Below are 47,844 nucleotides of genomic sequence, written 5' to 3'. Positions count from 1 at the left end.
CCCACACACGCAGGCACATCATCAAAAGTGAAAGTCTTACGCTCGGAATGTGAGCGCTTGGCTATCTTAGCCTGAAGTTCATCTGCTTGCAAATCTCTGATCTGCTGCAGTTAATCTTCGCCTGTGCCGTTTCGCTTTCGCGTCCTGGCAACGAGATATAACTTTAGACTGCAGCCAACCAGCTTTGCAAGCCGGTATTGCGTGATGTGCACCACCCGCCTTTTGCCGCGGAGGACACCTCGTGTCTTCTCCTCAGCAGACCTCAGCGGCGGCCCGCCCGGCCAGCGCAGGACCTCAGCCCATCCAGCCCTCACACGGGCTGAGCGCGACTGGGCCGGACATTGACATCCCGCACTGTGACACGAAACCACGACCTCGACGCGCGAGGACTGCCAAGAAAGGCAGTACCTCAAGAGATTGGATCTTCTCGACGGGTTCTATCGCCAGCACTGGCATATCAACGTCCCCCAGCTCATGGGGACCGTCGAATGGCCGGGCCGCGGGTCGATGGATTGCCAGTTTGTTCGGTCGCTGCGGTCGTGGCGAGCTTCTGCCGGCATTATTGAAGCTGCGGAGTTGAAAACCATCTCATGGAACCCAGGAGCTGGGACCCGGCCACGATGGCAAGAGTCGACCTAACACGGTTAGTTCGAACTTCGAGTTCAGCAGGGGGACCCGACACCTTGGGTGTTTCGTCTCCTACGCAACTGTGGTGATTTGGACTAACACTTCGACGTACCGCATCTGGCTACCACCCAGGTAACGTAAACAATGACAGTGCATCGAAGACCATCACAGCTACGCCTGATCCGACAAACAACAGTGCAGCGACCGCGACAGTCGTCGACATGCACATGCACAGTCAAACAACGACGACCTTCCCCTCGGACCTTCCTTTCCCGGCACCTCCAACATACTGAAGGGCCCGACGTCGACGGGCGCCCGAAAAGAATCACTCATTTCGCTACTCGCCCACGTCCATGCCTCGCTGACGAACCATTCGGACTACTACATACGGGAATGCCCCGACAGGATGTCGAATGGTGCTGGATCACGTCCAGCAGAGCGCTCCTAGCTCCTGAGTCCTCGATTCACTATGAGTGTGACCTGCGTTTCAGATCACAAGACCGGTAAATTACGTTACACGCTAGGTTGTCAGGCAATTCACGATGCAAAGAGTTGGGTGCTCACCTCAGCGCAGTTTGACAGCGCGAATAAGCGCCACTGTGGCCAGGGAAAACAGAGCAGCGATCGCGACAGCAGTGCCGATCAGTGGCAGCGCTGAACCGACAGTCAGACCACCCGACCCAGCAAGGGCGGTCGAACCAAGGTTGAGTGCCCGGGTGTTTATTCCCTGCGGGAGTACGAAACTCAGCGGTCGAAGCGCAACAGACGTGACGCTGGCTACGCCGATGACGCACCCCAACAAGCAGATAGCGACGGGCGCAGCAAAGGACTTCAGCAACATCGAGAGAAGGGACTGCACTGCAATAAGCGGCAACGCAGCAACCACCGAGATCACTCCGACCAGCACAAACTGCCAAGGGATAGCTCCATCAAGGTCCAGGAAGACCACGCCGGAGACGACAGTCCCGATGACGAGGACGACCTGCATAAATGCAACTGGAACAGTGATTGCCGCGATCTTTGCAACGACCAAAGCTAGGGGTTTTCGTGTGGTGGTCAGCAGCAGGTTCCAGTTTGTTCCGCGGTGTTCCATCCTCCAGGCCGTTGCTGCGAGTAGCGCAATGCCCATTGAATAGAACAACAAGCCGTAGAACAGGGTGACTTGGGAGGTAAACGATTGCCACCCGGTGTCAAGAGTCTCAGTGTTGTTGGCCAAATTGATTGTGCCCGTGACTACGGCTAATACTGGCAAGATCAGAGCGATGAGCCATGTGGTCGAACGCTTAAGTTTTAGAAGTTCAGCTCGAAACACTGGTTTACCTCTCAATTCGGTTGAGTCGATGAGTAACAACAGCAAATGCCAGAGCAACGATGAGCAGGAATCCGACGACCCACCCGTACTCCGGCGTGATGTATGCAACACTGCCCCCGCGTTGTCCAGCGTGTGAAATCATTGCGTAGTACCCCCACGGGATGAAGCGCGCGATGGGGCCCGGCATGAGAAAGGTAAAAGCAGCGAGAAATGCGCCCAGCATTCCAATACCCACGCTGATCAACTGGTTCTCAACGACTGCTGCCAGCCAAATATGTATTGCCAGGAAGCCGACGTCGACGAAGAACAGCAGCAGGGTGTACCCCACCCAGGGCCCTGGCTCAAGGGGTGCCCGGATACCCGCGAGCAATCCGATTCCGATGACGAGCAAAGTCTGAATCGCGACTGCCGGCACTAATACGATGCTTAAAGTTATTAGCTTGGCTTGACATAGCCTGCCAGGTGAGTATCCGGCGGTCGATGCGAGCGTCCATCCCACACCGGAGTGTTCGATGTCGGTTTGCCGACTCGCGATTACTGAGATCAAGATTGGTGACGTCATTGCAGACATCAACGTGTATGTCGTCAAGAGTCCCGCCCACGGCATGGAATCTGGATCGTTCAAGGTTTCCTGGGTGCTTCCCGAAAAGAGGGAGAAGCTCGATAGCACAGCGACAGCTACAACGAGGATAGCCACGGTCGGAGCTGTCCGCAGTCGGCGCATCTTGTGAAATTCCAACACCATTGCGAGCTTCACAGCAAACCCTCGCGTCCAGTGAGGTCCATGAACACGTCTTCCAGGCTCTGCTGTACTCGACGAACCTCAAAGATGGGCACGTTAGCTACAGCCAGACGGTGAATCATTTCGGCAGTCTCTGTCTTATTGATGCCGCTGACTACTACCCCGCCTTGAGTCTTGGTTGCGTCAACGCCTTGTGCCAAGACAGCTTCAGGGTCGGGAGTTTCAATGATGAGGTCGGGTAGCGAATGCTCGAAAAGCGTTTCGCGAGTGCCTTGAAAGATCATCCGCCCTTGAGAAAGAATCCCAAGCACATTCGCCATCTTGTCTATTTCGTCGAGGAGATGGCTAGATACCATCACTGTGATTCCCTCGTGGGCCAGATGCACGAGCAAGTTTCGAATTTCCTCGATGCCGGCGGGATCAAGGCCGTTGGTCGGTTCGTCGAGGACAAGTAGGGACGGGCCCCTCGCGATGGCCATCGCAATGCCGAGCCGTTGTTTCATGCCCAATGAGTAGTTGCGAACGAGTTTTGTGCGGTGCTCCGTTAGCCGAACCGTCGACAGCGCATAGTCGATCTGTGCATTCGACAGGCCAAGCATGTCGCGCACAATCCGCATGTTTTCCTCCCCGGAGAGATGGCCGTACCCCGGTGGAGCTTCGATCATGGATCCGATTGCCGGTAACAGCTCGGTTCTGCTCGTAGGATTGAGTTCGCGCCCGAAGAGTTCTATCTCTCCATGCGTCGGTGATGTCAGACCAAGCAACATTCTCATGGTGGTCGATTTGCCTGAACCGTTTGGCCCCAAAAAGCCGTACACCGAGCCTTCTGGTACGTTCAGGTCGAGAGCGTCGACCGCCGTGTGGTTCTTGAATGTCTTTGTCAAAGCATGCGTCTTGATTACTGCTGTCATAATGGTCCTTCCAGAGTCAGCATGGTTCTATCGTCTCCAGAGCTGCACCATGACGAAACATCCCCTGGGACCATCTTGGAGGCATACTCCGGTATCCCACTGCCAAGCATCCGCCCCGGTAGGGTTAGCACTATGATGCCCACGATCGAGTCATCGTTCGCACGACTCCGCTCGCAGCTCTCGCAGTTGCCGAACGTTGCCCTCGCCTTAGCCATCCTGGTGGCCGCGTTGTTGAGCCGACCCGCGCCACCCACGGGAACGATCCAAGCGTTTCATTGGGCAATCACAGCGCTATGCGTCATTCTTGCCACGTTCAGAAATGCGGTGCCGCTCGTTTCGGTCGTAGGCTTCGCAGTGGCTGGGGCCGCACATGTCCTCGCTACCCATAAGCTCAGCCTTCTGACTATCGCACTCGCATTGTCTGTGGCATATGGTTCACAAACACAGGTCAAATCGTCGTGGCGGTGGCTCAGCCTTGTTGCTCTGCTGGTCGGAACTACGGTCACGATTCTCCTTATCGCAAAAGATTCGGCACTCGAGTCCTGGCTGGATCCACTTATCGCCACCACTATGGCCTGGTCGCTTATCATCGCAGCCGCTCTTGCCGGGCTATTGCGCCAGCGCAATCGGGAACAATTCGATATGGCGATCGAGCGAGCAGAACTGCTTGAAGAACAAAGAAGGGTTGAGCAGCGGCTCAATACCATCGAAGAACGGGCGAACATGGCGCGAGAAATCCATGATGTCCTAGGGCATTCGCTCAGCGTTGTTGCGGTTCAGGCGGAAGGAGCCAGATATATCCTTGAATCCGATCCAAACGGCGCCGATAGGCTGCTCCAAGATATAGGTAATGTCAGTCGAGAAGCTGTCAGCGAGGTTTCAAGAGTTACCCGCCTGTTGCGTGGACCTACCGGACAGAGCGCGCAGCTGGTCGACAAGCCTCCACCTCCGCAACTCAGCGATTTGGAAGGTTTTGTATCGTCGGTCCGATCCACGAATCCGTCTGTAGAACTACAAATCCTTGGAAACATCGACGATGTGCCAGCTCAAATAAGCGGTGCCGCTTACCGTATCGTCCAGGAATCTTGTGTCAACGCGTTGAAACATGCACCGGGTGGGAGTGTAACGATTAGAGTACAGATCGAAGCAAGTAGGATCATGTTGCACATATGCAACACTGCCGGTAGCGCAGTGCGAGAAAGGACTACCGTCGGAACCGGAACCGGGATCGTCGGAATGAAAGAAACAGCTCTTGCTTTTGACGGCACCCTCACAGCAGGTGCGGACGCAACCACTGGCGAGTGGCATGTCAAGAGTGAACTGTTTTGGAGCAGGTCATGATTACTCTCGGTCTCGTCGATGATGAACCCCTTTTCAGTGCTGGGTTGGCCCTAATTCTCAACGGTCAAACAGGCATGGATGTCTCGTGGCAGGCACAAGATGGACAAGAGGCGATCGACCGTCAGCGGAATACTCCGGTGGATGTGATTTTGCTAGATATACAAATGCCTATCTTTGATGGAATCCAAACAACCAAGAAACTGCTGGAAGTGAACTCCGCAGTGAAGATTGCAATTCTGACGACCTTTGATTCCGACAATAACGTGATCAAGGCTATAGACAACGGCGCATCTGGTTTCTTGATGAAGAACACTCCGCCTGACGAACTAGTCGAAGCCGTTCGTGTGATCCACCGCGGCGAGTCGGTCATCTCCCCTGGCCCCACCGCAAAACTGTTCGACCGTATACGTCAAATGGATAATGATCGCTTCGATCCAGCACACGCTGGCACCGATCAAATGCAGCTCCGCGACTGCCTTACGCTTAGGGAAACTGAAGTGCTAAAGCTAGTGGCCCACGGACATTCAAACAGAGAAATCTGCGAAGTCCTGTCGCTTTCTATGCCAACTGTTAAGAAGCACATCGGAAACCTCTTCTCCAAGACCCAGGCACGCGATCGCGTCCACCTCGTGTTACTAGCTTTTCGCACTGGGATCGCCGCGCCGATATAGAAGCACCGCTCATCGTGAAGGAATTCGGTACCGAGACCACCCATTCGACCCAAGAGCGTCACAACATGGTCGACGCGAACAGTGTCAAGCGAATGAGCCGCTCATAGTACGGAGCCAGTTCTTGGCTGACTCAGTTCAAAGGCAACTTCGTCGTGGCTTCGTCGACCGACCGCAAGCTGTTGTGCCAGCAGCTGAATCTGGCGAATTTCACTACCGCTGCTGGAACCAGGACCGGAATAGGGTCCAACCGGGAAGAGCACGAATACGACGATGAAGCCCACGACCCTCAGCCTCTTGGAAATTTCTCGCGGGAACGAGCAAGTCCGCGCACCGAGCGAGTCAAGCGCGTAAATTTTAGAATGACACAACGCCACTCGGGCCACATTGTTTAAATGGTTACAGTTCAGAAGGGCCGCCCGTACGCTCGCGGCGTCAGTGACGCGTTGATTACCGCAGCGAAAGAGTTGATGATCACGGAGGGTTATTCGGCCCTCAGCGTTGATAGGCTGACCAAGAAGGCAGGGACGACAAGACCGACATTCTACAGCCCATTTAATGGCATTGCCGACATTGCCCTTACCGTGATCCGGAAAGAATATGGTGTTGGCGCTGAGGTAGACACCGGTTCAATCGCCACAGACATCCTCGCTCTTCAAAACCGCGAAGTTGAGATGCTATCGACGCCACTCGTTCGCAAGAACCTCACGGGTATCCTTGAAGCGATCCGGCAAGACAGTGAATTCGGTGAGCTGTTTGCTGAACAATTTGTCAAACCTCGAAGAAGAAATGTCCACCGAGTCCCGTCGCTTGCTCAGGCAAGGGGCAAGGCGGTAGGCGAAGTCAGCGCCTCTGACGTGTGTGACGCTCTGCTCGGGCCTTTGTTAGTCCGAGCAGTTCTACCGGGCTCACCCCCCTGGATGCAGCGATTGCGGAAACATCAACGAGGATGGTTCTTGCTGCTATAACCACGTGAAGACATACACTCTGGACCGGACTTGCACGTTTCCCAGGTGCATGCGGAACGTTGGCGCCTCGTTGAAGGAGCACAGCACGAGTCTGCAGCCGATGACGGAAAATGCAACAACAACTCGACAACCAGAACGATTCGCATCACTGCATTCAGCGGCCCCGCGTCCTAGGAATATCGGCTGACGCGAACCGGGGGTATAAACTCCGCCCCGGCTGGTTGGGGCAGGCGGCCTTCAGAACGAAGGAGTGGTCAGCTTTCTACCCTCTCGTACGTTCTATACGCCCATCTGCATTCTTCTTTCCCTGAGCGCGACCGAAACTCCGGAATAGGGTGCCAAAGTCCGCCTACAAACGACACGCTGGTCAACACGTATCTTACTCTCATCCCCCGTACCGAAGTCATTTCTTGTTCCCCACCTCGTAGCCCTGCAATGAGGTCGAGACCAGGTGCCCATTGGACACCGATGGATTACTCTCAGCGCGGCCAGCCGAATTCAGTCCTTTCCCATGCACAGCAGCTGTTGACCGCAAGAGCGCAACGCCGCTCAGTGAAGGCCATGCGAAACATCGGCTGCGTGTCAACGGGTTCTGATCGTGCATTGCCTGCGCACAAGCAGCTCTTGTCACCCTTGGCCCATCCTGGCGCCAGGACCCAATGCGCCGCTTCCAGCCGCCAGGTCAGCCGTCCGCACATGAGCACATCATCGCGCCGACCCCACATGAGCGCACTGATGTGCGCTCGACCACACAAGCGCTTTAGACTCAGCCCGACTATGGCTGAGAAATTCGACCCGATTCGTGAAGCGCGCCGGCAGTGGCTGGCTCACGGCTACGCAGAAGCGGCCGACGGGATGACGCTGACTACCAGCATCATGCGCTCCCAGCAGCTGCTCATGGCACGCATCGACCGTGCACTGCGGCCGCTGAAGCTGACATTCGCCCGCTACGAGCTTTTGACCCTTCTGCGCTTCAGCAGTCACGGTGAACTCCCGATGTCAGTGGTCTCCCGACGGCTTCAGGTGCATCCAACCTCGACAACAAACGCCGTCGACCGCTTAGAGCGGGCCGGCCTAGTCGAGCGCGCGCCGCATCCGCAAGACGGGCGATCCACAATCGTCCGACTGACCGATGCGGGCTGCGAACTGTCCCTTGCCGCAACAGAAGCCCTCAACCGCGAGGTATTCAGCCACCCGGGGATTGAAGGAAAGCGTCTGGATCAGCTGCTGCAGCTTCTGGCCGAACACCGAGGGGCGCTGGCAGAGGAATGACACCCGCGGGCGACGCCTCGCCCCTCCCACCACCTCGTGCACTGAATATTCACTTCCCCGCCAGGAGACCAACACCGGCGCGCGTGACGAAAAGGTGTGACACCGACTACACTGACGGCGACTTTGTTTGACGTCCTACTAAATTTTGGAGGCAACCACATGGCACGTAGCACCGCGGCTTCTCTGCCCTTCGGGCTGAGCGATGACCAGCTCGAACTGGCGAACATGTGCCGCGAGTTCGCGGACGAACAGCTGGCACCGCACGCTCTCGAATGGGATGCGAATTCGCACTTCCCCGTCGACGTCATCAAGTCGACCGCAGACCTGGGAATGGGAGGCATCTACATCGACGAAGACTTAGGCGGCTCGGGCCTGGGACGAATGGATGCGGCCCTCATCTTCGAGAACCTGTCGACCGGCTGCCCCGCTGTGGCTTCGTACATCTCGATTCACAACATGGTCGCCTCGGTCATCGAGCGCTTCGGCAACCAAGACCAGCATGAGCGCTACCTGTCAAAGCTCGTGACGTTTGAAAACCTCGCCAGCTACTGCCTGACCGAACCGAACGCCGGTTCTGACGCAGCCGGCCTGCGCACCTCGGCCCGCCGCGATGGCGATCACTACATCCTCAACGGCGTCAAGCAGTTCATTTCGGGTGCCGGTGCATCGGATGTCTACCTGGTCATGGCCCGCACCGGCCAGGACGGCGCCCGCGGAATCTCGGCCTTCATCCTCGAAAAGGGCATGGAAGGGCTGGATTTCGGACCCGACGAAATCAAGATGGGCTGGCACGCACAGCCCACCCGCCAGGTCATCATGGAAAACGTGCGCGTTCCCGTGGAAAACCTGGTCGGCGAAGAAGGCGAAGGCTTCAAAGCCGCTATGAGCGGTCTGGACGGCGGGCGCCTCAACATCGGCGCCGCGTCTCTCGGCGGCGGCCAGTCGGCACTGGAAAAGGCAGTGCAGTACCTGGGTGAACGCCAGGCATTCGGTCAAGACCTCAACCAGTTCCAAGCGCTGCGCTTTGAAGTCGCCCAAATGCAGGCAGACCTCGAAGCCGCCCGTTCGCTCCTGTGGCGCGCCGCCCAGGCCTACGACGCCAAACACGAAAACACGACCCTGCTGTCAGCAATGGCGAAGCTCAAAGCGACCGACACCGGCTTCGACGTTGCCAACCGCGCCCTGCAGCTGTTCGGCGGCTACGGCTACCTCCACGAGTACGGTGTGGAGAAGCTGGTCCGCGACCTGCGCGTCCACCAGATTCTCGAAGGAACAAACGAAATCATGCGCGTCATCATTTCGCGCAAGAGCACAGGAGTTGCATAAGTTGAGTGAAGAAACGCCCGTCGTCCTCAGCGCCGAAGGCGGCTTGGGACGCATTGAACTGAACAAGCCGCGTGCAATCAACGCCCTGAACCAGGAAATGGTCGACATCGTCAACGAGGCCCTGGTCAAGTGGCAGGACGACGATTCAATCAAGGCTGTACTCGTCACCGGCCGCGGTGAGCGCGGGCTGTGCGCAGGCGGCGACATCAAGGCCATCCACGCATCGCTGATCGACGGCACTGACGCGAACCTGCGGTTCTTCGGCGAAGAGTACGTGATGAACGACCGGATCGCCCGCTTCCCCAAGCCCTATGTGGCTTTCATGAACGGCATCACGATGGGCGGCGGCGTTGGAATCTCGGTGCACGGTTCACACCGCGTCGTCACCGACAGCACCAAGATCGGCATGCCCGAGACCACGATCGGTCTGTTCCCGGATGTCGGCGGCACCTACCTGCTCTCCCGGGCTCCCGGCGCGGTCGGCATGTACCTGGGCCTGACTGGCCTGCCGGTCGGCGCAGGCACCGCGCTGGCCGCGGGTCTTGCCGACTACTACATCGAGGACGCCAAACTCGAAAAGGTCGCGGCAGAACTGGGCAAACGCCCGGCAGAAGCCGAAGCTGTTCTCAAGGAGTTCGCCGCAGAAGCTCCCGCGGATGAACTCGATGAGCACCGCGAAGCCATTGACCACGCCTTTTCGGCCGACTCAGTCGAGGAGATCCTCGAGCGTCTGCGCGGACTCGACACCGAGTGGGGCACCAAAACCGCTGACCTCATTCAAACGAAATCCCCGCTGAGCCTGAAGGTGACGTTCGAATCGATTCGCACCGCCGGCGACATGAGCCTCGAAGAAGTTCTGGAGCGCGACCTGCGCACCGGAATCAACCTCGGCAAACACAACGACCTGACCGAGGGCATCCGCGCCCAGGTCATCGACAAGGACCGCAACCCGCAGTGGAAGCCGGCCACCCTGGAAGAAGTCAGCAGTGAACTCGTCCAGGAAGTCCTGACAGAACCCGCAGCACGAAAGGTTTTCCAGTGACCCAGTACGAAACCATCAAGGTCGACATTTCGGACAAGATCGGCACAATCACCCTGGCTCCGGGCCCCATGAACCCGCTGAGCTCAAAAGTCATGAAAGACGTCACGGCAGCGCTTGCCGAATTCGACGCCTCTGACGATGTGCGCGCAATCATCATCACCGGTGACGGCGACAAGGCGTTCGCCGCCGGTGCTGACATCAAGGAAATGGCTTCGCTTGAATTTGCCGAAGCCTACCGCGAAGACTTCTTCGTCGGCTGGAACCGCCTACGTGAAGTCCGCAAGCCGATCATCGCCGCCGTCAACGGCTACGCGCTCGGCGGCGGCTGCGAACTGGCGATGATGTGTGACTTCATCATCGCCTCCGACCGTGCTCAGTTCGGCCAGCCGGAGATCAACCTGGGCGTGCTGCCCGGCATGGGCGGATCCCAGCGCCTGACCCGCGCCATCGGCAAAGCAAAGGCTATGGACCTGTGCCTGACCGGCCGTTTCATCAAAGCTGACGAAGCTTTGGAGTCCAACCTCGTGGCACGCGTTGTACCGCATGAGGAGCTCATGGACACCGCCCGTGAAGCCGCCGGCGTCATCGCCTCGAAGTCGCTCATTGCATCGGCAATGGTGAAGGAAGCCGTCAACGCGGCCTTCGAGACTACCCTCGACCAGGGTCTGCTGTACGAACGTCGGCTGTTCCACTCCTCGCTGGCCACAGAAGACCAGAAGGAAGGCATGGGCGCTTTTGTCGAGAAGCGCAAGCCCGAATTCAAGGACCGCTGATCAGCTTGCCCTGACCAGTATGCGAACGCCCCGCCTACCAGCGGGGCGTTCGTCGTCTAAAGTGATGTCGGACACTCGAACCGAAGGAGCTTCATGACCGTCGAACGCACCGAACTTCCCGAACAGCTGCGCACTGATCTGCGCCTGCCAGTTGTGGCTTCGCCCATGTTCATCGCATCGGGCCCCGAACTCGTCAAAGCCCAGTGCCAGGCAGGAATCATCGGCGCCTTCCCCACCCTGAACGCCCGTCCACAGGAAGCACTGTCGGACTGGTTTGACGAGATCAGCGAATCCAATGCCGAATTCGCGAAGAACAACCCCGGCACGCCCGTGGGCCCGTTTGCCGCGAACCTCATCGTACACCGCTCCAATGACCGTATTGAGCACGACCTCGGCGTTGTTGTGGACCACAAGGTCCCGATTGTCATCACGTCACTCGGTGCGCGCGAAGACGTCTACGAGGCCGTCCATTCCTACGGCGGCATTGTGCTGCACGATGTGATCAACAACCGCTTTGCCCACAAGGCCATTGAGAAGGGCGCGGACGGCCTGGTTGCTGTCTCCGCCGGTGCCGGGGGCCATGCCGGTGCGCTTTCGCCGTTTGCGCTCATCCGCGAGATCCGCGAATGGTTCGGCGGCCCCCTGCTGCTGTCGGGAAGCATTGCCCACGGCACCTCGGTTCTGGCCGCACAGGCCGCCGGAGCGGATTTCGCCTATGTCGGTTCGGCCTTCTTGGCCTGCCCCGAAGCGAATGTCGTTGAGGGATACCGCGACATGATTGTGTCTTCTGGCGCAAGCGACGTTGTGTATTCGAATCTGTTTACGGGAGTGCACGGCAATTATCTGCGCGGCTCAATTGAGGCCGCCGGCATGGACCCGGACAATCTGCCCGAATCCGATCCTTCGAAGATGAACTTCGGCAGCGGCGGGTCGTCGAAGTCGAAAGCCTGGAAGGACATTTGGGGTTCCGGTCAGGGCATTGGCGCGGTGCGCGAAAAGCTGCCGGTCGCCTCGCTCGTGGATCGTCTCGAAGGCGAGTACCGGGCCGCCGTCGAAGATCTGCGCGGCCGGATCTTCTGAGGCTCCGCTGTGCGGAGCCGTCTTCCCCACCCGCACGAGGTGGAGGTCGGCAGGTCTGTCGCCTCCGCCTCGGCAGCGGTACGGTGAGCGTATGAAGATTGCGCTTGCACAGATCAATACGACTCCTGATGTTTCGGCCAATGTGAGCAAGGTCGAAGACTATGTGCGTTCGGCCGCTGAGGCAGGAGCTGTCCTGGTGCAGTTTCCGGAGGCCACAATGCGGTCGTTCGGCCCGGGGCTGCGGGAGGACACGCGAGCGCACGCGGCTGACTGGCAGGAGCGGATGCAGGCGCTTGCGGATGAGCACGGACTGACGATTGTGACCGGAGAGTTCTTCGCGCACGGGGCCCGAGTGGTCAATCAGCTGGCGGTCTACTCCCCCGCTGGTCAGCGCGTGGCGTACGAAAAGATCCACCTGTACGACGCTTTTGGGTTCCGTGAGTCCGACACGGTGGAACCGGGCAGTGACATTGTCACCGTCGATGTCGACGGGGTGGCCGTCGGCCTTGCCATCTGCTACGACATTCGCTTCCCGAAGCTGTTTGCGGAGCTTTCCCGCGCGGGTGCGAAGCTGACGCTGGTGTCCGCCTCTTGGGGTGCGGGCCCGGGCAAGCTCTACCAGTGGGACCTTTTGGCGCGGGTGCGGGCACTGGATTCCAACATGATCGTCTCCGCGGTAGATCAGGCGGACCCGGAAGTCTCCGGTGTTCAGGTGCCTGCAGACGCGCCGACGGGTGTGGGCGGTTCGCTCGTCGTTGACCCGTTCGGTGAGCTGATCGCGCAGGATGACGGGCAGGGTGAGCAGCTGGTTGTCGCCGACATTGATTTCGCAGTCGTCGACAAAGCCAAAGCAGCGCTTCCGGTTCTCGAAAACGCGCGTCTGGGCTACTGACGTCGCCTGCCAGGATCAGGGCCTCCCGACGGCTAAACGGGTGTGGTCTGCGCACTGGATTTTCAGCTGCCATTTGCCTGTAGACGATTAGATTAGAGCCGACGGCAGACCGCCGTTGTAACGCATACCGCCCGAAGCTCACCGGGCGGAGGAAGGCGAAAGTCTATGACCCGCACCTATGTTGTCACCGGCTCAGCGTCGGGTATCGGCGCCGCAACCGTCGAGATTCTGCGCAAACGCGGTGACCGCGTTGTCGGAATCGACCTGAAGAACGCTGATATTGAGGCTGACCTGTCCACTCCGGAGGGCCGCTCGCAGGCTGCCGCTTCCGCTGTTGAACTTGCCGGTGGGACAGTTGACGCTGTCATCGCCTCTGCCGGTATTGCCGCTCCTATTCCTAAGACCGTGTCGGTGAACTACTTCGGCGTTGTTGAGCTTCTGGAAGCTCTGCTGCCTGCGCTGAAGAAGTCGGAGGCTCCTCGGGTTGCTGTTGTTTCGTCCATGGCGTCACTGCAGCCGAACGATCCCGCCATGGTCGAGGCGATGCTCGCCGGCGACGAAGCCAAGGCCCTTGAGATCGCTGAGAGTCACCTGTCGGATGACCCGATGACCGGCTATGTTTCCTACCCCTCTTCCAAGCGCGCTCTGTCGCGCTGGATCCGCCGCGTCTCGATTTCCGACGAATGGGCTGGCGCCGGTATTCCGGTCAACGCGATTGCCCCGGGCACGGTGCTGACTCCCATGACGGAAGAGCTTCTGTCCACTCCCGAAATGACGGCGTATGTCGACCAGCAGGTTCCCATGCCGCTGAACTACCACCAGCCGCCGGAGTCTGTGGCTGACGCGCTCATCTGGATTACGGAACCTGCCAACACCCACATGGCCGGACAGACCATCTACGTGGATGGCGGTGCAGAAGTTTCGCTGCGCGGCGAAGACGTCTGGGCCTGGAACGACTGAGGTCACCGGCCCTTTGACTGAGGCTGCTGCTCGCAGCCGACCGAAGCTAAACAGCAGCGGTCACTCGCTGAAGTCGGGCGCCAGCTCCGGTACTACGACTTCCCGGCGAAAGAGCACCGCTCAAAGACAGCGGCCCGGAACTGTTCTGAACAGTTCCGGGCCGCTGCTATACGAGCCGATGTGTGTGGACGTGGCTCAGAAGTCCCAGTCGTCGTCTTCGGTGGATTCGGCCTTGCCGATGACGTAGCTGGAGCCGCTGCCGGAGAAGAAGTCGTGGTTTTCGTCCGCGTTCGGGTTGAGCGAAGACAGAATAGCCGGGTTCACATCCGTGACTTCGGCCGGGAACATGGCCTCATACCCCAGGTTCATGAGCGCCTTGTTCGCGTTGTAGTTGAGGAACTTCTTCACGTCCTCAGCCAAGCCCACCCGGTCGTAGATCAGGTGGGTGTAGGCGACTTCGTTTTCGTACAGATCGAACAGAACTTCGTAGGTGAAGTCCTTGAGCTCCTGGCGGCGCTGCTCGGATTCGCTCTTGAGGTTCTGCTGGTACTTGTACCCGATGTAGTAGCCGTGCACCGCCTCGTCGCGAATAATCAGCCGAATGAGGTCGGCGGTGTTCGTCAGCTTCGCGCGTGATGACCAGTACAGCGGCAGGTAGAAGCCCGAATAGAACATGAACGATTCCAGAAGCGTGGAAGCGATCTTGCGCTTCTGCGGGTCATCCCCGTGGTACAAGTCGGTGACGACCTTCGCCTTCTTCTGCAGGGTCGGCTCTTCTTTTGCCCACCGGAAGACTTCGTCAATCTGGCGGGTGTTCGACAAGGTCGAGAAGATCGACGAATACGACTTCGCATGCACCGACTCCATAAAGCAGATGTTGGTGTACACGGCCTCTTCGTGCGGTGTCAGGGCGTCCGGCAGCAGCGAAACCGCACCGATGGTGCCCTGAATGGTGTCCAGCAGAGTCAGACCTGCAAACACCTGCATGGTCATCCACTTTTCGTCATCGCTGAGCGTGGCCCACGACTGGATGTCATTGGACAGCGGAACCTTTTCCGGCAGCCAGAAGTTCGACGTGAGCCGATCCCACACCTCGAGGTCGATGTCGTCCTCAATGCGGTTCCAGTTGATCGCCTCAGCCCGCTCGGACAGTCCAAAGTCACGTGTCTGTGTCACTGTTGTTCCCTTCTGTTCTCCCGCTGCTGGTCACAGCATGCAGGAAACGCAGCCTTCGACTTCCGTACCGGTCAGCGCCATCTGGCGGATGCGGCTGTAGTAGACGGTTTTGATGCCCTTGGTCCAGGCGTAGATCTGGGCCTTGTTGACATCACGCGTGGTGGCGGTGTCCTTGAAGAACAGCGTCAGCGACAGCCCCTGATCCACGTGCTGGGTGGCTTCGGCATATGTGTCGATGATCTTTTCCGGGCCGATTTCGTAGGCATCCTGGAAGTACTCCAGGTTGTCGTTCGTCATGTGCGGTGCCGGGTAGTACACGCGGCCGATCTTGCCTTCTTTGCGGATTTCCACCGGAGCGGCGATCGGGTGAATCGACGATGTTGAGTTGTTGATGTAGGAAATCGAGCCCGTCGGCGGCACAGCCTGCAGGTTCTGGTTGTAAATGCCGTGCTCGGCTACATCGTCGCGCAGCTTGGCCCAGTCGTCCTGGGTGGGAATGTGCACACCGGCTTCTTCGAAGATCTGTGCCACACGCTGCGTGCGCGGAGCCCATTCCTGCTGCGTGTACTTCTCGAAGTACTCACCGGAGGCGTATTTGGAGTCTTCGAAGCCCTCAAAGGCCCGACCGCGTTCTTTGGCGATCTCCATGGATGCGCGCACCGCGTGGAAGGCCACGGTGTAGAAGTACATGTTGGTGAAGTCGAGTCCCTCTTCGGAACCGTAGTGAATCCGCTCGCGGCCCAGGTAGCCGTGCAGGTTCATCTGGCCCAGGCCGATGGCGTGCGACATCGAGTTGCCGCGTTCAATCGAGGGAACCGAAGCGATGTTCGAAGTCTCCGACACGGCGGTCAGGCCGCGGATGGCGACTTCGACGGTCTGCCCGAAGTCTTCGGAGTCCATAGTCGCGGCGATGTTGAGCGAACCGAGGTTGCAGGAGATGTCCTTGCCGATGTGGTTGTAGGTGAGGTCTTCGTTGTAGAGCGAAGCGGAGTTCACCTGCAGGATCTCCGAGCACAGGTTCGACATGGTGATGCGGCCCTTGATGGGGTTGGCGCGGTTGACCGTGTCTTCGTACATGATGTACGGATAGCCCGATTCGAACTGGATCTCGGCGAGTGTTTGGAAGAATTCGCGCGCGTTGATCTTGGTTTTCTTGATCCGCGCGTCGTCGACCATTTCGTAGTACTTCTCTGTCACCGAGATTTCGGTGAACGGCACCCCGTAGACGCTTTCGACGTCGTAGGGGCTGAACAGGTACATGGGCTCGTTCTTCTTGGCCAAGTGGAACGTGATGTCCGGAATGACCACACCCAGTGACAGGGTTTTGATGCGGATCTTTTCGTCTGCGTTTTCGCGCTTGGTGTCCAAGAAGCTGTAGATGTCCGGGTGGTGGGCGTTCAAGTACACCGCACCGGCACCTTGGCGGGCGCCCAGCTGGTTGGCGTAGGAGAAGGCGTCTTCGAGCATCTTCATGACGGGAATGACACCCGAGGACTGGTTTTCGATCTTCTTAATGGGTGCGCCGGCTTCGCGGATGTTGGTCATGCAGAAAGCCACACCGCCGCCGCGCTTGGACAGCTGCAGCGCGGAGTTCACCGACCGGCCGATGGACTCCATGTTGTCTTCAATGCGCAGCAGGAAGCAGGAGACCATTTCGCCGCGCTGCTTCTTGCCAGCGTTGAGGAACGTGGGCGTTGCAGGCTGGAAACGACCGGAGATGATTTCATCGACAAGCTGGCGGGCAAGCTTTTCATCACCGCGGGCAAGGAACAGAGCCACCATGACGACGCGGTCTTCAAAACGCTCAAGATAGCGCTTGCCGTCAAAGGTCTTCAGCGTGTAGGACGTGTAGAACTTGAACGCACCGAGGAACGTCTCGAAGCGGAACTTCTTGGCGTATGCGTGCTTGGACAGCTCTGAAATGAAGGCGAACGAGTACTGGTCGAGCACTTCTTTTTCATAGTACTGGTGCTCGATGAGGTAGTTGAGCTTCTCTTCCAGGTCGTGGAAGAAGACGGTGTTGTTGTTGACGTGCTGGAGAAAGAACTGTCGTGCCGCCTGCTTGTCGCGTTCAAACTGAATGCGACCGTCCTGGTCGTACAGGTTGAGCATGGCGTTGAGAGCGTGGTAGTCGAGGTCGGTGTCCTCGCGGATGATGGCTTCTAGGTCGCGGTCTGCGGCTGTCGTTGACACAGCTTGTCCAACCCTTCTTTCACTTTGTCGACGTCCTCCTGCGTTCCGAACATTTCGAAGTTGTAGAGGACGGGAACTTTGGTCTTCTCTGCCACCGTGTAGGCCGCACGGCAGAAGTTGCTGCCGAAGTTCGTGTTTCCAGAGCCGATGACTCCGACGATCTTGTCGCGGTTTTCTTTGACATTGAGGAATTTGATCACCTGCCGCGGCGTGGAGCCGGCGTTGCGTCCGGCTCCGTACGTCGGCGTGATGAGGACGAAGGGTTCGCTGACCAGCGGAGTGTCGTCCTTCGTCAGCAGAGGCAGCCGCACAGCGGGCAGCCCCAGTTTTTCTACAAACCGGTGGGTGTATTCAGAACCACTGGAGTAGTAGACGATCAGCATGATCAGACCGCTGCGGCCTCCGCACTGTCAGTTGCGAGAGCATTGATCTTGTCGGGGCGGAAGCCCGACCAGTGATCGCCGTCGGTCACAACGACGGGAGCCTGCATGTAGCCCATCGCCTTGACAACGTCGAGGGCACCATGGTCCTGGCTGAGGTCAACCGACCGGTACTCCAGACCGCGGACATCCAGGGCGCGGAACGTTGCAGTGCACTGGACGCAGGAGGGTTTGGTGTAAACGGTGATCATGTGGGTCTCCTTCAAGGTGACTCGGATCTCAGGCTGCTGGCCGTCCAAACCGGACGGGTGAGTAACCACAAGATGTTGTGTTCCGATAAGAGACTACGCCCATATCTAGGCTTTTTCGAGCAAATCTCCTGGCGCCGCGCCGCGTCCCACCCAGTGTCAACAAGGGGCCGTCAGGTCGTCATCCACAGTTGTGAACTTCCAAAATCACATCAATGTAGTTCAACTCCCGCGAGATTCCGGGGATCGCCCGAGGTCCGCAGAGTTTTCAGCCTGCGCTCTATCCACAGGTTTTCGACATCTGTCCACAAGAAAAATTTTTTCAGTTTAATGCATCACACCGGGCCTGTCAGGGCCCAATTCGAGCAAAAAACAAAGGCCTTCAGTCCCAACGACATCTGATTGGGCCCCAAGGCCCGGGCCCGCCAGAGGCGCACGCAGAGATATACCTTGCAGCATATGGGCGGGCGCTGTTGGCCATACTGGATATGTCATGATGCAGCTCACCCCTCAAACCTGAAACTGAATCATCGCAACTAGGAGGAACACGTGAGCGAATCCCAACCCCTGGGCCCAGCCGACTACAGCCTGACCCCGCGCTTTGCAGGCCCACCGACCTTCGGCCTCCTGCCGCGCATTGACGAAGTCGAAGCACAGCGGCCAGGCCAGCCAATCGACGTCAAGGTCATCGGCATCCCCTTCGACGCCGGTGTGAGCTACCGCAGCGGCACCAGGTTCGGCCCCTCCCACATCCGCCAGTCCTCCAAGCTGCTGCGCCCCTACAACCAGGCCACCGATGTGCACCCGTTCTCCTGGCAGCAGGTCGCCGACTGCGGAGATCTGGGCGTGAACCCCTTCAACATCGAAGAGGCCATCGCCGCTGTCGAAGCCAACGCCGACGAAGCGCGCAAAGACGGCTCGAAGCTGCTCACCCTGGGCGGAGACCACACGCTTGCCCTGCCGAACATCCGCTCGCTGCACAAAACCCACGGAAAGATTGCGGTGCTGCACTTCGACGCTCACCTGGACACGTGGGACACCTACATGGGTGCGCCCTACACTCACGGAACGCCGTTCCGTCGCGCATCAGAAGAGGGTCTGCTCGACCTCGAACACTGTATGCACGTGGGAATCCGCGGTCCCCTGTACGGCAAGAAGGACCTCGAGGACGATGCTGTGCTCGGCTTCCAGATTCTGCGCTCCGACGACTACCAGTTCCAGCCGCTGCCGGACATTGTCGCCCGCATCCGCAAGCGCCTGGGTGATGCGCCCGTCTACATTTCCGTCGACATCGACGTGCTCGACCCCGCGGCCGCACCGGGCACCGGCACCCCCGAGGCCGGCGGTATGACAAGCCGCGAACTGCTCAACTCCATTCGCGGCCTCCAGGGACTCAATATCGTCGGCGCTGAAATCGTCGAAGTCGCACCTGCCTATGACCACGCCGAAATCACCGGTCTGGCCGCAGCACAGGTCGGCTACGAACTCCTTTCTCTGTGGGCCGCTCAGAAGAAGGGCGCCGAATCTCCCACGGGCTTCGCCGCTGACAACCTCGGCTGATCCGCTTGCCCTCCCGCGGACTGCCTACACGGCACAAGCGGGAGGGAAGCTCCGCCTCGTACACTGACCATCCCCCCGTCCATCCCCACGACCAACCGCCCAGGAGCACACGTGACCAGCATCAGCGAACGCCTGAAGCGCGTTGACGACGCCCACCGAAACGGCGGTTTGGCCGTCATCGCCGCACTGGCAGCCCACGGCGTCGACACCGTGTTCGGCATTCCCGGAACCCACAATCTGGAGTTCTACCGCCACCTTGAAACCTTCGACATCCGCGCCATCACGCCCCGCCACGAACAGGGTGCAGGCTATGGCGCTGACGGCTACTGGCTGCTCAGCGGCAAACCCGGTGTTGTCATCACAACCTCCGGTCCGGGCCTGACCAACGTCATCACGGCAGCCGCCACCGCCTATGCGGAATCCCGCCCCATGCTCATTCTGTCCCCCGGCGTGCCCAACGGGCTGGAGCGGGCCGATGTTGGTCTGCTGCACGAAACAAAGGCCACCGCCGAAGCCATTGACAATCTCCTGGTCGGCTCCAAGCGCACCCGCACCGCCGAAGGTGCCGCTGCCGCCGTGTCCGAGGCCTTCGCCCGGTTCGCTTCGGAACGGCCAGGGCCGATCCACATCGAGGTGCCACTCGATGTTCTTGAGGGCCCCTGGCACGGCACCGCCGAGGTCCCGCGCACCGTCACGCCGATACAGCCGGCGCCCGCAGTAATTGCCGAAGCTGCCGAGGCGCTGACGGCGGCACAGCGTCCGCTCATCATTGCCGGCGGTGGTGCCCGCCGCATGGCCGGGCCGCTGACCGCGCTGGCTGAAAAGCTCGACGCACCGCTTGTGACCACCGCCAACGGCAAGGGCGCAGTCGATGAGTCACACCCCCTGTCTTTGGGTGCCAGCGTGCGCTTTCCCTCGGTGCAGAAAGAGTCGCAGAACGCCGACGTCCTGTTGGTGATCGGCTCAGAGCTTGCAGACTCCGACCTGTGGGGCGGACGGATCGGCGCGCGCGGAGTCAATTCCTGGGACCACCTGGGCTGCCCACCCGAACAGCCCGAAGACCAGCCGACCCAGACAGTCATCCGCTGCGACATCGACCCCGATCAGCTGCACAAAAACCTGCCGGGCAACATCCTGGTTCACTCCGACAGCCGGGAGTTCGTCGATGCGCTGAGCCGGGAACTGGGTGAGCAGCCGGGCCGCAGCGGCGCTGAACGGACAGCCGATCTCAATCGCGAATGGCGCAGCGAATTCCCCGACGGTGCGGGAGTGTGGACGACGCGGGCAATCACAGCCGCAGGCGGGCCCGGAACCGTGATCGCCGGTGATTCTTCGCAGGTCACCTACGACGGAGCCGTCCACGCCCTGCAGGCCCACAGCGAAGACCAGCTGCTGTACATGCCGGGCTTTGCCACCCTCGGCTACGGCATTCCCGCTGCAATCGGCGCCAAGCTGGCAGATCCAAACCGCCCGGTGGTCGTCCACGTGGGCGACGGCGCTGCCATGTTCTCCATCCAGGAAGTCATGACAGCAGTCGAACTGGGTCTGGGCATCCCCATGGTCATCGTCGACAACGGGGGCTATGCCGAAATCGAAGCGCAGATGCAGCAGCGGCACATCGACCCGTTCGCCGTCCACCTGGCCAGGCCGAATTTCGCGGCTTTGGGCACGGCGTTCGGCGGCAAGGGCGTAGAATTGGACGCCACCGACCCCGACTGCTCTGACCAGCTGGAACGCGCAGTTGCCGAGGCGTTGGGCGCTGATGTCCCAACACTCATCCACGTGAAGATCTGATCCGCTTCACCAACCACCCGAATCCGTCGGGGCACGCACTGCAGCTGCCCCACTGCCCTTCCCGCAAGAGAGAAACACCATGGAAACAGCAGTCGTAGCCGTCTACCTGGCGTGCATGCTCGCATTCGGCGTCTGGGGTCGAATCCGCGCGAAGAACCAGGAGGACTTCCTTGTTGCCGGACGGCGGCTGGGACCGTTGGTGTTCATGGGCACTATGGCCGCCGTTGTGCTCGGCGGAGCCTCTACCGTCGGAGGTGTCGGCCTGGGATACGTCCACGGACTGTCGGGCATGTGGCTGGTTGTGTGCATCGGCTTGGGCATCATCATTCTGAGCCTGCTCTTCGCCCCAACGATCCAACGCCTGGAGATCTACACGGTGTCCCAGATGCTGGAGCTGCGCTACGGAATCGGCTCCCGCACTGTTTCGGGAATCATCATGACCGCATACGGGCTGATGATCTCGACAACCTCCACGGTGGCATACGGCGCGATCTTCCACTCGCTGTTGGGCATCGACCGGGTGCCTGCGGTGCTCATCGGCGGAGCTGTCGTCATCGTCTACTCCATGCTCGGCGGCATGTGGTCGATCACCATGACCGATTTCGTGCAGTTCCTCATCCAAACCGTCGGCATCTTCATCATCCTGCTGCCGATCGTCCTGACAGACGCGGGCGGCTTCACCGCCATCCGGAACGCAGTGGGTCCCGAAGCGTTCGACCCGGTGGCCATCGGGCCGAACATGATCATCACCTACGTTCTCATCTACACAATCGGCCTGCTCATCGGTCAGGACATCTGGCAGCGCGTGTTCACCGCCCGCTCCCCCGGCACCGCCCGCTGGGGTGGTTTCGCCGCCGGTGTGTACTGCGTGCTCTACGGTGCTGCCGGTGCCCTGGTGGGTGTGGGAGCCCGCGTGCTGGTGCCCGGCATCGAAGACTCCGACCAGGTGTTCACAGCCGTCACCGAACATGCGCTGTCACCGCTGCTTGCCGGACTGGTTCTCTCAGCAGCGCTGTCAGCTGTCATGTCAACGTCATCCGGTGCGCTTCTTGCCGCCTCAACGGTTCTGCGTCAGGACGTTGTCGAACCAGCTCTGGCCAAGCGCACATCGACCAGCAGCGGACTCGGCGAAGCTCTGCGCGGCAGCCTCGTGCGCGAAACCGGGGACGAAGTTCGCGACTCACGCATCTACCTGGTCAGCTTGGGAATCGTGTCGATCATCCTGGCCTGCGTCATGACCAGCGTGGTCGATGCGCTGACAATTGCCTACAACATCCTCGTAGCCGGTTTGTTCATCCCGATTGTCGGCGGGCTGGTGTGGAAGCGCGGCACCATCGTCGGAGTTCTGGCCGGCATGATCGCAGGAACAGGTACCGCTGTCATCTTCATGATCGTCAACGGGCTGTTTGCGAACACGCCGATCTACTTCGGCCTGGGCGCTTCGCTCATCGCCTACGTTGTCGGCTCGCTCATGTCCCGGCCCACGCCGGAGCGGATCATGACTGCGTGGCAGCAGCGCATCCGCCGCGGCACTGAGGATATGCCGCGGGCTTGATGTCGGGCAGCGGCTAGACCAACGCCGGATTCACGCAGTAATGCAGGTTTGCGCTTTAATGCGCTGCATTACTGCGTGATTTCGCATTAAAGCGTGTAGCTGTCGTGCTTAGCCGACCTGCCGCGCAGTCAGCCGACAGCACCTCAGCACATCCGCGCTTGGACAGCCAGCGATGAAAAATCAAGGTCTGTACCATCAGCTTCGGTCAAATACCGTGCAAGCCGTGTCTGAAACAGCTGAACATGGCGCACTGCAACCGCTTCGGCGCGTGCGCGATCGCGGCCTTTGAGCGCATCGAGGTACTCCCAGTGGTCATCATGGACCTTGTTGTAGTGTTCCTCAATGTCCCCCAGTCGGGCAGTTCCGCCCTGATCGCCGCCGAAGCTGAGAAACGCCAACCTCTGCAGGTTTGTGTAGACCCTTTCGGCCATGGACAGCAGATAGGAATTCCCGGTCAGGACAGTCTCCAGAATGTGCAGTTCAGCATTTGTGCTGGTCACCGCCGCAACGTCCATGTCTGCTGCGGCGCGTTCCACCGCCCGGACAGCTTCGGATAGCTGTTCTATCCCTTCATCGTCAATCCGGTCGACCAGCAGCTGAGTGGTTGCCCGGACGAGCACGTGCTGCGCTTCGATGAGCTCACGGCACTGGCGCAGCGAAATTGAGCTAACGCGGTAACCTCCCCCGGCGTCAGTTTCGACTAAGCCTTCGGCCGCCAGCCGGTGCAGCGCTTCGCGCACGGGAGTGCGACTGACGCCGATGATTTCGACCAGACCGGCTTCGTCAATCTTCTGTCCACCGCGCAGGTCCAGAATGAGGATACGTCGGCGTATCTCGGAGTACGCGGTGTCCCGCGCGCTTGTCTTCCGCGTATTCATAGCTCTCATTATCAGCCCATAGTTCCACCCTGGCAGCCGCCAGCACGTGACCGCCTTCACAAACAACTGCAAACATGACAGCCTGTATACATTCCGTATACAGGCCGAAGAAAGCTTGCCCGCCAGAAGGAGGCCAGATGAACCCACCCGCATCAGACATTGAACAGCTGACCGCCAAATACCGACGGCGCGCCATTGCGGCATCGGGAATAGGCTGGGGCCTCGACGGCTTCACCTGGTCGATGTACGGCTTTGCGCTCGTTGCCGCCGCCGGCGCCCTGGGCATGACGTCTGGCGCGACCGGCTGGGTCAGCGCAATCAGCATTGTGGCCTCCGCCATCGGCGGCGTGATCTTCGGCAATCTGGCTGACCGCTACGGGCGAGTGCGCATGCTCACCATCGTCATCCTCGGCTACAGCGTCTTCACCGGCCTGACCGCAACCTCTCAGGGGCTCTACGACTTCCTCCTGTGGCGCACACTCGAAGGCTTGTTCTTCGGCGGCGAATGGGCCGTAGGCGCGGCACTCGTCGCCGAATACGCCCAGCCGGAAAAGCGCGGACGCATTCTGGCCTTCATCCAAAGCTGCTACGCCATCGGCTGGGCGGTTTCAGCACTGGCTTACCTGACTGTGTACTCGATCTTCCCCGAAGAAGTCGCGTGGCGCTACCTGTTCCTGGTCGGCGTTCTGCCGGCATTGGCCGCCTTCTTCATCCGCCGCGGCACGAAGGACGCAACGGATATCCACGGTGACCAACAACCAGCTGCCAAGCCCAGCGCCCAGCCCGACAAGAGCTTCGGCAAGCTGTTCCGCGACGGCCTGGCGAAGACCACCGTCGCCGCTACCCTTCTGGGCATCGGCGTTCAGGGCATCTACTATTCCGTGTTCATCTTCCTGCCCACCTACCTGCAGGAAGAGCGCGGCCTGAGCATTGTGGGCACCGCCGGCTTTACGTGGGTGGCGATCGTCGGTTCGTTCATCGGGTACTTGTCCTCCGGCTTCTTCCTCGACTGGATTGGACGCCGCCCAACATTCCTCATGTTCTTTGTCGGCTCGGCGCTGAGCGTGTCGCTGTTCGTGTTCACTCCGGCTGCCCAGCCACAACTGGGCATTCCCGTCATCTTCCTGTTGGGCTTCTTCGCATCCGGCCAGGCCGGCGGCACCGGTGCGTACCTGGCTGAGCTGTTCCCCACTGAAATCCGCGCGACCGGGCAGGCCTTTGCCTACAACCTGGGCCGCGGGCTAGCGGCTTTCGGCCCGCTGACGGTGGGACTGGCATCCGCGAGCATCGGCTGGGGCAATTCGATCATGCTCATCGCCATTGTCGGAGCGGTCACGGGAATCATCGCCCTGTCGCTCCTGCCGGAAACCAAGAACAAAGAGATCGTCTGACTGTGAGTCAAGGAGAGCACATGTCTGCAGGACTGCACGTGGCCGTTGACACCGGCGGCACCTTCACCGACATCGGCATCCGCAAGGATGATGGCGAACTGTTCGTGTGGAAGGTCCCGTCGACCCCGGAAGCACCCAACGAGGCGGTGATTGACGGGATCGTCGGAGGACTCGAGCAGATTGACCGCACCCCCGAGGAGATCACTCGGCTGGTGCACGGGACGACGGTGGCAACGAACACTGTGCTGACTCGTGAGGGCGGCCGCGTGGGTCTGCTGACGACCCGCGGTTTCCGCGATGTTCTGGCCATCGCCCACCAGGACCGACCGGCGATCTACGACTACCGCAAGACCCGCCCGGCGCCTCTTATCTCCGATGACACGATCTTCGAGGTTGACGAGCGGATCGACGCTGACGGAGCAGTTCTGACTGAACTGGACGAAGCTTCGCTGGAACAGCTGGCCGAAACCATCGCGAGCGCAGATCTCGATGTGCTCATCGTGTCGTTCATCAACGCCTATACCAACGGCCAGCACGAACGCGCCGCCGTGAAGCGTCTGACCGAACTGAACGCAGCGCCCGTTGTGTCGGCCGCGACCGAAGTTGCCACCGAGATGCGTGAATACGACCGCACCTCGACCGCTGCGATCAATGCCTACGTCCGCCCGAAAGTGTCGACGTACATGGAGAAGCTGGAAGCAGGCATCGAGGACCTCAATATCCCGTCACGCCTGTGGGTCATGCAGTCCAACGGCGGTCTGCTCAACCCGAAAATCGCCAGCACCCAGAGCGCGAAGACCGTTCTTTCCGGCCTGGCAGGCGGGGTCGTCGGGGCTGCCAACTGGGCGCGTTCATTGGGGCTGAAGAACGTTGTCAGCTTCGACATCGGCGGCACGAGCACCGACATCGCTCTTATACGCGACGGCGTACCGGACGAAACGAACTTCACTGAAATCGACTCGATGCCACTGCGCCTGCCGAGTGTCGACGTGCACACAATCGGCGCCGGCGGAGGTTCGATTGCCTGGCTGGACTCCGGTGGGAGCCTGCGGGTGGGACCGCACAGTGCCGGGGCCGTACCCGGCCCCATCTGCTACCGCCGAGGTGGAACTGAGCTGACCGTGACAGACGCTCACGCGGTCTTGGGTCGGCTGGGCGGTGAGCTGCTCGGCGGTCGTTTTGAACTCGACATCGATGCCGCACGTGCCCGCATGGAGGAGTTCGGCAAATCGCTGGGCCTGTCGGCCGAAGAGTGTGCTGAAGGCATTATCAAGGTCATTACGGCGACCATGGCTCGCGGTGTGCGCAAGGTGTCGGTTGAGCGCGGTGTCGACATCCGGTCGTGCAACCTCATGTCGTTTGGAGGTGCCGGTCCGCTGCACGGTGCTGACCTCGCGGTTGAACTGGGTATGGAATCGGCGGTCATTCCCCCGCACCCGGGCATTGCGTCGGCGGTGGGCATGCTCGATGCTCCCATCCGCCACGACTTCGCCCACCCTGTTCAGGCCAACGAATGGACCAGGCTCGAACCGCTGGAGGCGTCTTTCGGGAACCTGCAGGAGCAGGCTCGAACCGAAATGGAAACCGACGAGTTCGACCGCGAATGGCTGGTTGATGCCCGCTACGTGGGCCAAAGTTATGAATTGACGCTGCCGCTGGAAGACAGCTGGCACGAACAGCGCCGGGCTTTCGACGAAGCTCACGCTGAACGCTACGGCTACAGCGATGACGATGCGGCCATGGAGATCATCGTGGTGCGTCTGCGGGCCACCATCGAATCCGAACGGACCCGCGAAGCCCAAGCGAAAGCGGGCACCGGAGCTCCTGAGCCCAAAACCACTCGCCAGGTCTACATCGACGGCAGCTGGACCGAAGTCGACATCTACGACCGTGATGCGATCCCCGCAGGCACCTCGATTCCCGGGCCCATCATCATCGACCAGTTCGACACAACAACCTTTGTCCACCCCAGCCTGACGTGCTTCTGCGATGACCGCGGCTTCCTGCACCTGCGCACCCGAAAGAGTGATGACGATGACAAGTGAATCCACACAGCTCAACGCCGTTGAACTTGAGATTGCGCGCAATCGCCTGACCTCGGTGTCAGAAGAGGTGGGTACGGCGCTGATCCGCACCTCCTACTCCCCCAACATCAAAGACAGGCGCGACTGTTCAGCCGGAATCTACGACGCTGAAGGCCACCTGATCACGCAGGCGGAGCACATTCCGCTGCACCTGGGGCTCATGCCCACCCTCATTGAGAACGCGATCGCCGAATACGGGCTCGACAACATCAAACCCGGTGACGTTCTCATCACCAACAACCCCTACCTGGGCGGTTCGCACCTGCCGGATATGTGCGTCATCACCCCCGTGTTCGCAGGCAGCGAGCTTGTTGCCCACGTGGCGACTATGGCCCACCACGTGGACGTCGGCGGTTCCACGCCCGGGTCCATGGCAACTGACGCAACAGAGATCTTCCAGGAGGGCATCCGGGTCCCACCCATCCGCCTGTTTGCGGAAGGGCAGCTGCAGACCGAAATCATGGCGCTCATGCTCATGAACATCCGCACGGCAGACAAGACCCGCGGTGACCTCATGGCGCAGGTTTCGGCAAACAAACTGGGTTCGCGGCGTGTGCTGGAGCTCATCGAAGAGTGGGGTGTGCAGCGCTTCTACGATTCCTGCGATGCGCTTGTGGCCTACAGCGAGCGTCGGGCACGCGCGGCAATCGCCTCCCTGCCGGACGGCAAAGGCAGCTTCGTCGACTACCTGGAGCACAACGGTGTGGAACCGGAGATGATCCCCATACACGCCGAGGTCGAAATCAGCGGTGAGGAAATCACCATCGACATGACCGAAACCGCAGACCAGGTTGCCGGGGCTGTCAACTGTTCATACGCCGTGGCACTGGCCTGCGCCTCGTACGTGGTGAAGATGATTGCCGACCCGACCCTTCCCTCGAACGCGGGCCTGACCGCGCCGATCAACGTCAAGACCCAGCCGGGCAGCCTCGTGCACGCCCAGTTCCCCGCCCCCGTCGCCCACGGGAACACGCAGACCTCCCAGAGGATCGTCGACACGATCCTCGGAGCGCTCGATCAGTTCACCGAGGGCCTGGTGCCGGCCGCATCCAGCGGCAGCATGAGCATCATCACGATCGGCGGTGTGGATCCGCTGGACGGCGAGTACTACTCCTACGTTGAGACCTACGGCGGCGGGCAGGGCGCAGGCCCCGAATTCGATGGCGCATCCGCCACCCACACCCACATGACCAACACTCGCAACACCCCGTGCGAAGTGATTGAACGTGAATACCCGCTGCGCGTAGACAGCTACGAAATCGCTCGTGACACCGGCGGTGACGGTGCCGCGACCGGAGGCAGCGGACTGCGCCGAAGCCTGACGCTCACCCGCGGTCAGGCAACGGTGGTTGCTGGAACATCGCGCGTCACGACGGCTCCGTGGGGCCTGGAAGACGGCGGCGATGGAATCAGCGCCCGCATCACCCTTGCAGAAGGTGGTGAACTGCGCGAACTGGAATCGATGTCAAAGCTCACGGTCCGCGCAGGACAGACTGTATCCATCCAAACCGCGGGCGGCGGTGGATACGGCAAATGACACCCACAAGCTTGTTGGAGAGAAAAAATCATGTCCGACACCCGCATTGACTTCCTGTACCTGAGCGAACCCGACATGATTGCCGCCGGCGTGACCGACATGGCCCGCTGCGTGGACGTCATGGAGGAAACCCTCGTGCTGCTGCGCCGCGGTGACTTCCGGATGGCCGGTTCGAACGCCATGTCGCACGGTGCGATGGTCAGCTTCCCGAAAGAACCCGAATTCGACACCATGCCGGCCGACGGCCCGGACCGCCGCTTCATGGCAATGCCGGCCTACCTGGGCGGACGCTTCCACACATCCGGTCTGAAGTGGTACGGCTCTAACATCGAGAACCGCAAGAAGGGCCTGCCCCGGTCAATCCACACATTTGCCCTCAGCGATGCTGACACGGGAGCGCCGCTGGCGTACATGTCGGCAAACCTCATTTCGGCCTACAGGACGGGGGCGATTCCCGGTGTTGCCGCTAAACACCTGGCCCGGTCGGATGCGCGGACGTTCGGCATTGTGGGCCCCGGTGTCATCGGCCGCTCCGTCACACAGGCCGTGCTGTCGCAGTGCAAGAACATCGACCAGATCGTGGTCAACGGCATAGACCAGCCGGACGTGGACCGCTACCGGGCATTCATTGAAGAGAACTTCCCCCACATCCGGTCGGTGCGTGCGGCTGCCGATGTCCAGGCGGTGGTCCGGCAGGCCGATGTTGTCACCGTGACCGTGACGACCGGCGAAGAAGGTTCGTCCGCTTTCCCCTTCATTGACGAAGAGTGGATCAAACCCGGTGCGATTCTTCTGCTGCCCACGGCCGTTCGATTCGATGACACGTTCATTGCGTCAGACCGCGTGACGAAGGTTGTCGACTCGTGGCGCCTGTATGACGCATGGGCTGATGAGTACGGTGTCGGCGCCTACCAGCAGTTGGGCATCATCGGCACGCACTGGCACGACCTCATGCGGGCCGGCCTGCTGGAACGCGATTCGATTGTCGACATGGCCGACATCATCGAAGGAGCGGAACCAGGCCGGCAGAACGACGACCAGATCTTCCTGTACTCCGTCGGCGGCATGCCAGTCGAAGACGTTGCCTGGGCCACCGAGGCCTACCGCACCGCGCTGGCCAAGGCCATCGGCACCAAACTCAACCTGTGGGAGAATCCCGCTTTGGCTTGAGGCCTCCGTGGCGCTGGGCGTTGCTGTGGCGGTTGGGCTGCGCGGCTAGACCAACGCCGGATTCACGCAGTAATGCAGGTTTGCGCTTTAATGCGCTGCATTACTGCGTGATTTCGCATCAAAGCGCAAACCTGCGGCCACTACAGGCTGGTCAGCGTCTGCGCGGCAGCGGGCCGTGGGCGACGGCGCACCTACCGCAAGCAGGACCCACACGTTCACCCGCCGTTCACTCCGCTCATGGCCTAATGGGCCTATGGCGCCGACAGCAGAAACCCACTCACCCCAACAGGCCGGAAACCCCATCGAGGTCTTTCGCGCCTTCCTCAAACTGGGAGTGACCTCGTTCGGCGGCCCGACCGCTCACCTGGGCTATTTCCGCACTGAGTTCGTGCACCGCCGCAAGTGGATCAGTGATGACCACTACGGGCAGCTCGTTGACCTGTGACGATGCCGGGCCCGGCATCGTCACAGGTGGGCTTTGCTCTGGGCCTGCTCCGCGGCGGAACCCTGGGCGCCCTTGCCGCATGGACAGCCTTCACCCTCCCCTCCGCCCTGCTTCTGATGCTGTTCGCACTTGGTGCCGTCCACCTCGGCGGCCCTGTGGGTGACGGCCTCCTCATGGGCTTGAAAGCTGTTGCCGTTGCTGTTGTGGCGCACGCGGTGATGGGTATGGCGACAACCCTCGCGCCAGATTTTCGTCGCGCGCTCATTGCCGCGGCAGGAGCTGCTGCGGCCCTGCTGGTACCTGGGAACCTCGGGCAGGTGGCAGCTATCGGTGCGGGCATTGTGGCGGGACTGCTCTTCTGCCGTGGGGTGGCTGGTGGCGCTGACCATCAGCTGCGTGTGCCCGTTTCGACGACAGTGGGTCTGATCAGTGTTGGCCTGTTCGCGGTCCTCTTGATGGGTCTTCCCCTGTTGGCCGGCATGATGGCGAACCCGTGGATCGCCACTGCCGATGCGTTCTACAGGTCTGGCGCGCTGGTGTTCGGCGGCGGCCATGTTGTGCTGCCGCTTCTGCAGGGAGAGCCCGCAATCGCCGAGGCGGTCAGCCAGGATCAGTACCTTGCTGGATACGGGGTGGCTCAGGCTGTTCCCGGTCCCCTGTTCACATTCGCAGCGTTCTTGGGTTTCAACCTAGAAACCGGAGCCGATGCGTGGCTCAGTGCGGCGGTTGCGCTGATTGCCGTTTTCCTCCCCGGACTGCTTCTGGTGATCGCCGCGCTGCCGTTCTGGGCGTCAGTGCAGACAAGCCCGCTTGCGCGCGTTGGTGTGGCTGGAGCGAATGCCTCTGTTGTCGGGATCCTCGCCGCGGCCCTCATCACCCCGGTTGTGTCTTCAGCTATTACGGGGCCCGCTCCCCCTGCTGATTGCTCTGGCGTGCCTGGCGCTGCTCATGCTGGCTAAGTGGCCTGCGTGGGCCGTCGTGCTGATCGGCGCAGTGACGGGACTGGCGGCAAACCTTATTGGGGCGTAGGCAGGCAACTTTCGAAGGGCTGTGTCAGCGCTGCTGAATACACTTGCTTCGAACAGCGAGAGGAGCATTGCATGAGCACGATAACTGTCGAACTGCCTGACGAAAGCGCCGTTCTTGTTCGCAAATTTGCCGACTTTGAAGGCGTCACGGTTTCCGACTTCGCCCGGTCAGCGATCTTGGAGAAAATCGAAGACTCCTTTGACCTACAAGAGCTCCACGAAGCAATTTCGGAGGACAACGGCGAACGTTTCAGCATTGACGAGGTCCTAGAGGAACTCTGAGCGCGACCCAACCATCGAGGTGTTTTCTATCGGCCGGAGCGACAAAATCTACAAGAGTTGACCGGAAAAACTGCGGAAGCGCACTTTGAAGCTCTTTACTCGAAGGGAACAATGACTTCACTTACGACTGAGCGATTGGCACTACGACCACCGCATGACGGCGATGAAGATGCTGTGTTCAACATCCACTCGGACCCAAGGACCTACCGGCATCGCCCTGAACTGGCGATGAAGAACCGTGACGAGGCCTTCGAGCTGCTGCGCTCGTGGCAGCGCAACTGGGCGGAGGACGGAATCGGCTACTTTGTCGTTCTCCGAGAACCAGCCGACATCATCGGCTTTACAGGGCTGCGCTTCTCAGAAGAACAGGGCGAACAGGTACTCAACCTCTACTACCGCTTTGCGCCCGAAGCCCAGGGAAGGGGCTATGCCGCCGAGGCCGCAGCTGCCGCCGTTGACTGGGCGCGTCAGACGCATCCTGAGCGTCCAGTCGTGGCGATCATCGACCCCAGCAACGCCCCATCCGCCCGGCTGGCAGAAAAGCTCGGCCTGCACCTGCAGACGGCAGACCATGAACAGGGCCACCTGTACCGGCGCTGAGGACACACCAATGTCGGGGACAAAATGAACCCCAGTCGTTCGAAGAACCAGCGGGGCCGGCAGCGCCACCCAAAGGCGCATTCCGAAACTTGCTGACTCTTACTCAGCAAGCAAGTCAGAACGCCTTCACCGAATTGATCTGTGGTTCTCCGCCTGCACCCAAGTTTCACGCCGGTCAACTGAGAATTCGCTCGACAAGTGGGATTGCGTATTTCCAGTCGTCGCCGTCGGGGTCGACAAGATCATCGTCATCAAACCAGGTTTTATCAGCTTCTGGATGGGGGCCAATCAAGCCCACACTTCCCTCCCCAAATCGATAGTACGCGGCGGCGATATCGCCTGTTTCGTAATGGGCATAAGCCTCAGCGCCTTCTTTGGGCAGCCTCGCTCCCTCTTGAAAATAGGTCCATCGCGAGGTTTCGTCCCACTTGACTGCCACAACTTGAGCCGTGCTGTCTGTCACGGGGAAGCCGGGAACATTCACCTGCCCCTCGACGGGTTCATTCACAAGGCCGAAGCCTTCGCTCCCAGCAAGATATGCACCCATACAGACCCCAAAGTAGCTTCCGCCTGCCGTAACAAAGTCAGCAACCCCGCGAATGAAGTCGGAAGGAAAACTCTGCGCAGCGGCGGGAATATCGTCTCCACCGCCCGGCTGAGCGTAGAGAGCGACTCCAGAAAGAGCACTCGCTTCGAGAGGGAACTTTTCATCCGGGCCGATGAACGCAACGTCCATACCCAGCGGCGATTGAGACAGCCGCTCTGCAAGAGTTTCCGCGCAGCCTTCGCACCCCGCCGGCCCGCGGTAGACCAGGGCCTTCCGCGCACCCGAAGTTTCGCTGTCTTTCGTGCTGATTGGTGCACAACCGTTAACCAACCCAACAAACGGGGCCGTCAGCAGCCCGGCGAGGACCGACCGACGGGTCCATGCAGAAGGTGATTCAAACGCAGTCATTACTCAATGCTAAGCAAGCCTTCTCTGCTGGTCGCACAAGCCAAGGAGACTCTGGCGTCGGTCATGACAGCATGATTCGCACCCGCAGTTCGCCAGGCCGAAACACAAAAAGTCCCGAAACATCGAGTGAACTACGTCCCAGGACTTCACACGGTTGTCCGTACTCAACTTTGGCTACAAAACTCAAGTGGGTGTACGAAACGGCTGGGTGGCTGAATCGCAAACCACTGCCGGGTTCACTCCTACAAGGATCTTGCACCCAACTGATGCCCACCGAACATCAGTTCCGAGTTAGAAGTTGCTATTCGCAATACTCGACAGATAAGAATCCCTGCAAGCACCCAAACAGAAAATCATAATGGATTGCAGCGGTGAGCGTTCATTCCTCCCACCCTCTACTATAGTGAGTACGCTGAATTCACAGCCAACGTCCTTTCCCGGCCCCACTTAAAGTGCAAGACACTCAGTCAACCAAACCTTTGGCAGTCCCTGGCGTTGGACTATCACCGCGCTTGACGTCAGGGGCTTGTCCTGCCGGGGAAAGACCGCACTCGAATGCGTACTCTCGCAGACAGGAATCAAATCGTGGGGGCAACTTGGAGAGGCACTGTTCTGTTCGATGCGCCGATGGCTCACCGGCTGTTACGCCGTGCCTCGAGAATCCTTCGACAACGGGGCGGGAAACCGACCCTCGAACGTGAGACGACAACCTGGCAAATCATCGAAGCCTGGGAGAACTGACCTTCCCTTCGGGACCGGGACTGGTGGTGGGCACGCTGCGCTGACCGGTTGCAGAACGTGACCCCCCCCCAGACAGCTGCCACGCTCACCAACCGTCGTGAGACGGCGGTCGATAGCTTGGCTGCAGCTGTATTGCTGCTCAGGCCCCTCGCGAACCAGCAGCACAGCCAATGCAAGCAACTGGCGGCAAGAAGATGCTCGATTACGGCGTTACTCCGCCGTGGGCTCCCACATTGCATGAGTTGATGCCGCTTCTGACGGCCTCCATACGAAGACCATCAGTCAGCACACCTCTCCCCCCCCCCTCGTGGTCACCCACTCTGCTCCGCGCATCGTGTGACGGTCAACTTCAAAAGCAGGGCGAATATGGCCACGTCAGTCGAGCCCGCGCCGCACCAACCGTCGAGGCGGCCTCGTCAGCAGCAGCGCTGCCAGCATTCCCGCGACGACGACCCCCGCCCCCAGCATGGCTTGGTAGCCCCACAGTGGGACGGTGTCCAGCCACGCCCCGCTGGAAGCGATCCGCCTCTTCCAAGCGACGTGGTAGGCGCTGACCGCGAGCCCGGTGCCGAGCCCTAACGGCACCCCGAACAGCAAGATCACCGCAGCTTTCGCGATCCCGATCCGCACGAGCACGCCTCGTGACGCACCCACCGCATAGGCCGTGATCGCGTCGCGGCGCCCCTGCGTGGCGGACAGCAGCACCGCGATGGCCGCCGCTGCAACGGAGAGGACCCCCAGCAGCACCGGCGGCCCCCACGTGGCCGCACGCTCCTCTGGCCCCCTGTTGCCCTCAAGCGGGTCTGTCGAGTCCGGGAGGCTCACCCACACCAGCCCGCCGACTCTTTCGTCACCCAAGCGCTCGAGCGTAGCTTCATCCAGCGGTTTCGAGGTGTCTGCCAGCACGCCCTCCAGCACGATGTGGTCGAGACCAAGGCCACGCGCCGTCGAAGGTGACATCACGAGGCCGGTACCGATGCCCCGCACAAACTTCGCCGGGAGCTTCACCTCGTCGTGCGGATCAGTTTCGAGCGTGTCGAGCTTCTCACGAGGGATGCGCGCAAGACGGACACGACCGTCGTCATCGATCAACGAGGCATCGCTCACCAACACACCCCCACTATCCAGCACCTGCGCGGCGGCGTCGGCCCCTGGCAGACGCATCGCCTGCAGCGCAGGGCCATCCATCAACACCGGCGGCTCCGAGGGAGATTCGGGGCTTCCGAACCGGGTGGTCCCCCCATTGAAGGCAGCACCAGAGACCTCGCTCACGCAACGAAGCGGAGCTCCCGGAGTTCGTGCCGAGGCGGCGTGAACCAATGTGTTTTCGGGGCATTCGCGGCCCTTCGGCTGGAGAGGGAGAAGCAATGTCGGCGAGTCGTGGGCCAACGCTTCGACGGGATGCGAACCGTCGACCTCAGGCAGGCTGCGGGACAGCTCTTCCAGCGCAGCGTCGGCGATGGCCCGATCGAGCACCGGGTCGATGGACACCGTCGGAGAGACGAGGAATGTCCCCCGCCAGTCGACGGACTCGCCCGTCGTCCGAAGATCGGCATGCTGCGACGCGCCCATGACCAACAGATACGACGCTGCCAGCAGCGAGAACATCACGCCGAGGACCGCCGGCACCGTCCGCGACGGATGATCGGCCGCATCTCGAAGCGCCAGCTTCCACACCGGCCGACGGCCATCCCCGAGCCTCCCGAGGAGTGGAAGCAGCCCTCGCACCGTGACCGCGAGGCCGGCCAGCGCGGCCACGATGGCAAGTGACGCCCCAATGACGAACACCGTCGCGCCTGGCGGCAGCGAGCCCGGCGCAAGTTCCGCCTTAGCTTCCTGGCCCGCCACATGTTCGGGCACTCGCGCCAACAGCGTCGCCGCGCCAACCAGCACCGAAATACCGAGCAGTGCGGGGCCGATGATGAGCGAGCGTCCCCGACGACGACGTTGCGCGCGCACGCTGGGCCTGTCGCGCAGCGCATCGACTACCGAGAGACGAGCGACGGAGCGCGCCGGCCCCCACGCGGCGATCAGGCCGAGCAGCACGGCGATGCATGCACCGGCAACGAGCACCCACCAGGGGAAGTTGGCGAGCGCCACGTCCGCACCAAATCGCGGCTGCTCGGAGTCCTCGGCTGGCACCATCGCCCCGAGCAGTGCGCCGAATCCCGCAGCTGACGCGACTGCCAGCACGCATCCCAGCACCGCACCGAATACTCCGATGACAAGCCCTTGGGACAGCACGATGCGCCGCAGGTGGCGTGGGGTGGCGCCGACCGCCCCGGCAAGTCCGAGCGTGCGCCGCGACTGCTCCGCGGAAATCGCAATCGCAGGAGTGACGAGGAAGAACACGAGCAGCCCACCCACCACAAGTGCTACCGCGACGCCGATAGCTCGCTCCAGCAGCTGCGCTGGATCGATGTCCGCCGGGTAGAGCTCGTCGGCGGCCGGGTAGTGTTCGAGCACGTGCCTGGAAATCGCGAAAGCCTGGAGCTTGTTCAGCGCTTTGGCATCCGTCCACGTCACGGGCTCCGAACCGTGCGCGAACCAGTGCCGTTGCAGCCCTTCCGGATGCTTCGCGGCCAGCGACGACAACCAGCCCGACGGCGCCCAGGCGCGGGTGCCGGACGTGTCAGCGATGCCAGCCACACGGTAACCTCGGGCGGAATCGTTCATCGCGGCGGCGAGGTTGCCGTCGTAACTGCGAACGCCGACGTCCGGTGGCGCGAGGAAGCCCAGCGAATCGCCCACTTCGAGGTGGAGTCGGTCGGCCAGGGAGCGCGTGATGATGACTTCCGAGGGCGTCGTCGGAGCGGTGCCCTCAGCCACACGCGGCGCGCTGGCGGAAAAGGCCCACGGTTCGCCCTCCCACAGCTCCACCATCGCGAGCCGCTTGGGGGGCTTCCCATCGAGCGTCTTCACTTGACTGTCGAGGGTCTGCTCCTGCCCCGGCTGCAGCCCGAGCTCTGGCGATGCGACGAGCGACGGCGACGTCCAGTACTCGGAGAGCTCGATGGCCGGTGGGAGTGCCGCGCGAATCTGCTCCGGATCTGCGGCGCGCACTTCTTCATCGTCCATCCACGGCCCGGGGGCACCCTCGGGGATCTGCGGAAATGGTGGTCCACCCTGCGGCAGGGCTGCGGCCGTGATGGTGGCCTGGCCACCGTCGGGAATGCTCTCCAGCACACGCTTCGTGGTCGGGGCGCCCGGCGAGGAGATAGAGAAGAACGTGCCGAGCGCCGCGACCGGCAAGGCGATGAGCAAAGCGGCGAGAATCGTCCGGGTCAAGTGGCGTCGAGCGTCGCGGCTCGCCAACCGCAGCACGGCGCGCCAGGCGCTCATCGGGGTGCTCCGTCGCCGGTGTGGAGCTCGTCAAGCAGCTGGTTCGGGTCGGTCGGCCCAGCCTCTCCCGAGATGCGCCCATCGCGCAGATATACCGTGCGGTCCGCCCATGCCGCGAATCGAGGCTCGTGCGTCACCATGACCACCGCCGCTCCCTCGTCAGCACGCTGGCGAAGGAGTTCGAGCACCGCGACGCCGGTCTCGCTGTCGAGCGCGCCCGTGGGTTCGTCGGCGAGCAGGAGCCGTCGAGGCCCGACGAGCGCCCGGGAGATGGCGACGCGCTGGGCCTGACCACCCGACATTTCCTCGGGACGACGATCAGCGAGCTTGGCAATCCCACATTGGGTAAGCACATCCATCGCCGCGCGTCGAGCTCGACGCCATGGCATGCCGTCGAGCTCGAGGGGAAAGGTGACGTTCTCGACGGCGCTCAGCCCAGGCAGGAGGTTGAAGTCTTGGAACACGTAGCCGACGTGGCGGCGTCGCATGGATGCGAGCTGCGGGCTGGTGAGCCCGGAGAGCGGGGATCCCTCGACGAGCACCTCGCCGCTCGTCGGGGAGTCGAGGCCTCCCGCGAGATTCAGCAGCGTCGATTTGCCCGAGCCTGAAGGTCCCATGATGGCAACGAATTCGCCCGCCTCGACGACGAGGCTCACGGCGTCAAGAGCGGTGACTCGACGCGCACCCTCGCCGTGGACGCGGGTCACATCACGTAGCGCTAACAGCGGGCCCGGCGACGTCATCGGCGGCCTTTCGCGTTGCTCACCGGCGAGGGCTCAGCCGTGATGGCTGCGTCGGCGTCTGAGCGCACCTCGGCACGACGGCCCAGGGTGCCTTCGATGTGGTCGAGCCAACGGAGTTCAGCTTCGGTGAGGAACAGGTGGTGGTCAAGCACGAGCTGGCCGACGAAATCGTCGGCTTGACGACGCAAGCGGGTGAGATCGTGCAGGGTCCGCTGCGTCGTGCTGCGCTGGCGCTGCACAAGCGCGAGCACGTCGACGCCGGGCGTGACCGTAGCGAGGGCGAGCTTCACGACGAGCTCGCCCCGGCCGCGCTGCTCTGCGACTACAGGGCGCTCCCACCAGACCTGGAGATCATCGGCGCCCTTGCTCGTGAGCCGCCAAGGCTGGCCGCCTGACTCGCCGTCGGTCTCCGTGTCGTCGCGGACCACGAGTCCGTCGCGCTCCAGGCGCTGGAGCGTCGACGACGCCTGCCCAATGTTGAGCGGCCAACTCTGGCCGGTGGACGCGTCGAAGCGTTTACAGAGTTGGTATGTCGACGACGGCTCCGACGACAGGAGCGCAAGTATCGCGTGCTTTACGGACATGCACTGTCCCCCGTTTCATGAATACAACGAATGGTTACCTGATAACCAGTTACAAGGTAACCCCTGGTGGTTGAGACTGTCAACAAGCGCAGCCGCAGCTGGCGCGGTGGCTAGGTGGCTACGGATGCCGCGCGAGTACGGTACGGCCCTGGCACTGGGCCCGACGGCGTCGAGCGCCCGCGAGAACCACTGGAGAAGCTGCCGATGACCGTGATCGTCACGCGCTCCGAAAGCCATTGCAGACCACGTGGATCTACCACCAGCTGCTGGATGCTTCGCGCAACAACAGGGCATTTCAGGCTCGCGCCAGTGATGGCGTTGCTGCAAAGCCCTGACTCTTCGCGCCCAACGACCGTGGCAACAATGGTCAAGTCGACGAGAACAGTCATGTATCGGTGTTTAATACTAAAGATCGAGGCCTCGCGCCTCCCCACTTATATGGAGAAGGTGCAAGGTGTTTCAGAAACATCGAAAACCGGCAGAAAGCACCGGTACTACTACTGCTTCAACCAGCGTAAGAAGCAGTGCACGCTTAAGCCCCTCCGTAAAGACGACTTGGAGGCACGTGTCGCGGAGACGGCTGAGGACTTCCTCGACGACGAAGCCATGTTGGCTTCTCTAGCCGTGGACATGGCAGTCCACTACCGAGAGACGCATGAACGGGGAACGGCAGTTCTAGAGGCACTGGAGGCTCGCCGGAAGGGTGTGGCGGCCAAGCTGGCTAACTTCGTCAAAGCGATAGCTGCTGGCATCTTCAATGACGCCACAGCTGAGGCTATGCAGGTATTGGAAGACCAAAAGCGTGAGCTTGATGGTGCGATCCAGGCCGAGCATGTCAAAGCAGCCCCGTTCGAGGATGAGGTCAGCATCGGAACGTTCTACAAAAAGTATGCCGGGGCAACAATGGATGCCCCTGAGACCAGGGATCTGCTGCTGGAGTACTTCATGGACAAGATCTTCGTCGGTCCAGGCGAGCTGACCATCGCATCATGGTTCTTCGACCACGGTGCAGAAGTCACCTTCGAGGAACTCTCTGACGCAAAAGAAATGGGGGAAGCGTTGACTATAGAGTTCAACGCTTCCCCCCGAGGTGGAGATGGCGGGAATCGAACCCGCGTCCGTCGACGATGCACCGAGGCTTCTCCGGGTGCAGTTCGTGAAGAATGTTTCTTAGGTCCTGAGCTTGGCACGAACACCGTGCTCAACAGACGGAGTTGGGTAGAAGTCCCGACGGTGTCCCCAACAAACACCGTCAGCAGTGGCTTTCTAAGCTGATACCGGGAGCTAGGCCGAAAGCAGACCTAGGCCGGCAGAGTCGCAGCTCGCTAGTTGAAGGCCTTTATCAGGCGGCGAGGGCGAACTCGGTGCGGTCGTTAGATTTAGCACCTATTCTTTTGCAAGGATCGTTAACGAGATGACCCTGCATCCTCGCCCCGCTTCACTCGACACACACGTCAACGTCGAAACCGATCATCCCCATATGAATTTGTCTAACACACAGCGTTAACGCTGCAGGCTCAGACGATTATTCCACCCCCGCCCCACACAAAGCCAACCGGGGCGCGAAGCAGTGAGATCAGCACCCGAAAACAGATCTGAAGCCACACTCACGCATAACTTCAGACCCACCCTGCTGGCAAACTGAATCCCCAAATCCCACAGGGTTATCCACAGCCGTGGACGAGCAGTGCTCAACAAGCAGGAACCGCCTCAGCGCGGGGCCAACGCCAGCAGGAAGCCCTCTTGATCCACAGATCCAACCACAGGCAGAAGAATAGCGTGCATAAACTCACAAACATATATTTATGCAGGTCAGAAGCTCAGCATCTGTCAAGTCGACTGCAGGGCAACCCCTGGCAGAAACTTGATCGGCCGACTTATCCCCAGGTTGTCCACAGCCGATGCAAAACCCTGTCCCAGCGCCTGAACTCCACACAACAGGCCCCCGAGAATCCACAAGTCCCGTTGCCGTCCCCGGAAGGGAATGGCAACGAGACCAAATCGGCGCTGGGTGAGCTCCGCCTCGTCAGAGAAATGGTGCTCTGTCAACCCAAACGCGCTGGGAAATCAGTGCAATCCTCAGAGACCCTTGGTGCTCTGGGTATCGGGCCCGCCAGATGGACGGGTGCGCTTGAGTTCGTAGAAGGTTTCAACCGTGGCCAAGCTGCTCAGGCCGTCCCACATGGCGAGGCTTTCTTCTTCCTCGGGCAGCGTGAGGATGACCGGACCGAAGTAGCCCTGTTTGGAGCCGTCTTCGCGTTCGAAGGCGATGATCGGCACACCGACGTCATCACCGACCAGGTCGAGTGCCGACCTCAGTTCAGCGTTGAGGTGTTCATCCCAGCTGTCATCGTCAGCGGCCTTCAGAAGGTCTTCGGAAAGGCCAGAATCGGCAAGGATTTCACTGATGAGTTCGTCAGTGAAGTCCGTGCCGTCAACGTGCCGAGCCGCACCGAACACGGTGTACAGACCACCTGCGTTGGCGCCTTCTTTCTCAGCCGCCGCAATAACACGCAGCACACGGTGACCGGCGTTGTGGCCTTTCGAGTGACCTGAGTTTTCATTGGCACCGCCGGGCAGTTCGTCGTTCTTAATCGCCAAGCTGAATGGCCGCCACGTGACGTCAATGTCGCGCTTAGCGCTGACCTGCACAAGCCAGCGGCTGGTGACCCAGCAGAAGGGGCAAGAGGGATCGTAATAGAAATCTACTTGCTGCATAGCCCCGAGTTTAACGACTCACGCTGAGGGACGCACTGGTCAAAGCCCCTGCCGAGGTGCCGGCTCAGTCCCCGATCATGTGCCGGCTGACAGCCGACTAAAGGAAGGCCGAGGTACCGCTCACCTGTTCTGGCGCAGCGACATGGCGCGTTCGGCTTCGCGCTTGTCCTGCTTTTCGCGCAGTGCCTGACGCTTGTCCCAATCCTTCTTGCCCTTTGCCAGGGCGAAGGAGATCTTGACGCGCGAACCAGAGAAGTACAGCTCAAGCGGTACCAGAGTGCGCCCGGATTCTTTGAGCTTCTGAGTGATCCTGATGATCTCGGCTTTGTGCAGAAGCATCTTCCGCTTGCGCCTGGCCGCGTGATTCGTCCAGGTCCCCTGGAGGTATTCGGGAATGTAGATGTTCTCGATCCAGGCTTCACCGCGGTCAATGTGGGCATAGCCGTCAGTGATTGATGCCCGGCCTTCGCGCAGCGACTTCACTTCCGTGCCCGTGAGTACGAGGCCAGCTTCGAATTCCTCTTCCAGGTGGTAGTCAAAAGAGGCACGGCGATTGCGCGCGACGACCTTTTTGCCGTCGTTCTTTATGAACTCGCCGGTCTTAGCCATGTTCTGGGATCGTCCTTTTTATCAGGGCAGAGCGTTTTCTTCTTCTGCCTTCTGCTGTTCTTCCTTGCGCCAGCGGATGCCCGCTTCGAGGAAGCCGTCGATGTCACCATCGAAAACAGCTGAGGGATTGTTGACTTCGTAGCCGGTGCGCAGGTCCTTGACCATCTGGTACGGGTGGGTGACGTAGGAGCGCATCTGGTCACCCCACGATGCTTTGATGTCACCGGCGAGGCTCTTCTTCTGCGCCTCTTCTTCTTCGTGCTTCAGCTGCAGCAGTCGCGACTGGAGCACTCGCATGGCTGCCGCGCGGTTCTGAATCTGCGACTTTTCGTTCTGCATTGACACGACAACGCCCGTGGGGATGTGGGTGATGCGCACAGCGGAGTCTGTCGTGTTGACCGACTGACCGCCAGGACCGGAGGAACGGTACACGTCGATGCGCAGGTCGTTTTCGTCAATGTCCACGTGGTCGGTCTGCTCGATGAGCGGGATGACTTCGACTGCCGCAAATGAGGTTTGGCGGCGGCCCTGGTTGTCGAACGGGCTGATGCGCACCAGGCGGTGCGTGCCGGCTTCAACTGACAAGGTCCCGTAGGCGTAGGGCGCGTTGATCTGGATGGTCGCAGACTTCACACCCGCGCCTTCCGCGTACGAGGTGTCGAGCTCCTGCACGTTGTATTCGTTGTTTTCGGCCCAGCGCACGTACATGCGGGTGAGCGTCTGTGCGAAGTCGGTGGCATCGTCACCGCCTGCACCGGAGCGAACCGTGATGACCGCAGAACGCGCGTCGTATTCACCGGACAGGAGCGTGGCTATCTCCATGTCCGACAGTTCGCGTGCAAGCTTGTTGACTTCGTCCTGCGCTTCCTGCAGGGCGTCAGCGTCGTCTTCGTCTTCGGCCATGGAGACCAACAGTTCGACGTCTTCAATGCGCTCATCAAACTTTTCGAGCTTTTCAAGCCTGGACTGGCGGTGCGAAAGCTTCGAGGTGACCTGCTGGGCCTCATCCGGGTTGTCCCACAGGTCAGGTGCTGCCGCCTGCTCGGTGAGCTCAGCGACTTCTGAGCGCAGCTGATCGATGTTGGACACCTCGCGAATCGAGGCGAAGGTCTGCTTGAGGTCGGCGATTTCGCTCGCAAAGTCAAAGGCCATAGTCCCGCCAGTCTACGGCACCGGGTTCAGAAGCCGCTGACCGTTGTCCCACAGGACAGCTCGCATCCACTCCTCCCCCAGCTCCAGCCGCTCAAGCGCTTCAACCTGGTGGGCATAGCTGTAGGGAATGTTGGGGAAATCTGAGGCGAACACAATCCGATCCCCGTAATCGCCCAAGCGCCTCCGGTACTCCCCTGAAGTCGGGGCGAACCGCTCTGTGAAGTCAGTCAGCGCCATACAGGTGTCCAGGTGGAAGTTGGGGTACTCATCGGCGAGGTCAAGGAACGCATCGTAATCCGGCATACCCAGGTGGGCCATAACCAAGGTGAGGCGCGGGAACCGTCTCAGCACCTCGCGAATCGGCTCGATGCCCGTGTGCGTTCCCCTCTGGGGAGCGTGGCCGGCATGAATGACGATGGGGAGCTCCGCCTCGGCAATCATGCCCCACACGGGGTCGAGGCGGGGGTCGGTCGGATCGTAGCCGCCCACCTGCACGTGGGCTTTGAAAACCCGAGTGCCGACCTCAATGGCGGTGCGGACGTAGTCTTCAGCTTCGGGTTCCGGGTAGAAGGTGCTGCTGTGAGCGCAGTCGGGAATGCGGGCAGCGAAGTCGGCGGCCCAGGAGTTGAGCCATGCGGCCATGTCCGGCTTGTGCGGGTAGAGCAGCGATGTGAACTGCTTGACCCCCAGCGTGCGCAGCGTGTCGATTCGCTCAGCTTCATCAGTGCGGTAGATGATGGGCCAGTCGTAGCCGAGGACGTCTTCTGCCTGCTCGAAGTATGCCCACACTTTGCGCAGCACATTGTGCGGCATGAAGTGCGTGTGAATATCGGTCAGACCGGGAATGTCCAACTGCGTGCACAGGTTCCGGATGTAGTTCGCATCGTCATTGAGGCTCGCCATGGGTTCACTGTAGATGACGCGCGGAGTACGGGTGCTGAGCCTGTTGACTGCTGCACTGATCAGGCGAAGTTATCCACAGATTCGGCGCGAGCCGTAGCCAGCCGGCCGCAAGTCCTCTATATTTCGAATTACCGAACTCGCTGTGCAAAGGAGCACCGCGGCGCAGAGGATGAAAAGAGGCTGAAGCTTCATGGACGCCACCGACATCATCGCCGAACAGGTCCGTGATGCCGTCCGGCTTCGAGGTCTTGACCCGCGTATGGAGCCCGAGCCCACACGGGCACTCATCCGCGATGTCATCGCCGCCTACGACGAACACACACTCAGCGGATCACTTCCTCTTCTTGACGATCCTGAGCAGGCATTTCAGCGGATTGTCGATGACCTCACCGGCTTCGGTCCCCTGCAGCGCTTTCTTGACGACCCAGACGTCGAAGAAGTCTGGATCAACAGCCCCGACAAGGTGTTCATCAGCCGTGAGGGCATCAGCGAACTCACCACGCTCGTGCTCACCGATACCGATGTCTACGAACTCATTGAAAAGATGCTGCGCACCAGCGGACGCCGCGTGGACCTGTCGCAGCCTTTTGTCGATGCGAGCCTGCCTGACGGTTCACGCCTGCACGTGGTCCTGCCGGACATCACACGCCGTCACCCCTCGGTGAACATCCGCAAGTTCATCAAGAAGACCCGCAGCCTCGACGACCTGGTCAGAACAGGTTCCCTCACCTCGGCAGCGGCGCGATTCCTTGACGCAGCAGTCAAAGCCGGAGCGAACGTCGTCGTCTCCGGGGCAACCCAGGCGGGCAAGACGACAATGCTCAATGCACTCGCCGGTTCCATTCCCGCACGCGAACGGGTCATCTCCTGTGAAGAGGTTTTCGAATTGGCCATCCCCGCCCGAGACTGGGTGCCCATGCAGTGCCGCCAGGCATCCCTGGAGGGAACGGGCGAAGTCACACTGCGCGATCTCGTGAAAGAGGCCCTGCGGATGCGGCCCACTCGGATTGTCGTCGGCGAAGTCCGGCAGGCTGAGAGCTTCGATCTTCTCATTGCTCTCAACTCCGGTTTGCCCGGCATGGGCACCATCCACGCGAACTCAGCCCGAACCGCAGTGACAAAGCTGTGCACCCTGCCGCTTCTGGCCGGGCCGAACATCGGCTCTGAATTCGTCACCCCCACAGTCGCCGCAGCACTGGACCTCGTTGTGCACTTGGCATTAAACGCCGACGGGTCCCGCAGGGTCGTGGAAATCGCAGCCGTTCCCGGCGGGATGGAAAACGGCGTTGTCGAACTCGAAAGCGTTTTCCACACGGTGGACGGCAACCTGGTCCGCGGCACCGGTTTCACGCACCTGGGCGAGCGCTTCGCCCGCATGGGACTGAACATTCACCAGATCCTGGAGGGCGTATGAGCGCCTCGGCAACCGCCGTTATGTGCGGCATGGGAATCGGCACCGGATTGGCACTGCTGTGGCTGGCCATGTGGGACGGCCCGCCCAAACACAAACGCACGCTCGGCTTCATCCAAAACCTCGAAGATCAGCTGCGAGCCGCCGGGTTCCACCGTCTGAGGGCAGCGCACGTTTTCGCGGTTGCCGCTCTCGCTGCGGTGCTGACGATGTTCACAGTGTGGGCAATCACGGCGGCAGTGCCGATCGCCGCGTGCTTTGGCATCTTTGCAGCGGCGGCGCCATTTGCCGTTTTGAAGGCAAAAGCACGCAAAACGGCTTTCGTCCGCCGCGACCTGTGGCCGCAGGCGGTCGACCATTTGAGTTCGGGTGTGCGTGCCGGGCTGTCCCTGCCCGAGGCTGTTGCAGCTCTTGCCGAACGCGGCCCCGAGGGCCTGCGCCCGATCTTCGCAGTGTTTGCCCGCGAATACCGCGCAACGGGTGTTTTCTCTGTCGCTCTGGACCGGTTGAAAGAAGCAGCGGCCGATCCAGTGGCTGATCGAATCGTGGCCGCGTTGCGAGTGACCCGCGATGTCGGCGGATCCGATTTGGGAACCCTGCTGAAAACGCTGAGTCACTTTCTGCGTGAAGATTCACGCACCCGGGCAGAACTCACAGCACGCCAGTCGTGGACTGTCACCGGTGCTCGGCTGGCGGTGGCCGCCCCGTGGGTTGTTCTGGGCATGCTCGCCACCCGGCCGGAAGCTGCTGCCGCCTACAGTTCACCGCGCGGCGCATTGCTTCTGGCCGTCGGGCTGGTGGTGTCGCTCACCGCGTATTCGGCCATGAAGAGAATCGGCAGACTGCCGGAAGAGCCACGAGTTCTGAGGTCATAATGTCTCCCGTCGCTGTCATCGCCCTGGGCATGCTCATCGGCATTGCCGCTGTCAATCTCGTGCTGTCCCTGCCGATTATGCGCCGGCCCAGCCTTGAGGATCGTCTGGCACCGTACATGCGGGAGTCCGAAACCGTGGGCCGGATGTACTCACTGTCAGCACCGGATACCAGCGGGCTTCGCGGAATCATCGACACCGCCGTGGGCCGGGCCGCCAGCTGGCTGGGTGAACGACTGACAACCGATGCCGGGGTGCGCAGTCGGCTGGAACGCCTGGGCCCGCATGCCACAGTTGAGCGCTTCCGCGCCCAGCAGATCGTCTGGACCGCCACCGGAATCGTCATCGGCATCGCGGCTGCAGTCGGTCTGTCTGCTCTGCGCGGCTTCTACCCCGTCGTAGTCATCACAATGCTCGTCCTGTGCGGCGTCGCCGGGCACTTCTTCAACGACTGGCTTCTCACACGCGCCGTCCGTCGCCGCGAACAGCGGATCCTCGCGGAGTTCCCGACTATTGCCGAACTGCTCGCGCTGTCCATCACCGCCGGCGAATCCACCGTCGACGCTCTTGAGCGCATCTGCCGCACAACAACCGGGGAGCTGAGCCGCGAACTGCAGGCTGCGTTAGCCGAGGCACGCACTGGGACACCCCTGGTGGAGGCTCTTGACACCATGGCGCAGCGCTCCGGGGTGCGCAGCCTCGGCCAGTTCGTCGATGGCATTGCCGTCGCGATTGCCCGAGGCACTCCCCTGTCAGAGGTTCTGCGCGCCCAGGCTGCTGATGTCCGTGCTGAGGGCCGCCGTTCACTCATGGAACTGGCAGGCCGCAAAGAGGTCGGGATGCTCGTTCCCGTTGTCGCTTTCGTCCTGCCGATCACCGTCATCTTCGCTGTCTATCCATCGCTCGCTGTCCTGCAGCTGGGACCGTAGAGATTCGCCCCGACACAAGTTCAAAGGAGAATTCATGTTTGACCGATTCACCGCACGCCTCCTGGCCTTCGCCGCTGTCGTCTTCGCACCGGCAGCACCGCGTCGCCGCCGCAGCGACCGCGGGGATGTTCCCGGCTGGGTGCTCATAACAGTTATGACCGCGGCCTTGGTTGTCGGCTTGTGGGCATTGGCCGGCGAAGCGTTCACCAGCTTCTTCCAAGACGCAATGAACAAGGTCCGCAGCGCCGGCTGATGACTGCAAGCAGAGCGCCAGCTTGCAAAACACCCGCCCGCAGGGCCGATGCAGGCAACGCGGTTGCCGAATTCGTCCTTGTCGCAGCGCTGCTGAGCCTGGTCTTCGCGGCCGTTCTGCAGATTGTGCTGGCCATCCACGTGCGCAACACCGTGACGGATTCAGCCCTGGCAGGTGCCCGCCACGCCAGCCTCGTCGGCCACACGCCCGCACAGGGAGCGGATGTTGCGCGCGAACTCATCACCACCGCGATTTCACCGCGCTACGCGGAAGACATCACGGTCGAAGAAGACCGCGAGGCGGGGCTGGTCACCGTCACTGTCCGCACCCCGGTTCCCGTGGTCGGGTTTCTGGGCCCCGGCGGCGTGTGGGAGCTGCGGGGGCGCGCCCTGATGGA

44 protein-coding genes and 1 other RNA gene (1 of these 45 only partly in view) are annotated in these 47,844 nt (G+C 61.0%); 26 read left to right on the top strand and 19 right to left on the bottom strand.

What is annotated here, in order from left to right:
- Positions 1–1,192: 1,192 nt before the first annotated feature.
- The 3 genes from HMPREF3162_RS04335 to HMPREF3162_RS04325 are packed head-to-tail and all read right to left on the bottom strand — an operon-like array spanning position 1,193 to position 3,592.
- Positions 1,193–1,939: an ABC transporter permease gene (locus tag HMPREF3162_RS04335; RefSeq protein WP_070574464.1), complete on the bottom strand. Its 747-nt coding sequence runs from the start codon at positions 1,937–1,939 to the stop codon at positions 1,193–1,195.
- A gap of 4 nt (positions 1,940–1,943) precedes the next feature.
- Complete coding sequence (locus HMPREF3162_RS04330; protein WP_256282679.1) at positions 1,944–2,684, bottom strand: ABC transporter permease; 741 nt, start codon at positions 2,682–2,684, stop codon at positions 1,944–1,946.
- 8 nt (positions 2,685–2,692) lie between these two features.
- Entirely contained in the window at positions 2,693–3,592 is a 900-nt protein-coding gene (locus HMPREF3162_RS04325) for an ABC transporter ATP-binding protein (protein ID WP_070574468.1), read from the bottom strand.
- 132 nt (positions 3,593–3,724) lie between these two features.
- Here HMPREF3162_RS04325 and HMPREF3162_RS04320 point away from each other — a divergent pair, with 132 nt between their 5' ends.
- From HMPREF3162_RS04320 to HMPREF3162_RS04310, 3 genes are all read left to right on the top strand, one after another.
- A complete protein-coding gene (locus HMPREF3162_RS04320) occupies positions 3,725–4,933 on the top strand; it encodes a sensor histidine kinase (protein WP_070574469.1) in 1,209 nt (402 codons plus the stop codon).
- Positions 4,930–5,604, top strand: a complete 675-nt coding sequence (locus HMPREF3162_RS04315; RefSeq protein ID WP_070575280.1) for a response regulator transcription factor — start codon at positions 4,930–4,932, stop codon at positions 5,602–5,604. The genes HMPREF3162_RS04320 and HMPREF3162_RS04315 overlap by 4 nt, the downstream gene beginning before the upstream one ends.
- Positions 5,605–5,996: 392 nt before the next feature.
- On the top strand, positions 5,997–6,569 hold the full coding sequence (locus tag HMPREF3162_RS04310; protein ID WP_070777014.1) for a TetR/AcrR family transcriptional regulator: 573 nt from the start codon (positions 5,997–5,999) through the stop codon (positions 6,567–6,569).
- Positions 6,570–7,048: 479 nt separating this feature from the next.
- Here HMPREF3162_RS04310 and HMPREF3162_RS11350 read toward each other — a convergent pair whose 3' ends face one another.
- Positions 7,049–7,267 (bottom strand): SOS response-associated peptidase family protein, encoded by a 219-nt coding sequence (locus HMPREF3162_RS11350; RefSeq protein WP_226829395.1) that lies wholly within the window; start codon positions 7,265–7,267, stop codon positions 7,049–7,051.
- A gap of 79 nt (positions 7,268–7,346) precedes the next feature.
- Here HMPREF3162_RS11350 and HMPREF3162_RS04305 point away from each other — a divergent pair, with 79 nt between their 5' ends.
- The 7 genes from HMPREF3162_RS04305 to HMPREF3162_RS04275 all read left to right on the top strand — a co-directional run bounded on the left by HMPREF3162_RS04305 (position 7,347) and on the right by HMPREF3162_RS04275 (position 13,914).
- Complete coding sequence (locus HMPREF3162_RS04305; protein WP_070574473.1) at positions 7,347–7,841, top strand: MarR family winged helix-turn-helix transcriptional regulator; 495 nt, start codon at positions 7,347–7,349, stop codon at positions 7,839–7,841.
- Positions 7,842–8,000: 159 nt separating this feature from the next.
- Positions 8,001–9,167 carry an acyl-CoA dehydrogenase family protein gene (locus tag HMPREF3162_RS04300; protein WP_070574475.1) on the top strand — a complete coding sequence of 389 codons (1,167 nt, stop codon included), beginning with the start codon at positions 8,001–8,003 and terminating at the stop codon, positions 9,165–9,167.
- Position 9,168: 1 nt separating this feature from the next.
- The gene (locus HMPREF3162_RS04295) at positions 9,169–10,209 is read left to right on the top strand and encodes an enoyl-CoA hydratase/isomerase family protein (protein WP_070777013.1); all 1,041 of its coding nucleotides are present in this window, start codon (positions 9,169–9,171) and stop codon (positions 10,207–10,209) included.
- A complete protein-coding gene (locus HMPREF3162_RS04290) occupies positions 10,206–10,982 on the top strand; it encodes an enoyl-CoA hydratase-related protein (protein ID WP_070574480.1) in 777 nt (258 codons plus the stop codon). Before HMPREF3162_RS04295 ends, HMPREF3162_RS04290 begins: the two co-directional genes overlap by 4 nt.
- A gap of 93 nt (positions 10,983–11,075) precedes the next feature.
- Positions 11,076–12,062 carry an NAD(P)H-dependent flavin oxidoreductase gene (locus tag HMPREF3162_RS04285; RefSeq protein ID WP_070777012.1) on the top strand — a complete coding sequence of 329 codons (987 nt, stop codon included), beginning with the start codon at positions 11,076–11,078 and terminating at the stop codon, positions 12,060–12,062.
- 91 nt (positions 12,063–12,153) lie between these two features.
- The gene (locus HMPREF3162_RS04280; RefSeq protein WP_070574484.1) at positions 12,154–12,954 is read left to right on the top strand and encodes a nitrilase-related carbon-nitrogen hydrolase; all 801 of its coding nucleotides are present in this window, start codon (positions 12,154–12,156) and stop codon (positions 12,952–12,954) included.
- Between the two features lie 165 nt (positions 12,955–13,119).
- Positions 13,120–13,914 carry an SDR family NAD(P)-dependent oxidoreductase gene (locus HMPREF3162_RS04275; RefSeq protein WP_070574486.1) on the top strand — a complete coding sequence of 265 codons (795 nt, stop codon included), beginning with the start codon at positions 13,120–13,122 and terminating at the stop codon, positions 13,912–13,914.
- A gap of 195 nt (positions 13,915–14,109) precedes the next feature.
- Here HMPREF3162_RS04275 and nrdF read toward each other — a convergent pair whose 3' ends face one another.
- Genes nrdF through nrdH form a run of 4 tightly spaced genes read right to left on the bottom strand, consistent with a single transcriptional unit; the run spans position 14,110 to position 17,914 of the window.
- Entirely contained in the window at positions 14,110–15,090 is a 981-nt protein-coding gene (nrdF, locus tag HMPREF3162_RS04270; protein WP_176745903.1) for a class 1b ribonucleoside-diphosphate reductase subunit beta, read from the bottom strand.
- Positions 15,091–15,120: 30 nt separating this feature from the next.
- The gene (gene nrdE / locus HMPREF3162_RS04265) at positions 15,121–17,247 is read right to left on the bottom strand and encodes a class 1b ribonucleoside-diphosphate reductase subunit alpha (RefSeq protein WP_371089260.1); all 2,127 of its coding nucleotides are present in this window, start codon (positions 17,245–17,247) and stop codon (positions 15,121–15,123) included.
- Positions 17,248–17,252: 5 nt separating this feature from the next.
- Positions 17,253–17,666, bottom strand: a complete 414-nt coding sequence (nrdI, locus tag HMPREF3162_RS04260) for a class Ib ribonucleoside-diphosphate reductase assembly flavoprotein NrdI (protein ID WP_070777010.1) — start codon at positions 17,664–17,666, stop codon at positions 17,253–17,255.
- Positions 17,667–17,668: 2 nt separating this feature from the next.
- Entirely contained in the window at positions 17,669–17,914 is a 246-nt protein-coding gene (nrdH, locus tag HMPREF3162_RS04255) for a glutaredoxin-like protein NrdH (RefSeq protein ID WP_070574492.1), read from the bottom strand.
- Positions 17,915–18,460: 546 nt separating this feature from the next.
- Here nrdH and speB point away from each other — a divergent pair.
- From speB to HMPREF3162_RS04240, 3 genes are all read left to right on the top strand, one after another.
- A complete protein-coding gene (gene speB, locus HMPREF3162_RS04250; RefSeq protein ID WP_070574494.1) occupies positions 18,461–19,471 on the top strand; it encodes an agmatinase in 1,011 nt (336 codons plus the stop codon).
- A gap of 111 nt (positions 19,472–19,582) precedes the next feature.
- Positions 19,583–21,265, top strand: coding sequence for a thiamine pyrophosphate-binding protein (locus tag HMPREF3162_RS04245; protein ID WP_070777009.1), 1,683 nt, complete (start codon positions 19,583–19,585; stop codon positions 21,263–21,265).
- A gap of 79 nt (positions 21,266–21,344) precedes the next feature.
- Positions 21,345–22,820: a sodium:solute symporter family protein gene (locus tag HMPREF3162_RS04240; protein ID WP_070777008.1), complete on the top strand. Its 1,476-nt coding sequence runs from the start codon at positions 21,345–21,347 to the stop codon at positions 22,818–22,820.
- 143 nt (positions 22,821–22,963) lie between these two features.
- On the opposite strand, the gene HMPREF3162_RS04235 is transcribed toward HMPREF3162_RS04240, so the two are convergent.
- A complete protein-coding gene (locus HMPREF3162_RS04235) occupies positions 22,964–23,698 on the bottom strand; it encodes a GntR family transcriptional regulator (RefSeq protein ID WP_070777007.1) in 735 nt (244 codons plus the stop codon).
- Between the two features lie 137 nt (positions 23,699–23,835).
- Between HMPREF3162_RS04235 and HMPREF3162_RS04230 the strand changes: the two genes are divergently transcribed.
- The 8 genes from HMPREF3162_RS04230 to HMPREF3162_RS04200 all read left to right on the top strand — a co-directional run bounded on the left by HMPREF3162_RS04230 (position 23,836) and on the right by HMPREF3162_RS04200 (position 32,235).
- On the top strand, positions 23,836–25,089 hold the full coding sequence (locus tag HMPREF3162_RS04230) for an MFS transporter (RefSeq protein ID WP_083318904.1): 1,254 nt from the start codon (positions 23,836–23,838) through the stop codon (positions 25,087–25,089).
- Positions 25,090–25,109: 20 nt separating this feature from the next.
- Positions 25,110–27,134, top strand: a complete 2,025-nt coding sequence (locus HMPREF3162_RS04225) for a hydantoinase/oxoprolinase family protein (RefSeq protein WP_070777006.1) — start codon at positions 25,110–25,112, stop codon at positions 27,132–27,134.
- Positions 27,124–28,710, top strand: a complete 1,587-nt coding sequence (locus HMPREF3162_RS04220) for a hydantoinase B/oxoprolinase family protein (RefSeq protein ID WP_070777005.1) — start codon at positions 27,124–27,126, stop codon at positions 28,708–28,710. The genes HMPREF3162_RS04225 and HMPREF3162_RS04220 overlap by 11 nt, the downstream gene beginning before the upstream one ends.
- A gap of 30 nt (positions 28,711–28,740) precedes the next feature.
- On the top strand, positions 28,741–29,880 hold the full coding sequence (locus HMPREF3162_RS04215; protein WP_070777004.1) for a tyramine oxidase subunit B: 1,140 nt from the start codon (positions 28,741–28,743) through the stop codon (positions 29,878–29,880).
- A 253-nt stretch (positions 29,881–30,133) separates the two neighbouring features.
- Positions 30,134–30,325 (top strand): chromate transporter, encoded by a 192-nt coding sequence (locus HMPREF3162_RS12120; RefSeq protein WP_371089259.1) that lies wholly within the window; start codon positions 30,134–30,136, stop codon positions 30,323–30,325.
- A gap of 2 nt (positions 30,326–30,327) precedes the next feature.
- Positions 30,328–31,284, top strand: a complete 957-nt coding sequence (chrA, locus tag HMPREF3162_RS04210) for a chromate efflux transporter (RefSeq protein ID WP_371089258.1) — start codon at positions 30,328–30,330, stop codon at positions 31,282–31,284.
- A 141-nt stretch (positions 31,285–31,425) separates the two neighbouring features.
- On the top strand, positions 31,426–31,635 hold the full coding sequence (gene relB, locus HMPREF3162_RS04205) for a type II toxin-antitoxin system RelB family antitoxin (protein ID WP_070777003.1): 210 nt from the start codon (positions 31,426–31,428) through the stop codon (positions 31,633–31,635).
- Between the two features lie 111 nt (positions 31,636–31,746).
- Positions 31,747–32,235 carry a GNAT family N-acetyltransferase gene (locus tag HMPREF3162_RS04200; protein WP_070777002.1) on the top strand — a complete coding sequence of 163 codons (489 nt, stop codon included), beginning with the start codon at positions 31,747–31,749 and terminating at the stop codon, positions 32,233–32,235.
- A gap of 175 nt (positions 32,236–32,410) precedes the next feature.
- Here the strand turns inward: HMPREF3162_RS04200 and HMPREF3162_RS04195 are convergent, their stop codons facing one another.
- The 10 genes from HMPREF3162_RS04195 to HMPREF3162_RS04150 all read right to left on the bottom strand — a co-directional run bounded on the left by HMPREF3162_RS04195 (position 32,411) and on the right by HMPREF3162_RS04150 (position 43,982).
- Entirely contained in the window at positions 32,411–33,190 is a 780-nt protein-coding gene (locus HMPREF3162_RS04195) for a BPL-N domain-containing protein (protein ID WP_070777001.1), read from the bottom strand.
- A 1,116-nt stretch (positions 33,191–34,306) separates the two neighbouring features.
- The gene (locus HMPREF3162_RS04190; RefSeq protein WP_070777000.1) at positions 34,307–37,273 is read right to left on the bottom strand and encodes an FtsX-like permease family protein; all 2,967 of its coding nucleotides are present in this window, start codon (positions 37,271–37,273) and stop codon (positions 34,307–34,309) included.
- A complete protein-coding gene (locus HMPREF3162_RS04185; protein ID WP_070574505.1) occupies positions 37,270–38,016 on the bottom strand; it encodes an ABC transporter ATP-binding protein in 747 nt (248 codons plus the stop codon). Before HMPREF3162_RS04185 ends, HMPREF3162_RS04190 begins: the two co-directional genes overlap by 4 nt.
- The gene (locus HMPREF3162_RS04180; protein WP_070574507.1) at positions 38,013–38,600 is read right to left on the bottom strand and encodes a PadR family transcriptional regulator; all 588 of its coding nucleotides are present in this window, start codon (positions 38,598–38,600) and stop codon (positions 38,013–38,015) included. The genes HMPREF3162_RS04185 and HMPREF3162_RS04180 overlap by 4 nt, the downstream gene beginning before the upstream one ends.
- A gap of 110 nt (positions 38,601–38,710) precedes the next feature.
- Positions 38,711–38,989, bottom strand: coding sequence for a hypothetical protein (locus HMPREF3162_RS11635; protein ID WP_141750204.1), 279 nt, complete (start codon positions 38,987–38,989; stop codon positions 38,711–38,713).
- 699 nt (positions 38,990–39,688) lie between these two features.
- Positions 39,689–40,078, bottom strand: a transfer-messenger RNA (tmRNA) gene (ssrA, locus tag HMPREF3162_RS04175).
- Between the two features lie 601 nt (positions 40,079–40,679).
- On the bottom strand, positions 40,680–41,318 hold the full coding sequence (locus HMPREF3162_RS04165) for a mycothiol-dependent nitroreductase Rv2466c family protein (RefSeq protein ID WP_070776999.1): 639 nt from the start codon (positions 41,316–41,318) through the stop codon (positions 40,680–40,682).
- A gap of 120 nt (positions 41,319–41,438) precedes the next feature.
- A complete protein-coding gene (gene smpB / locus HMPREF3162_RS04160; RefSeq protein WP_070574513.1) occupies positions 41,439–41,927 on the bottom strand; it encodes an SsrA-binding protein SmpB in 489 nt (162 codons plus the stop codon).
- A 21-nt stretch (positions 41,928–41,948) separates the two neighbouring features.
- Positions 41,949–43,079, bottom strand: a complete 1,131-nt coding sequence (gene prfB / locus HMPREF3162_RS04155) for a peptide chain release factor 2 (protein WP_070776998.1) — start codon at positions 43,077–43,079, stop codon at positions 41,949–41,951.
- 12 nt (positions 43,080–43,091) lie between these two features.
- Complete coding sequence (locus HMPREF3162_RS04150; protein ID WP_070776997.1) at positions 43,092–43,982, bottom strand: amidohydrolase family protein; 891 nt, start codon at positions 43,980–43,982, stop codon at positions 43,092–43,094.
- 190 nt (positions 43,983–44,172) lie between these two features.
- Between HMPREF3162_RS04150 and HMPREF3162_RS04145 the strand changes: the two genes are divergently transcribed.
- The 5 genes in view from HMPREF3162_RS04145 to HMPREF3162_RS04125 are tightly spaced (at most 34 nt apart) and all read left to right on the top strand, a layout consistent with a single transcriptional unit that may run on beyond the window.
- On the top strand, positions 44,173–45,396 hold the full coding sequence (locus HMPREF3162_RS04145) for a TadA family conjugal transfer-associated ATPase (RefSeq protein WP_070776996.1): 1,224 nt from the start codon (positions 44,173–44,175) through the stop codon (positions 45,394–45,396).
- Entirely contained in the window at positions 45,393–46,268 is an 876-nt protein-coding gene (locus HMPREF3162_RS04140) for a type II secretion system F family protein (protein WP_070776995.1), read from the top strand. Before HMPREF3162_RS04145 ends, HMPREF3162_RS04140 begins: the two co-directional genes overlap by 4 nt.
- On the top strand, positions 46,268–47,194 hold the full coding sequence (locus HMPREF3162_RS04135; protein ID WP_070776994.1) for a type II secretion system F family protein: 927 nt from the start codon (positions 46,268–46,270) through the stop codon (positions 47,192–47,194). Before HMPREF3162_RS04140 ends, HMPREF3162_RS04135 begins: the two co-directional genes overlap by 1 nt.
- 34 nt (positions 47,195–47,228) lie before the next feature.
- Complete coding sequence (locus HMPREF3162_RS04130) at positions 47,229–47,447, top strand: hypothetical protein (protein WP_070776993.1); 219 nt, start codon at positions 47,229–47,231, stop codon at positions 47,445–47,447.
- A protein-coding gene (locus tag HMPREF3162_RS04125) for a TadE/TadG family type IV pilus assembly protein (RefSeq protein WP_070776992.1) crosses the window boundary here: on the top strand, positions 47,447–47,844 show its 5' portion. It continues 13 nt past the right edge of the window; the window shows 398 of its 411 coding nt (coding positions 1–398); its start codon is at positions 47,447–47,449; its stop codon lies off the right edge, out of view. The genes HMPREF3162_RS04130 and HMPREF3162_RS04125 overlap by 1 nt, the downstream gene beginning before the upstream one ends.

It is taken from the genome of Brevibacterium sp. HMSC07C04 (assembly GCF_001815905.1).
In the GTDB taxonomy this organism is placed as follows: Bacteria; Actinomycetota; Actinomycetes; order Actinomycetales; family Brevibacteriaceae; genus Brevibacterium.
This window is presented reverse-complemented; position numbering and strand designations above follow the sequence as displayed.

What these genes read in the sequence shown, in the direction of transcription:
- HMPREF3162_RS04330 (WP_256282679.1), bottom strand. Translation starts at nt 2,684, where the DNA reads ATGGTGTTGGAATTTCACAAGATGCGCCGACTGCGGACAGCTCCGACC.
- HMPREF3162_RS04325 (WP_070574468.1), bottom strand. Translation starts at nt 3,592, where the DNA reads ATGACAGCAGTAATCAAGACGCATGCTTTGACAAAGACATTCAAGAAC.
- HMPREF3162_RS04320 (WP_070574469.1), top strand. Translation starts at nt 3,725, where the DNA reads ATGATGCCCACGATCGAGTCATCGTTCGCACGACTCCGCTCGCAGCTC.
- HMPREF3162_RS04315 (WP_070575280.1), top strand. Translation starts at nt 4,930, where the DNA reads ATGATTACTCTCGGTCTCGTCGATGATGAACCCCTTTTCAGTGCTGGG.
- HMPREF3162_RS04310 (WP_070777014.1), top strand. Translation starts at nt 5,997, where the DNA reads ATGGTTACAGTTCAGAAGGGCCGCCCGTACGCTCGCGGCGTCAGTGAC.
- HMPREF3162_RS11350 (WP_226829395.1), bottom strand. Translation starts at nt 7,267, where the DNA reads ATGTGCGGACGGCTGACCTGGCGGCTGGAAGCGGCGCATTGGGTCCTG.
- HMPREF3162_RS04305 (WP_070574473.1), top strand. Translation starts at nt 7,347, where the DNA reads ATGGCTGAGAAATTCGACCCGATTCGTGAAGCGCGCCGGCAGTGGCTG.
- HMPREF3162_RS04300 (WP_070574475.1), top strand. Translation starts at nt 8,001, where the DNA reads ATGGCACGTAGCACCGCGGCTTCTCTGCCCTTCGGGCTGAGCGATGAC.
- HMPREF3162_RS04285 (WP_070777012.1), top strand. Translation starts at nt 11,076, where the DNA reads ATGACCGTCGAACGCACCGAACTTCCCGAACAGCTGCGCACTGATCTG.
- HMPREF3162_RS04280 (WP_070574484.1), top strand. Translation starts at nt 12,154, where the DNA reads ATGAAGATTGCGCTTGCACAGATCAATACGACTCCTGATGTTTCGGCC.
- HMPREF3162_RS04275 (WP_070574486.1), top strand. Translation starts at nt 13,120, where the DNA reads ATGACCCGCACCTATGTTGTCACCGGCTCAGCGTCGGGTATCGGCGCC.
- nrdI (WP_070777010.1), bottom strand. Translation starts at nt 17,666, where the DNA reads ATGCTGATCGTCTACTACTCCAGTGGTTCTGAATACACCCACCGGTTT.
- nrdH (WP_070574492.1), bottom strand. Translation starts at nt 17,914, where the DNA reads ATGATCACCGTTTACACCAAACCCTCCTGCGTCCAGTGCACTGCAACG.
- HMPREF3162_RS04240 (WP_070777008.1), top strand. Translation starts at nt 21,345, where the DNA reads ATGGAAACAGCAGTCGTAGCCGTCTACCTGGCGTGCATGCTCGCATTC.
- HMPREF3162_RS04235 (WP_070777007.1), bottom strand. Translation starts at nt 23,698, where the DNA reads ATGAATACGCGGAAGACAAGCGCGCGGGACACCGCGTACTCCGAGATA.
- HMPREF3162_RS04230 (WP_083318904.1), top strand. Translation starts at nt 23,836, where the DNA reads ATGAACCCACCCGCATCAGACATTGAACAGCTGACCGCCAAATACCGA.
- HMPREF3162_RS04225 (WP_070777006.1), top strand. Translation starts at nt 25,110, where the DNA reads ATGTCTGCAGGACTGCACGTGGCCGTTGACACCGGCGGCACCTTCACC.
- HMPREF3162_RS04220 (WP_070777005.1), top strand. Translation starts at nt 27,124, where the DNA reads ATGACAAGTGAATCCACACAGCTCAACGCCGTTGAACTTGAGATTGCG.
- HMPREF3162_RS04215 (WP_070777004.1), top strand. Translation starts at nt 28,741, where the DNA reads ATGTCCGACACCCGCATTGACTTCCTGTACCTGAGCGAACCCGACATG.
- HMPREF3162_RS12120 (WP_371089259.1), top strand. Translation starts at nt 30,134, where the DNA reads ATGGCGCCGACAGCAGAAACCCACTCACCCCAACAGGCCGGAAACCCC.
- chrA (WP_371089258.1), top strand. Translation starts at nt 30,328, where the DNA reads ATGCCGGGCCCGGCATCGTCACAGGTGGGCTTTGCTCTGGGCCTGCTC.
- relB (WP_070777003.1), top strand. Translation starts at nt 31,426, where the DNA reads ATGAGCACGATAACTGTCGAACTGCCTGACGAAAGCGCCGTTCTTGTT.
- HMPREF3162_RS04200 (WP_070777002.1), top strand. Translation starts at nt 31,747, where the DNA reads ATGACTTCACTTACGACTGAGCGATTGGCACTACGACCACCGCATGAC.
- HMPREF3162_RS04195 (WP_070777001.1), bottom strand. Translation starts at nt 33,190, where the DNA reads ATGACTGCGTTTGAATCACCTTCTGCATGGACCCGTCGGTCGGTCCTC.
- HMPREF3162_RS04190 (WP_070777000.1), bottom strand. Translation starts at nt 37,273, where the DNA reads ATGAGCGCCTGGCGCGCCGTGCTGCGGTTGGCGAGCCGCGACGCTCGA.
- HMPREF3162_RS04185 (WP_070574505.1), bottom strand. Translation starts at nt 38,016, where the DNA reads ATGACGTCGCCGGGCCCGCTGTTAGCGCTACGTGATGTGACCCGCGTC.
- HMPREF3162_RS04180 (WP_070574507.1), bottom strand. Translation starts at nt 38,600, where the DNA reads ATGTCCGTAAAGCACGCGATACTTGCGCTCCTGTCGTCGGAGCCGTCG.
- HMPREF3162_RS11635 (WP_141750204.1), bottom strand. Translation starts at nt 38,989, where the DNA reads ATGACTGTTCTCGTCGACTTGACCATTGTTGCCACGGTCGTTGGGCGC.
- HMPREF3162_RS04165 (WP_070776999.1), bottom strand. Translation starts at nt 41,318, where the DNA reads ATGCAGCAAGTAGATTTCTATTACGATCCCTCTTGCCCCTTCTGCTGG.
- smpB (WP_070574513.1), bottom strand. Translation starts at nt 41,927, where the DNA reads ATGGCTAAGACCGGCGAGTTCATAAAGAACGACGGCAAAAAGGTCGTC.
- prfB (WP_070776998.1), bottom strand. Translation starts at nt 43,079, where the DNA reads ATGGCCTTTGACTTTGCGAGCGAAATCGCCGACCTCAAGCAGACCTTC.
- HMPREF3162_RS04150 (WP_070776997.1), bottom strand. Translation starts at nt 43,982, where the DNA reads ATGGCGAGCCTCAATGACGATGCGAACTACATCCGGAACCTGTGCACG.
- HMPREF3162_RS04145 (WP_070776996.1), top strand. Translation starts at nt 44,173, where the DNA reads ATGGACGCCACCGACATCATCGCCGAACAGGTCCGTGATGCCGTCCGG.
- HMPREF3162_RS04140 (WP_070776995.1), top strand. Translation starts at nt 45,393, where the DNA reads ATGAGCGCCTCGGCAACCGCCGTTATGTGCGGCATGGGAATCGGCACC.
- HMPREF3162_RS04135 (WP_070776994.1), top strand. Translation starts at nt 46,268, where the DNA reads ATGTCTCCCGTCGCTGTCATCGCCCTGGGCATGCTCATCGGCATTGCC.
- HMPREF3162_RS04130 (WP_070776993.1), top strand. Translation starts at nt 47,229, where the DNA reads ATGTTTGACCGATTCACCGCACGCCTCCTGGCCTTCGCCGCTGTCGTC.